This is a genomic window from Mycobacterium paraffinicum, from assembly GCF_001907675.1.
GTDB classification, from domain to species: domain Bacteria; phylum Actinomycetota; class Actinomycetes; order Mycobacteriales; family Mycobacteriaceae; genus Mycobacterium; species Mycobacterium paraffinicum_A.
On record NZ_MPNT01000008.1, the window covers coordinates 1 to 56597 of the forward strand.

53 protein-coding genes and 2 pseudogenes (1 of these 55 running past the window's edge) are annotated in these 56597 nt (G+C 70.3%); 30 read left to right on the forward strand and 25 right to left on the reverse strand.

Features of this window, described 5'->3' with window-relative positions:
• The 5 genes from BRW65_RS10790 to rfbA all read left to right on the forward strand — a co-directional run.
• Positions 1 to 332 (forward strand): hypothetical protein (locus BRW65_RS10790; protein ID WP_208611790.1); only part of this gene is annotated, 332 nt, incomplete at its 5' end.
• A 90-nt stretch (positions 333 to 422) separates the two neighbouring features.
• Positions 423 to 1748: a UDP-glucose dehydrogenase family protein gene (locus BRW65_RS10795; RefSeq protein WP_073874370.1), complete on the forward strand. Its 1326-nt coding sequence runs from the start codon at positions 423 to 425 to the stop codon at positions 1746 to 1748.
• Between the two features lie 99 nt (positions 1749 to 1847).
• Positions 1848 to 2603 carry a maleylpyruvate isomerase family mycothiol-dependent enzyme gene (locus tag BRW65_RS10800; protein WP_073874717.1) on the forward strand — a complete coding sequence of 252 codons (756 nt, stop codon included), beginning with the start codon at positions 1848 to 1850 and terminating at the stop codon, positions 2601 to 2603.
• Between the two features lie 29 nt (positions 2604 to 2632).
• Positions 2633 to 3007 carry a nuclear transport factor 2 family protein gene (locus tag BRW65_RS10805; protein ID WP_073874719.1) on the forward strand — a complete coding sequence of 125 codons (375 nt, stop codon included), beginning with the start codon at positions 2633 to 2635 and terminating at the stop codon, positions 3005 to 3007.
• 22 nt (positions 3008 to 3029) lie between these two features.
• Complete coding sequence (rfbA, locus tag BRW65_RS10810) at positions 3030 to 3905, forward strand: glucose-1-phosphate thymidylyltransferase RfbA (protein WP_073874372.1); 876 nt, start codon at positions 3030 to 3032, stop codon at positions 3903 to 3905.
• Here rfbA and BRW65_RS10815 read toward each other — a convergent pair.
• The 11 genes and pseudogenes from BRW65_RS10815 to BRW65_RS10865 all read right to left on the reverse strand — a co-directional run bounded on the left by BRW65_RS10815 (position 3847) and on the right by BRW65_RS10865 (position 18149).
• Positions 3847 to 5109 carry a YibE/F family protein gene (locus BRW65_RS10815; RefSeq protein ID WP_073874721.1) on the reverse strand — a complete coding sequence of 421 codons (1263 nt, stop codon included), beginning with the start codon at positions 5107 to 5109 and terminating at the stop codon, positions 3847 to 3849. The genes rfbA and BRW65_RS10815 overlap by 59 nt on opposite strands.
• 35 nt (positions 5110 to 5144) lie before the next feature.
• Positions 5145 to 6434, reverse strand: a complete 1290-nt coding sequence (locus BRW65_RS10820; RefSeq protein WP_073874374.1) for a pyridoxal phosphate-dependent aminotransferase — start codon at positions 6432 to 6434, stop codon at positions 5145 to 5147.
• A gap of 32 nt (positions 6435 to 6466) precedes the next feature.
• Entirely contained in the window at positions 6467 to 9457 is a 2991-nt protein-coding gene (locus BRW65_RS10825; protein WP_084187787.1) for a heterodisulfide reductase-related iron-sulfur binding cluster, read from the reverse strand.
• Between the two features lie 194 nt (positions 9458 to 9651).
• The gene (locus BRW65_RS10830; RefSeq protein ID WP_073874376.1) at positions 9652 to 11358 is read right to left on the reverse strand and encodes an Hsp70 family protein; all 1707 of its coding nucleotides are present in this window, start codon (positions 11356 to 11358) and stop codon (positions 9652 to 9654) included.
• A 55-nt stretch (positions 11359 to 11413) separates the two neighbouring features.
• Positions 11414 to 11938, reverse strand: coding sequence for a hypothetical protein (locus tag BRW65_RS10835; RefSeq protein WP_073874378.1), 525 nt, complete (start codon positions 11936 to 11938; stop codon positions 11414 to 11416).
• A 57-nt stretch (positions 11939 to 11995) separates the two neighbouring features.
• Positions 11996 to 12871, reverse strand: a complete 876-nt coding sequence (murQ, locus tag BRW65_RS32765; RefSeq protein WP_432206417.1) for an N-acetylmuramic acid 6-phosphate etherase — start codon at positions 12869 to 12871, stop codon at positions 11996 to 11998.
• 114 nt (positions 12872 to 12985) lie between these two features.
• A pseudogene (locus tag BRW65_RS32770) lies at positions 12986 to 13711 on the reverse strand (BadF/BadG/BcrA/BcrD ATPase family protein); the annotation flags it as partial.
• Between the two features lie 35 nt (positions 13712 to 13746).
• The gene (locus BRW65_RS10850; RefSeq protein ID WP_432206418.1) at positions 13747 to 14295 is read right to left on the reverse strand and encodes a hypothetical protein; all 549 of its coding nucleotides are present in this window, start codon (positions 14293 to 14295) and stop codon (positions 13747 to 13749) included.
• Between the two features lie 149 nt (positions 14296 to 14444).
• Entirely contained in the window at positions 14445 to 14930 is a 486-nt protein-coding gene (locus BRW65_RS10855) for a (2Fe-2S)-binding protein (RefSeq protein WP_073874382.1), read from the reverse strand.
• Positions 14923 to 15810, reverse strand: coding sequence for an FAD binding domain-containing protein (locus tag BRW65_RS10860; RefSeq protein ID WP_073874384.1), 888 nt, complete (start codon positions 15808 to 15810; stop codon positions 14923 to 14925). Before BRW65_RS10860 ends, BRW65_RS10855 begins: the two co-directional genes overlap by 8 nt.
• Positions 15807 to 18149, reverse strand: a complete 2343-nt coding sequence (locus BRW65_RS10865; RefSeq protein WP_073874386.1) for a xanthine dehydrogenase family protein molybdopterin-binding subunit — start codon at positions 18147 to 18149, stop codon at positions 15807 to 15809. Before BRW65_RS10865 ends, BRW65_RS10860 begins: the two co-directional genes overlap by 4 nt.
• Positions 18150 to 18201: 52 nt before the next feature.
• On the opposite strand from BRW65_RS10865, the gene BRW65_RS10870 reads away from it, so the two are divergent.
• Positions 18202 to 18750 (forward strand): nucleotidyltransferase family protein, encoded by a 549-nt coding sequence (locus tag BRW65_RS10870; RefSeq protein ID WP_073874388.1) that lies wholly within the window; start codon positions 18202 to 18204, stop codon positions 18748 to 18750.
• On the opposite strand, the gene BRW65_RS10875 is transcribed toward BRW65_RS10870, so the two are convergent.
• Entirely contained in the window at positions 18747 to 20195 is a 1449-nt protein-coding gene (locus BRW65_RS10875) for an amino acid permease (protein ID WP_073874390.1), read from the reverse strand. The two genes, BRW65_RS10870 and BRW65_RS10875, sit on opposite strands and share 4 nt — an antisense overlap.
• A gap of 258 nt (positions 20196 to 20453) precedes the next feature.
• On the opposite strand from BRW65_RS10875, the gene dnaK reads away from it, so the two are divergent.
• The 4 genes from dnaK to BRW65_RS10895 are packed head-to-tail and all read left to right on the forward strand — an operon-like array spanning position 20454 to position 24581.
• Entirely contained in the window at positions 20454 to 22316 is a 1863-nt protein-coding gene (dnaK, locus tag BRW65_RS10880) for a molecular chaperone DnaK (RefSeq protein ID WP_073874392.1), read from the forward strand.
• On the forward strand, positions 22313 to 22963 hold the full coding sequence (gene grpE / locus BRW65_RS10885; protein WP_073874394.1) for a nucleotide exchange factor GrpE: 651 nt from the start codon (positions 22313 to 22315) through the stop codon (positions 22961 to 22963). The genes dnaK and grpE overlap by 4 nt, the downstream gene beginning before the upstream one ends.
• A 56-nt stretch (positions 22964 to 23019) precedes the next feature.
• Entirely contained in the window at positions 23020 to 24198 is a 1179-nt protein-coding gene (gene dnaJ / locus BRW65_RS10890) for a molecular chaperone DnaJ (protein WP_073874396.1), read from the forward strand.
• Entirely contained in the window at positions 24198 to 24581 is a 384-nt protein-coding gene (locus BRW65_RS10895; protein ID WP_067268708.1) for a heat shock protein transcriptional repressor HspR, read from the forward strand. The genes dnaJ and BRW65_RS10895 overlap by 1 nt, the downstream gene beginning before the upstream one ends.
• 3 nt (positions 24582 to 24584) lie before the next feature.
• Here the strand turns inward: BRW65_RS10895 and BRW65_RS10900 are convergent, their stop codons facing one another.
• Both BRW65_RS10900 and BRW65_RS10905 read right to left on the reverse strand, forming a co-directional pair.
• Complete coding sequence (locus tag BRW65_RS10900; RefSeq protein WP_067760014.1) at positions 24585 to 25172, reverse strand: hypothetical protein; 588 nt, start codon at positions 25170 to 25172, stop codon at positions 24585 to 24587.
• A gap of 44 nt (positions 25173 to 25216) precedes the next feature.
• On the reverse strand, positions 25217 to 26530 hold the full coding sequence (locus BRW65_RS10905; protein WP_073874398.1) for a putative toxin: 1314 nt from the start codon (positions 26528 to 26530) through the stop codon (positions 25217 to 25219).
• An 81-nt stretch (positions 26531 to 26611) separates the two neighbouring features.
• Between BRW65_RS10905 and BRW65_RS10910 the strand changes: the two genes are divergently transcribed.
• A complete protein-coding gene (locus tag BRW65_RS10910; protein ID WP_073874400.1) occupies positions 26612 to 27733 on the forward strand; it encodes a hypothetical protein in 1122 nt (373 codons plus the stop codon).
• On the opposite strand, the gene BRW65_RS10915 is transcribed toward BRW65_RS10910, so the two are convergent.
• On the reverse strand, positions 27708 to 27998 hold the full coding sequence (locus BRW65_RS10915; protein ID WP_139272993.1) for a WXG100 family type VII secretion target: 291 nt from the start codon (positions 27996 to 27998) through the stop codon (positions 27708 to 27710). The two genes, BRW65_RS10910 and BRW65_RS10915, sit on opposite strands and share 26 nt — an antisense overlap.
• Before the next feature lie 2 nt (positions 27999 to 28000).
• Positions 28001 to 28315 (reverse strand): WXG100 family type VII secretion target, encoded by a 315-nt coding sequence (locus BRW65_RS10920; protein ID WP_073874404.1) that lies wholly within the window; start codon positions 28313 to 28315, stop codon positions 28001 to 28003.
• 23 nt (positions 28316 to 28338) lie between these two features.
• Between BRW65_RS10920 and BRW65_RS10925 the strand changes: the two genes are divergently transcribed.
• Positions 28339 to 28773, forward strand: coding sequence for a hypothetical protein (locus tag BRW65_RS10925; RefSeq protein ID WP_073874406.1), 435 nt, complete (start codon positions 28339 to 28341; stop codon positions 28771 to 28773).
• Positions 28774 to 28776: 3 nt separating this feature from the next.
• Here the strand turns inward: BRW65_RS10925 and BRW65_RS10930 are convergent, their stop codons facing one another.
• From BRW65_RS10930 to BRW65_RS10940, 3 genes are read right to left on the reverse strand one after another with little or no spacing between them, the layout of a single operon-like run.
• Complete coding sequence (locus BRW65_RS10930) at positions 28777 to 29124, reverse strand: YbaB/EbfC family nucleoid-associated protein (RefSeq protein WP_073874408.1); 348 nt, start codon at positions 29122 to 29124, stop codon at positions 28777 to 28779.
• A 9-nt stretch (positions 29125 to 29133) separates the two neighbouring features.
• Complete coding sequence (locus BRW65_RS10935) at positions 29134 to 30036, reverse strand: aldose 1-epimerase (RefSeq protein ID WP_073874410.1); 903 nt, start codon at positions 30034 to 30036, stop codon at positions 29134 to 29136.
• A 2-nt stretch (positions 30037 to 30038) separates the two neighbouring features.
• Complete coding sequence (locus BRW65_RS10940; RefSeq protein WP_073874412.1) at positions 30039 to 31211, reverse strand: FAD-binding oxidoreductase; 1173 nt, start codon at positions 31209 to 31211, stop codon at positions 30039 to 30041.
• Between the two features lie 70 nt (positions 31212 to 31281).
• On the opposite strand from BRW65_RS10940, the gene BRW65_RS10945 reads away from it, so the two are divergent.
• Positions 31282 to 31935 carry a TetR family transcriptional regulator gene (locus tag BRW65_RS10945; RefSeq protein WP_073874414.1) on the forward strand — a complete coding sequence of 218 codons (654 nt, stop codon included), beginning with the start codon at positions 31282 to 31284 and terminating at the stop codon, positions 31933 to 31935.
• A 6-nt stretch (positions 31936 to 31941) separates the two neighbouring features.
• Here the strand turns inward: BRW65_RS10945 and BRW65_RS10950 are convergent, their stop codons facing one another.
• Positions 31942 to 32367 carry a DUF3060 domain-containing protein gene (locus BRW65_RS10950; protein WP_073874416.1) on the reverse strand — a complete coding sequence of 142 codons (426 nt, stop codon included), beginning with the start codon at positions 32365 to 32367 and terminating at the stop codon, positions 31942 to 31944.
• Between the two features lie 124 nt (positions 32368 to 32491).
• Here BRW65_RS10950 and clpB point away from each other — a divergent pair, with 124 nt between their 5' ends.
• From clpB to BRW65_RS10980, 6 genes are all read left to right on the forward strand, one after another.
• The gene (gene clpB, locus BRW65_RS10955) at positions 32492 to 35038 is read left to right on the forward strand and encodes an ATP-dependent chaperone ClpB (protein ID WP_073874418.1); all 2547 of its coding nucleotides are present in this window, start codon (positions 32492 to 32494) and stop codon (positions 35036 to 35038) included.
• A 188-nt stretch (positions 35039 to 35226) separates the two neighbouring features.
• Complete coding sequence (gene ttfA, locus BRW65_RS10960; RefSeq protein WP_073874420.1) at positions 35227 to 36090, forward strand: trehalose monomycolate transport factor TtfA; 864 nt, start codon at positions 35227 to 35229, stop codon at positions 36088 to 36090.
• 54 nt (positions 36091 to 36144) lie between these two features.
• Positions 36145 to 36918 (forward strand): SDR family NAD(P)-dependent oxidoreductase, encoded by a 774-nt coding sequence (locus BRW65_RS10965; protein ID WP_073874727.1) that lies wholly within the window; start codon positions 36145 to 36147, stop codon positions 36916 to 36918.
• Positions 36919 to 36940: 22 nt separating this feature from the next.
• Complete coding sequence (pyrE, locus tag BRW65_RS10970; protein WP_139273016.1) at positions 36941 to 37468, forward strand: orotate phosphoribosyltransferase; 528 nt, start codon at positions 36941 to 36943, stop codon at positions 37466 to 37468.
• A 12-nt stretch (positions 37469 to 37480) separates the two neighbouring features.
• Positions 37481 to 38380 carry a hypothetical protein gene (locus tag BRW65_RS10975; RefSeq protein WP_073874424.1) on the forward strand — a complete coding sequence of 300 codons (900 nt, stop codon included), beginning with the start codon at positions 37481 to 37483 and terminating at the stop codon, positions 38378 to 38380.
• Positions 38377 to 39027, forward strand: coding sequence for a TrmH family RNA methyltransferase (locus BRW65_RS10980; RefSeq protein WP_073874729.1), 651 nt, complete (start codon positions 38377 to 38379; stop codon positions 39025 to 39027). Before BRW65_RS10975 ends, BRW65_RS10980 begins: the two co-directional genes overlap by 4 nt.
• A 216-nt stretch (positions 39028 to 39243) precedes the next feature.
• Here the strand turns inward: BRW65_RS10980 and BRW65_RS10985 are convergent, their stop codons facing one another.
• Positions 39244 to 40209: a LysR family transcriptional regulator gene (locus tag BRW65_RS10985; RefSeq protein WP_073874426.1), complete on the reverse strand. Its 966-nt coding sequence runs from the start codon at positions 40207 to 40209 to the stop codon at positions 39244 to 39246.
• Between the two features lie 22 nt (positions 40210 to 40231).
• On the opposite strand from BRW65_RS10985, the gene BRW65_RS10990 reads away from it, so the two are divergent.
• From BRW65_RS10990 to BRW65_RS11025, 8 genes are all read left to right on the forward strand, one after another.
• The gene (locus BRW65_RS10990; RefSeq protein WP_208611791.1) at positions 40232 to 41392 is read left to right on the forward strand and encodes an XdhC family protein; all 1161 of its coding nucleotides are present in this window, start codon (positions 40232 to 40234) and stop codon (positions 41390 to 41392) included.
• A gap of 43 nt (positions 41393 to 41435) precedes the next feature.
• Positions 41436 to 42314 (forward strand): FAD binding domain-containing protein, encoded by an 879-nt coding sequence (locus BRW65_RS10995; protein WP_073874428.1) that lies wholly within the window; start codon positions 41436 to 41438, stop codon positions 42312 to 42314.
• A 2-nt stretch (positions 42315 to 42316) separates the two neighbouring features.
• Positions 42317 to 42793, forward strand: a complete 477-nt coding sequence (locus tag BRW65_RS11000) for a (2Fe-2S)-binding protein (RefSeq protein WP_073874430.1) — start codon at positions 42317 to 42319, stop codon at positions 42791 to 42793.
• Entirely contained in the window at positions 42790 to 45198 is a 2409-nt protein-coding gene (locus tag BRW65_RS11005; protein WP_073874432.1) for an aerobic carbon-monoxide dehydrogenase large subunit, read from the forward strand. The genes BRW65_RS11000 and BRW65_RS11005 overlap by 4 nt, the downstream gene beginning before the upstream one ends.
• Before the next feature lie 82 nt (positions 45199 to 45280).
• Positions 45281 to 46147 (forward strand): XdhC family protein, encoded by an 867-nt coding sequence (locus tag BRW65_RS11010; RefSeq protein WP_073874434.1) that lies wholly within the window; start codon positions 45281 to 45283, stop codon positions 46145 to 46147.
• Positions 46144 to 47022: an AAA family ATPase gene (locus tag BRW65_RS11015; RefSeq protein ID WP_073874436.1), complete on the forward strand. Its 879-nt coding sequence runs from the start codon at positions 46144 to 46146 to the stop codon at positions 47020 to 47022. The genes BRW65_RS11010 and BRW65_RS11015 overlap by 4 nt, the downstream gene beginning before the upstream one ends.
• Positions 47023 to 47034: 12 nt before the next feature.
• Complete coding sequence (locus BRW65_RS11020; protein ID WP_073874438.1) at positions 47035 to 47679, forward strand: SRPBCC family protein; 645 nt, start codon at positions 47035 to 47037, stop codon at positions 47677 to 47679.
• Between the two features lie 6 nt (positions 47680 to 47685).
• Positions 47686 to 48876 (forward strand): vWA domain-containing protein, encoded by a 1191-nt coding sequence (locus BRW65_RS11025; RefSeq protein WP_073874440.1) that lies wholly within the window; start codon positions 47686 to 47688, stop codon positions 48874 to 48876.
• On the opposite strand, the pseudogene eutC reads toward BRW65_RS11025, so the two are convergent.
• Positions 48851 to 49585, reverse strand: a pseudogene (gene eutC / locus BRW65_RS11030) (ethanolamine ammonia-lyase subunit EutC); the annotation flags it as partial. The gene BRW65_RS11025 and the pseudogene eutC overlap by 26 nt on opposite strands.
• Positions 49585 to 50991: an ethanolamine ammonia-lyase subunit EutB gene (locus BRW65_RS11035; protein WP_073874444.1), complete on the reverse strand. Its 1407-nt coding sequence runs from the start codon at positions 50989 to 50991 to the stop codon at positions 49585 to 49587. The pseudogene eutC and the gene BRW65_RS11035, both read right to left, overlap by 1 nt.
• A gap of 177 nt (positions 50992 to 51168) precedes the next feature.
• Here BRW65_RS11035 and BRW65_RS11040 point away from each other — a divergent pair, with 177 nt between their 5' ends.
• On the forward strand, positions 51169 to 52281 hold the full coding sequence (locus BRW65_RS11040; RefSeq protein WP_073874446.1) for a glycoside hydrolase family 76 protein: 1113 nt from the start codon (positions 51169 to 51171) through the stop codon (positions 52279 to 52281).
• Entirely contained in the window at positions 52278 to 54230 is a 1953-nt protein-coding gene (locus BRW65_RS11045) for an acetoacetate--CoA ligase (protein ID WP_073874448.1), read from the forward strand. The genes BRW65_RS11040 and BRW65_RS11045 overlap by 4 nt, the downstream gene beginning before the upstream one ends.
• Here the strand turns inward: BRW65_RS11045 and BRW65_RS11050 are convergent.
• On the reverse strand, positions 54189 to 54899 hold the full coding sequence (locus BRW65_RS11050; RefSeq protein WP_073874449.1) for a DedA family protein: 711 nt from the start codon (positions 54897 to 54899) through the stop codon (positions 54189 to 54191). The two genes, BRW65_RS11045 and BRW65_RS11050, sit on opposite strands and share 42 nt — an antisense overlap.
• Before the next feature lie 86 nt (positions 54900 to 54985).
• On the opposite strand from BRW65_RS11050, the gene fbaA reads away from it, so the two are divergent.
• Entirely contained in the window at positions 54986 to 56023 is a 1038-nt protein-coding gene (gene fbaA, locus BRW65_RS11055) for a class II fructose-bisphosphate aldolase (RefSeq protein WP_073874451.1), read from the forward strand.
• Positions 56024 to 56098: 75 nt separating this feature from the next.
• Here the strand turns inward: fbaA and BRW65_RS11060 are convergent, their stop codons facing one another.
• A protein-coding gene (locus BRW65_RS11060) for a hypothetical protein (protein WP_073874453.1) crosses the window boundary here: on the reverse strand, positions 56099 to 56597 show its 3' portion. The gene runs 332 nt beyond the window's last position; only the last 499 of its 831 coding nucleotides appear in the window; the start codon falls outside the window, past its right edge; it ends in the stop codon at positions 56099 to 56101.

A 56597-nucleotide genomic window follows, 5' to 3' on the forward strand; every position in this document is an offset into this window, starting at 1 on the left:
TGCCTGAGGTCCAGGTGCCCGCCCCGGCGCCGGCGGCCCCCGCTCCGGTCCCGGTGCCCGAGGCCCCGGCGCCCGCCCCGATTCCGGTGGCGCCGGCTCCGGCCCCGCCACCCGCGGTGGCCCCCATTCCGGTGCCGATCCCGCTGCCGATTCCCGGCATCGGCGGGCCGGTCATCGGTGGGCCCCCCGGAGGCGGCTTCGGGCCGCCGCACGGCGGCGGCGAGGAGGGGCCGCGCGGCGGTGGTGGTGGCGGCGGAATTCCCGGGCTTCCGGGCCTCGGCGGCGGCCACGGCGGCTTCGGCGGTGGTCACGGAGGTTTCGGCCGCCGCTAGTCCGGACGGCAGACCACCTGTCATCCGCCGTTTGCCCCCCGCTCAGCCGGGCGATGCAGTTCGCTCATCGCGGCGACCTACACCGGTTGTATGCGATGCACCGTTTTCGGCACCGGCTACCTGGGCGCCACCCACGCCGTTGGAATGGCGGAACTGGGACACGAGGTCGTCGGGGTCGACATCGACCCCGGCAAGGTCGCCAAGCTCGCCGGCGGTGACATCCCGTTCTATGAGCCCGGGCTGCGCAAGCTGCTGACCAAGAACCTGGCCGCGGGGCGGCTGCGGTTCACCACCGACTACGACATGGCGGCCGAGTTCGCCGACGTGCACTTCCTCGGCGTCGGCACGCCGCAGAAGAAGGGCGAGTACGGTGCCGACCTGCGCCACGTGTACGCCGTCATCGACGCGCTGGTGCCGCGGCTGACGAGATCGTCGGTGCTGGTGGGCAAGTCGACCGTCCCGGTGGGGACCGCGGCCGAGCTGAACCACCGCGCGGCCGGGCTGGCGCGGGACGGCGTCGAGGTCGAGGTCGCCTGGAATCCGGAGTTCCTGCGCGAGGGTTATGCGGTGCACGACACGCTGCACCCCGACCGCATCGTGCTTGGCGTGCAACAGGATTCGATGCGCGCCGAGGCGGCGGTGCGTGAGCTGTACGGCCCCTTGCTCGCCGACGGCGTGCCGTTCCTGGTGACGGACCTGCAGACCGCGGAGCTGGTCAAGGTGTCGGCCAATGCCTTTCTGGCGACGAAGATTTCGTTCATCAACGCCATCTCCGAGGTGTGTGAGGCCGCCGGCGCCGACGTCAGCGTGCTGGCCGACGCGCTCGGCTACGACCCGCGGATCGGCCGCCAATTCCTCAACGCCGGTTTGGGTTTCGGCGGGGGTTGCCTGCCCAAGGACATCCGCGCCTTCATGGCCCGCGCCGGCGAATTGGGGGCCGACCAGGCGCTGACGTTCCTGCGTGAGGTCGACAGCATCAACATGCGCCGGCGCACCCGGATGGTGGAGCTCGCCAGCGCAGCGTGCGGCGGCTCACTGCTGGGCGCCAACATCGCGGTGCTCGGTGCGGCGTTCAAGCCCGAATCCGATGACGTGCGCGACTCGCCCGCGCTCAACGTCGCCGGGCAGCTGCAGCTCAACGGCGCCGCGGTCAACGTGTATGACCCCAAGGCGCTGGACAACGCGCAGCAGCTGTTCCCGACGTTGAACTACGCGGTCTCCGTCGAGGAGGCCTGCGACCGCGCCGACGCGGTGCTCGTGCTCACCGAGTGGCGGCAATTCGTCGAGCTCGACCCCGCCGACCTGGCCGACCGCGTGCGGGCCCGGGTCATCGTCGACGGCCGCAATTGCCTCGACGCCGCCCGCTGGACGCAGGCTGGCTGGCGGGTGTTCCGGCTGGGCGCCCCGCGGCCCTGAGGGCCTCCCGGGGCCGAGCGTCACGCCAGCGTGGCGCTGACCCGCGAATGCCACGCTGGCGTGACGTTCGGCGCGAAGCCGGCGAGTAGCCTGACCGGCGTGGACTATGCCGGCGCATTCCTCGACGAGAACCGCGCATTTTCGGAGTTTTTCCGCGATGCGGACCCGTCCACGCCGGTGCCGACCTGCCCGGGGTGGGACCTGAACCAGCTGCTGCGCCACGTCGGTCGCGGCGACCGCTGGGCGGCGCAGATCGTGCGCGAGCGACTGCAGGAGTTTCTCGACTTCCGGTCCGTCGAAGGAGGCAAGCCGCCGCCCGACCCGGCCGACGCCGTCTCCTGGCTGCAGGGCGGCGCACAACGGCTGGTCGACGCCGTCGAGCTGACCGGCGTGGAAACACCGGTGTGGACCTTCCTCGGGCAGCGCCCGGCGAACTGGTGGGTCCGCCGCCGCCTGCACGAGGTCGCCGTGCATCGGGCCGACGCGGCGATCGCCCTGGGAGCGCAGTTCACGCTGGCCGCCGAGATCGCCGCCGACGGAATCACCGAATGGCTCGAGCGGGTCGCGATCCAGGCCGGCGCACAGGGGGCGCCGCTCCCAATCGAGGACGGCGACACCCTGCACCTGCACGCCACCGACCCCGGGCTCGGCGAGGCCGGCGAGTGGACGATCGGCGTCGAGGCCGGGCGCATCACCTGGTCGCACGAGCACGGCAAGGGCACCGCGGCGCTGCGGGGCGGGGCGACCGAGCTGCTGTTGGCCATCCTGCGCCGGGTGCCGCTCGGCGACACCGGCGTCCAGCTGTTCGGCGACGAGGCGGTGTGGCAGAACTGGCTGGACCGTACCCCGCTCTAGCCACGGGTCCACACGGTAACTTGCACACCATGACCACTTCGGAGATCGCCACCGTCCTGGCATGGCACGACGCGCTCAACGCTGCCGACCTGGAAACCCTGGTGGCCCTGTCCAGCGACGACATCGAGATCGGTGACGCGCACGGGGCCGCGCAGGGCCATGAGGCGCTGCGCCGGTGGGCCGCTGCCCGCCGCGACACGGCCGAAATCGGGCGGATGTACGTGCACGACGGTGTCGTGGTCGTCGAGCAGAAGGTGAGCGCCCAGGACGATCCCGGCGCCGTGACGACCGCCGCGTCGGCGTTCCGGGTGGTCCACGACCATGTCACGTCCGTGTTCCGGCACGGCGACCTGGCGTCCGCGCTGGCGGCCACCGAACTCACCGAATCCGACCTCGTCAGTTAAGCGTGGAATAGGGGAGCCACTCATGCGCGGCATCATCTTGGCCGGCGGCTCGGGCACCCGCCTGCACCCGATCACCGTGGGCATCAGCAAGCAGCTGTTGCCGGTGTACGACAAGCCGATGGTCTACTACCCGCTGTCCACGCTGATGATGGCCGGGATCCGGGACATCCTGGTGATCACCACCCCGCACGACGCGGCGGGCTTCGAGCGGCTCCTGGGCGACGGCTCGCAGTTCGGGATCAACATTTCCTACGTGACGCAGGAGCGGCCCGACGGCCTGGCCCAGGCCTTCGTCCTCGGCGCCGACCACATCGGCAACGACTCGGTGGCTTTGGTGTTGGGGGACAACATCTTCTACGGGCCCGGCCTGGGCACCAGCCTGAGTCGCTTCCAAACCATCAGCGGCGGAGCGGTTTTCGCCTATTGGGTGGCCAACCCGTCGGCGTACGGCGTGGTCGAGTTCAGCGACGACGGTATGGCGCTGTCGCTGGAGGAGAAACCCCAGACGCCGAAATCCAATTACGCGGTGCCGGGTTTGTATTTCTACGACAACGACGTGATCGAGATCGCCAAGGGCCTCAAGAAGTCGGCGCGCGGCGAGTACGAGATCACCGAGGTCAACCAGATCTATCTGAGCCGGGGCAAGTTGTCGGTCGAGGTGATGGCCCGCGGGACGGCCTGGCTCGACACCGGAACGTTCGACTCGCTGCTGGACGCCAGCGACTTCGTGCGGACGCTGGAACGGCGGCAGGGACTGAAGGTCAGCGTCCCCGAGGAAGTCGCGTGGCAGCAGGGCTGGATCACCGACCAGCAGCTGGCCGAGCGTGCCCATACCCTGCTCAAGTCCGGCTATGGCGGTTATCTGCTGGATCTGTTGGAGCGGAGCCGGTTTCACTAGGCTTGGCCAGCGCGGCGGCGATTGCCGTCGTCAGCGGCACCGACAGCGCCAGCGCGATGCCGCCCACCGCGGACCGGGCGATCTCGATGGCCACGCTCTCGCCCGTCAGCACGTCGGTCAGCGAACGGTTGGCCACGCTGAACAGCAGCAGCAGCGGGAGCGAACTGCCGGCGTAGGCCAGCACCAGCGTGTACACGGTGCTGGCGATGTGGTCGCGGCCAACCCGAATGGCGCCCAGGAAGATCGCGCGCCGCGACCCGCCGAGGTGCGCCAGCTCGAACACCGTGGAGGCCTGGGTCACCGTCACGTCGTTGAGCACACCCAGCGACCCGATGATGAAGCCGGCGAGCAGCAGGCCGCTGATCGACACGTTGCCCAGGTACGCGCTGACGGTGGCGTTCTGGTCATCGGACAAGCCGGTCAGATGCGCCAGTTGGATTGCGGCCCACGATAATCCCGCCGCCAGCAGCAGCGACGTCAACGTGCCCAGCAGCGCGGCGCTGGTCCGCAGGCTCACGCCGTGGGCCAGATAGATGACCGCGTACAGGATCGCCGCCGCGCCCACCAGCGCCACCGGAACCGCGGGCGCGCCGTCACGCAGGGCCGGCAGCAGGAACCCCACCAGGACCAGAAACGCGACCGCGATACCCACCAGCGCGAGCAGCCCCCGCCAGCGGGCCACCGCCACGATCACCACCGCGAACGCGACGGCCAGGGCGATCAGCGACCAGCCGCGTTCAAAGTCGTAGAACGCGTAGCTGGTGGCGCCCTGATCGTCGACCTGGCGGACGAGCCGAATGTGGTCTCCCACCGCGAATTTGGGCTGACCGGGGCCGGGGGAGGACTCCAGCAACGTGTTGGCCCCGGTGTTGGGGCCGGAATCGATCGCCACCTGCGTCAGCACGCAGCGGCCCGCGCCCGGGGGCGCCGGCTGCGGCGCGGTGGTGAGGACCTGGCTGACCGACGGGCTGCCGCAGTCGCCCATGCCGCTGGACAGCACGTGCCCGGACTGGGTGCTCACCGCGCCGCCGGCGGCGTTCTGGAACGGCATCGGGATGTCGACGTGCTGCCGGCTGGGCCACAGCGCGATGGCGCCGCCCAGCACCGCCACCCCGATCACCACCAATAGCCCGACGACGATCCGGGCGGGCAGCGATTCAACCTGGGCCGGACCGGGTGGGCCATGCGAGTGGGAGTGTGTCACCCGGTCCACCGTAGAGGCGCCGGCTGCGAAGTTGCTTACTGGCGATAGCTGACCAGGAAGTTACCGAGCCGCTCGATCGCGGCGGCGAGATCGCGCGACCAGGGCAGCGTCACGATGCGCAGGTGATCCGGTGCCGGCCAATTGAATCCGGTGCCCTGGGTGACCAGGATCTTCTCCTGCAGCAGCAGGTCGAGGACTAGCTGTTCGTCGTCGGTGATGTCGTAAACCTCGGGATCGAGCCGGGGGAAGGCGTACAGCGCGCCCTCGGGCTTGACACACGACACTCCGGGAATCTCGTTGAGTTTCTCCCACGCGACGTCACGCTGCTCGAGCAGCCGCCCGCCGGGCAGCACCAGGTCTTCGATGCTCTGGTGGCCACCGAGGGCCACCTGAATCCCGTGCTGGGCGGGAACATTGGGGCACAGCCGCATGTTGGCCAGCAGGTTGATGCCCTCGATGAAGCTTTCGGCGTGGTCCTTGGGCCCGGTGATCGCCAGCCAGCCCGCGCGATAGCCGGCGACCCGGTAGGCCTTGGACAGGCCGTTGAAGGTGAGGCACAGCATGTCGTGCGCCAGCGAGGCCACGTTGATGTGCGTGGCGTCGTCGTAGAGGATCTTGTCGTAGATCTCATCGGCGAGTAGCAGCAGTTCGTGCTTGCGCGCCAGCTCGACCATCTGGGTCAGGACCTCGCGGCTGTACACGGCGCCGGTCGGGTTGTTCGGGTTGATGATGACCAGCGCCTTGGTGCGCTCGCTGATCTTGGACTCCAGGTCGGCGATGTCGGGCTGCCACGCCTGCGTCTCGTCGCACAGGTAGTGCACGGGCGTCCCGCCGGCCAGGGATGTCGACGCCGTCCACAGCGGGTAGTCCGGCGACGGGATCAACACCTCGTCGCCGTTGTCCAGCAGGGCCTGCAGCGTCATCGTGATCAGCTCGGAGACGCCGTTGCCCAGGTAGACGTCGTCGACGTCGAACCGGGGGAAGCCCTCGACCAGCTCGTAGCGGGTGACCACCGCCCGGCGCGCGGGCAGGATGCCCTGCGAGTCGGAGTAGCCCTGCGCGTACGGCAGCGCCTGGATCATGTCCCGCATGATCACGTCGGGGGCCTCGAAGCCGAACGGCGCCGGGTTGCCGATGTTGAGTTTGAGGATGCGGTGCCCCTCGGCCTCCAGCCGCGCGGCCTGCGCGTGCACCGGACCGCGGATCTCGTACAGGACGTCCTGAAGCTTGGACGACTGCGCGAAGACCCGCTGCCGGTGATGGCCGGAGGCGTGCAATGGCAGCTGGTGAGTGGTCACGTCCTTAATGGTGCCACCACTGTCCACCGAAATTTGCCGTCAAGCGACAAAATCCCAGGTCAGCGCTTGCCCGGCGGCCGGGCCCCGCGGGCGATGCCCAGGCCCTTCACCGGCTGCGCGGGCTGCTCCTGATCGCCGTCGGTTTGCTTTGCCGGCTCCGCTTTGGGCGCGGGCTCGGCCGCGGGCTGCGGGGCGGCCTCGGCCTTCGGCGCCTCGGCCTTGGGCGCCTCGGCGGCCGGCGCGGCCTTCTTCGCACCGGGGCGCTTGGCGCCCGCCGCGATGCCCAGGCCCTTGACGGGCGCCGCGGGCGCCTTGTCCTCGGTCTCCGGGGCGGCCTCGGCGGGCTGAGCCTCGGCCTTGGGTGCCTCGGCCTTGGGTGCCTCGGCGGCCGGTGCGGCCTTCTTCGCGCCGGGGCGCTTGGCGCCGGCGGCGATGCCCAGCCCCTTGGCCGGGGCGGCCGCGGGGGATTCCGCGGGCGCCTCCGCCTTGGCCTCGGCCTGCGCGGGCGCGGCCTTCTTGGCGCCCGGGCGCTTGGCTCCGCCGGCGATGCCCAGCCCCTTGGCAGGCGCGGCGGGCGCGGCGGGAGCGGAGGCCTCGGCCTTGCCGTCGCCGGCGGGTTCGGCCGCCTTCTTGCCGGGCTTCTTGGCGCCGCCGGCGATGCCCAGTCCCTTGACCGGCGCGGCGGGCGCCGCGGCGGCGGCCTCGGACTTCGGGGCCTCCTCGGCGGGCGCCTCCTCGGTCTCCTTGGCCGGTGCCTCGACCGTCGCGGTGGCCTTGGGTGCCTGTGCCGCTCGCTTCTCGGCTTCCTTTGCGGCGGTGCCCTTCTCCGGCAGCGTCGCCTTGTCGTACTCGAGGGAGCCGAGCAGCACCTGGGCGACGTCGAGCACCTCGACCCCGGTCCGGCCGGCCTCCTCGGAGCGGTCGTTGACACCGTCGGTGACCATCACCCGGCAGAACGGGCAGCCGGTTGCGATCGTGGACGCCCCGGTGGCCAGGGCCTCGTCGACGCGCTCGTGGTTGATGCGCTTGCCGATGTGCTCTTCCATCCACATCCGCGCGCCGCCCGCGCCGCAGCAGAAGCTGCGCTCGGCGTGGCGCGGCATCTCGGTGAGCGTCGCTCCCGCGGCCCCGATCAGCTCACGCGGCGCCTCGTACACCTTGTTGTGCCGGCCCAGGTAGCACGGGTCGTGATAGGTGATGTCCTGCGACACGGGGGTGACCGGCACCAGCTTGTTGTCGCGGATCAGCCGGTTGAGGAGCTGGGTGTGGTGCAGCACGGAGTAGTTGGCGCCCAGTTGCCGGTATTCGCGGCCCAGGGTGTTGAAGCAGTGCGGGCAGGTGACCACGATCTTGCGGTCGACGGTCTCGGTGCCCTCGAACACCCCGTCCAGCGTCTCGACGGCCTGGGCGGCCAGCTGCTGGAAGAGGAACTCGTTGCCCGAGCGGCGCGCGGAGTCGCCGTTGCAGGTTTCGCCGGTGCCCAGCACCAGGTACTTCACGCCGGCGATCGCCAGCAATTCGGCGACGGCCTTGGTGGTCTTCTTGGCCTTGTCGTCATAGGCGCCGGCGCAGCCCACCCAGAACAGGTACTCGTAGCCGTCGAAGCTGTCGACGTCCTCGCCGTAGACCGGGACGTCGAAGTCGACCTCGTCGATCCAGTTGGTGCGGTCGGAGGCGTTCTGGCCCCACGGGTTGGCCTTGGTTTCCAGGTTCTTGAAGAGCGCCGACAGCTCCGAGGGGAACTCGGACTCCATCATCACCTGATAGCGGCGCATGTCGACGATGTGGTCGACGTGCTCGATGTCCACCGGGCACTGCTCGACGCACGCGCCGCAGGTCACGCAGGACCACAGCACGTCGGGGTCGATCACGCCGCCCTGCTCCTCGGTGCCGACCAGTGGGCGGGTGGCCTGCTCGGGCCCGGAGCCCATCACGCGGCCGAAGCCCGACTCGGGGACGTGGTGCGCCTCGGCGTGCTTCTCGCCGGCCAGCTCCTCGCCGACCCCGCCTTCCGGGGTGTTCTCGAGGGGGCTCTCCTTGTCACCGAGGATGTAGGGCGCCTTGGCCATCCAGTGGTCGCGCAGGTCCATGATGACGAGCTTGGGCGACAGCGGCTTGCCGGTGTTCCATGCCGGACACTGCGACTGGCAGCGGCCGCACTCGGTACAGGTGGCGAAGTCCAGCATCGCCTTCCAGCTGAAGTCCTCGATCTTGCCGCGCCCGAATTCGGCGTCGTCGGGCGGGTTTTCGAAGTCGATCGGCTTGCCGTCGTGTTCCAGGGGCAGCAACGGCCCCAGCCCGTTGGGCAGCCGCTTGAAGATGACGTTGATCGGCGCCGTGAAGATGTGCATGTGCTTGGAGTGCAGCACGATGATCAGGAACGCCAGCATGACCGCGATGTGCAGCAGCAGGGCCGTCGTCTCGATGATCTCGTTGGCGGGCTGCCCGAGCGGACGCAGAATGGCGCCGAACAGCTGGGACAAAAAGGCGCCCTTGCCGTAGGGCAGCGTGCCGTTGTTGACCGCGGACCCGCGGACCAGCACGTAGGTCCAGACGACGTTGAAGATCATGAACAGCACCAGCCACGCTCCGCCGGTGTGGGAGCCGTAGAACCGGGATGAGCGGCCGATCTCGCGGGGGCTGCGCATCACCCGGATGATGGCGAAGGTCGTGATGCCCAGGAAGACGGCGGTGGCGAAGAAGTCCTGCAGGAAGCCCAGCGCGTCCCAGCGCCCGATGATCGGGATGTGGAAGTTGTCCTGGAAGAGCAGGCCGTAGGCCTCGATGTAGACCGTGAGCAGGATGAAGAAGCCCCACATGGTGAAGAAGTGGGCCAGGCCGGGGATCGACCATTTGAGCAGCCGGCGCTGCCCGAAGACCTCGGAGACCTCCGCCCAGATTCGCTTGCCGGGTTCGTCGGTGTGCCCCGGTGCGGGCCTCCCGGACGTGATCAGCTTGAACAGCCACAGGACGCGCCGGGCAGCGAGTGCGGCCACGACCAGCGTCATGCCCATGCCCACTATCAGTCTGATGAGCATCTGCGTCGTCACTGATGGTCTCCCCAATGCATCGTTGATTCAGCCTGCGATTTGTTTGCCTGCTCAGCCCTGCTCATAGTTGCATCTCCGCAGCTTCCGCCGCGAGAAAGGCTGCCCTAAGTTGGGGGCTCGTCGCCGCCCGTGGCCTGCTTCGTTAGTCCCCGCGCAGGGGTGTGACCTTCGTCGCCGTGACCTGCGCCACGGGGTCAGGGCCGGGGCTGGGGCACGAAGGGCGGCAGTAGCGGCCGAAAGCGGGTCGTCGTCGGGGGCGCTGCGGTGGTGGTCGCCTGCGACGTCGTGGGCGGCTGCGACGTCGTCGTGGGCGCGGCGGTGGTGGTCGTCGGCGGTTCGGTGGTGGTGGTCGTGGTCGGCGGCGGGGTCGTCGTGGTGGTGGTGGCCGGCGGCGGCTCGGACGACGTCGACGAGGGCGGTGGCGGGGGTGGGGGGACGACCGTCACGGTGGTGCTGTTGTCCGGCCCGGTGATGGTCACGGTTTGCGACGTTTGTGGCGGCGCCGGCGGGCTCGGGCTCGGGGTCGCGGGTTTGGGCGGGCTGGACTTCGTCAGCCCCAGGTTGATCGCCAACAGGACGGCCACCAGCACCGCCGCCGCGGCCCCGGCGACGGTCAAGACCAGCGCCGTGCGCTTGTACCAGGGCAGCCCGTCGGCCTGGGCCGGCGGGCGGTCGTCGGCGTCATCGTCGAAAGTCCTTGCCGCGCCGGCGTACTCGCCGGTGGCGTCCCGCCCGGTGTAGGGCACCGGTTCGTCCGCGCCGTCGGCGTCCTGGGACCAGGCCAGGGCGCCGTCCACGTCGGTGGCCCGGGCGGCCCACGCGGCCTGTGTCATGTCGATCCCGCCGGTGCCCACCATCTCGGTCGGCGTTTCCACGACGGCGCCCGCGGCGGTCGGGACGCCCGCCGACGCCTGCTGGTCGCCGAGCGCCGCCGCGCCGATGGCCGCGCTGAACGCGGGCTGCGGCGCGGTGTGGACCGGCACCCCGAAGCGCCCCGACAGCCGCGCGGTGAGCAGCGGGATGGCGGCGCCGCCGCCGGCCGTCGCGACTGCGGCCAATTGCGGAATCCCGTTGCGGCGCAACACTTCCTCGAGGGCATTGAGGAATCGGTCCAGCGGTTCGGAGATCAGCTGCTCCAGTTCGGCGCGGGTCAGCTGCCGGCCCGCGACCGAGGCGGTGGCGGCGGTGGACAATTGCTCCTTGGCGCGCCGGCATTCGCCGAGCAGGCGGCTCTGCGAACCGATCCGCACCGTGCTGCCCAGGTCGGCCATGGTGTCGTCCGAGGCCCGCAGGCGGTCGAGCACGAGTTGGTCGATTCCGTCGCCGGAGAGATCCGTGTAGCGCACCGACGGGCCGATGCGGGCGAAGTTGGCCCCGGCGTTCATCAGGCTGATGCTGGTGCCGCTGGCACCGAAATCGCACAGCGCGACGACGCCGGCGGTCGGGAACCCCGGCCGGCCGCGCAGCGCGGCGAGCGCGGCGGTGGCGTCGGACACCAGCACCGGGGCCACGCCGCCGCGGGCGAGATCCGGCTGGGCGAAGAACTCGTCGCGCAGCGCGGTGAACTGCGCGTCGGACCAATACGCGGGCACGGCGATGGTGATCGGTGTCCCGTAGCCGACGGTGCGGGCCATGGCCTCGATCGCCTCGACCGTCAGCACCTCGCCGAGGTACTTCGTCCCGTCAGGAGCGACCACGGGGGTCCGGTCGCCGACGCGCTCGACGAACCCGCGCAGCACCATCCCGTTCTCGGTCAGGTTCGGGTTTTCCTCGGGCAGGCCAACTTCGGTCGGCCGGTGCTCGAAGAGGGTCAACACGGCGCTGCGGACCACCGGGGCGGTTCCCGCGCGGGCCGCCACCAGGTTGGCCGCCCCAATCGACAGCCCGAGCGACTCGCTCATGCCCCGCACCCCACTTCCGATCGCCCGGTGGTCCTCACCCTAGCGGCCGGCGGGGTCAGCGTAGGCCCGGCGGGACCGTGATCACCGTGGGTACGCCCGGAATCGTGATCACCGACGGCACCTGGGGCACATGATGCCGATGTGTCGGCTCCTGCTGGCTGGGCTGGTGCGTGGGCTGCCCCGTCGGCTGCTGTGCCGGCGGCTCGACCGCGCTGCTGCTGCTCGGGGTCGTCGTCGTGGTGGTCGTCGGCGGGGTCGTGGTGGTCGTCGTCGTCGACGTGCTCGTGCTGCTGGTGCTCGGGGTCGGGCTGGTGCTCTGCCCGCCGTTCAGCAATTCAGTGATGCCGTAGACGATGAGCCCGATCAGGATCGCGACGAAAACCAGCCAGGCGATGAGCAGCGGCGGCTTGCGGTACCAGGGGGTGGGTTCGGTCTCCAGGTCGCCGAACGCTTCGGGCTGCTCGAACCCGTCGGGCGGGTTCACCGCGGGTTCGCCGGTGGTCGGCTGCTCGGCGACGCCGTAGTCGGCATGCCGGGTCGCCTGTTCGTGGAAGTCGTCGGGTGGGCCGTTGCGTGCCACGGCACCGATGGTACTGATGCCAGCTGCCAGCGTCCTGAGCCCTCGGCCGCAGGCGCCTCAGCTCCCACCGAGCGCATCCCGCACGCGGCCCCGCGCCCGATCGAGCCGGGCGGTCGCCTCGGCCGCGTCGACGCCCGCGAGCAGCGCGACGATCGCCGTCTTGGCGTGACCTCCCGCGGCGGCGAGCGCGGCGGTCGCGGTCTCCTCGTCGACGCCGGCCGCGTCGCGGACGATCCGCACCGCGCGGCGGCGCAGCTTCGCGTTGGTGGGCCGCACGTCAACCATCCGCGGGCCGTAGGCCTTGCCGAGCGCGATCATCACGCTCGTCGAGAGCGCGTTCAGCGTGACCTTCTGAGCCGTGCCCGCGGTCAGCCGCGTCGAGCCGGCCAACACCTCGGGCCCGGTCAACAGTTCGATCACCACGTCGGCCGATGCCTTGCCGCCGGGGTTGTTGACGATCGCGACCGTCAGCGCACCGGCCGCGCGCGCGTGTTCGAGCGCCCCGAGCACGTACGGCGTGCGGCCCGACGCGGTGATGCCGACGAGGGCGTCGGCGGCGGTCAGATCGGCGAGATCGGCGGGGTCGAACGCGTCCTCCGCGCCTTCGATCGCCTCGGTCAGCGCCGCCGGCCCGCCGGCGATCACGCCGCGCACGAGGTCGGTGCCGAACGTGGGCGCACACTCGGCCGCGTCGAGCACGCCGAGCCGCCCGGGCGTCCCGGCGCCGGCGTAGATCAGCCGGCCGCCGCGCTCGAGCCGCGCGGCGATCGCCTCGGCCGCCGCCGCGATTTCGGGGACCGCCGCCGCCACCGCATGGTGCGCCTCGCCCTCGGCGGCGACGAGCAGCGCGACGACTTCCCCGATGGGCCGCGCGTCGAGATCGTGTGTGCCCGGCCGCACGGCTTCGGTGGCGAGCGCGTCGAGGCCTTGCACCGCAATGGTTTTCGACGCCTGCACGCGGATCACGTGCGGCTCGTGGATCGCCGCCAGCCGCAGCGCCCCGTCGAGCGCGTCGCCGGCGGCCGGGACGGTGTCGAGCCGCTCCCGCAGCGCTGTGAACCCGGCCAGCCCGCCGACCATCGCGACCGGGCCGCCCCCGGCCGCGTGAGCGGTGGCGGCGAGCGCCTCGGCTGCGGCGGCGACGATCGCGCACGCCGTGGCATCGTCCCGCGCGGCGAGGACGTCGGGTGCGAAAGATGCGAGCGCGGCGGCGCCGGTGAGCCGCGCGGGCCAGGTCTCCGGCGCGCCGAAGCGGGCGCGGGCGGCGCCAAGCAGCGTGGTCGACGGCCCGCGGCCGTCGTGCGCGCGCCGCGCCGCGCGCAGCCCGGCGGCGCCGATCCACGCGCCGCCGCCCTCGTCGCCAAGCCACGGGCCCCAGCCGTCGACGGTCCGCAGCGCGCCGTCCGCGTCGATCGCGAGGGCCACGACGCCGGTGCCCGCGATCAGCACGACGCCCGGCTCCCCGTCCAGCGCGCCGGCGTGCGCGATCACGGCGTCGCTGGTCACCGCGACACGCTTCGCGCGCAGCGAGGCCAGCAGCGCATCGCCCAGCGTCCGCGCCGCGTCCGGCGCCGCCAGCGCCCCGGCCGCGCCCACGATCATCTCGTCGACCGGGCCGAAATCCCGTGCGACGGACAGGATCGCCGCCTCCGCGGCCCGCACACCGCCGGGCGCCGCGAGCCCCGGCGCGCCCGGCCCCTCAACCCTGCGGCCGCCCGCCGAGGCCCGGCACGACGTCTTGCCCAGGTCGACTGCGAGGATCACCGGACCCATCCTGCACCGGGGGCCGCCGATGCAGGACCTGGCCTCTAGAACGTGATGACCTTGTCGAGGCTGACGAACATGCCGTGGCGGGTGTGGTCGTTGGTGAAGCGGGTGCCGTCGGCGGTGGCGTTGATCGTCCAGCCGGCGGCGTTGTACGTCTTGTAGTCGATCTGCACTGTCGGGATGGCCCCCAGGTTGCCCAGCACCCACTGCACCTTGCCGGTGGAGTCCACGCTCACGCCGTTGGCGTGTTCGCCGTCCTGCAGGGGGGAGTTGGTGAACGGGGCCTCGCAGCCGACGGTGTCCTTGTTGATCTGGCAGCGGGTGCTGCCCGACTTGGTTTCGATGAAGACGTAACCGTTCTGGTCGGGCGGCAGCGGGATGGCGCCGGCCGGTGCGGTCGGGTTGGCGGGCGTCGTCGGGAGGCCGGGGGCCGGGCTGGCGGTGGGCGCCGGCGGCGCCGCCGATGGCCTGGGCGTGGGGAATGTGGGTTCGACCGGGCCGGCCCCCGGCGCGGCGACCGGCCGGCCGGCGACGGTGTTCGAACAGGCGTCGATCAGCGCCGGACTGACCAGCACGGGCGCAATCAGCAGGGACCCACCGGCAAGACTCCACCGTGCCCTTTGCGAAAACCGCACGCGCCACTCCCGATTATCAGCAATATTGCGAAATCAGATTACGCGCGCGGCACCGAAATCCCGTGCAGCCGCGCAGCTGTCGATGCCACGCCGATGGTGAACCTTTACCGCTGCGTGACCGACCGGGTTTCGGCGGCCCGGCGCGCGGCGGCGACGATGCCCTGGTAGCCGGTGCACCGACAGAAGTTGCCGGACAGGCCCTCGCGGATCTCGTGGTCACTGGGATCGGGGTTGTCGCGCAGCAGCGCCGTCAGCGACATCACGAAACCCGGCGTGCAGAAGCCGCATTGCAGCCCGTGACACTCGCGCAGCGCCGACTGCACGGGCGACAGCGTGCCGTCCGGCTCCGCGACGCCTTCGACCGTCGTCACCTCGGTCCCGTCGGCCTGCACCGCGAACAGCAGGCACGAGCGCACGGCCGCGCCGTCCACCAGCACCGTGCAGGCCCCGCACGCCCCGTGCTCGCAGCCCAGGTGGGTGCCGGTCAGCGCGCACTTCTCGCGCAGGAAGTCGGCCAGCGTCATCCGCGGTTCGACCGCGGCGGTGATCGGGGTTCCGTTGACGGACAGCTCGATTGGGTGTTCACGCATTGTCGGCCCCCGTCGTTGCTTCGGCTGTCGCTCGTGTCCAGGCGCGGGCGGCCATCGTGGCGCCTACCTGCAGCCGGTACGCCGCCGTGCCCTGCAGGTCGTTGGGAATGTCGTCGAGCCCCTTCATGGCGGCCTGGCCGATCTCCTCGGGAACCAGCTCGCCGACCGGCCTTCCGACGGCCGCGACCTCGGCCGCCGTCGCGCGCCGGACGGTGGACCCCATGCCCAGCAGCCCGATCGCGCAGCGCGACACCCGGTCGGTGTCGTCGAGCTGGACGGCGACCAGGGCGCCGGCGATCGCGAAATCGCCATGCCGGCGCGAGAATTCCTCGACCGCGAACCCGCATCGGCCGTCCCATATCGGGAACCGCACCCCGGTCAGCACCTCATCGGACGCCATCGTGGTCTCCCAGACGCCGGCGAAGAAGTCGGCGGCGGCGATCTCGCGCCGCCCGCGTGGCGATTGGACCTCCATCACCGCGTCCAGGCTCAAGGCGACCGCGGGGTATTCGCCGGCGGCGTCGGCGTGGGCGATCGACCCGCCCAGGGTGCCGCGGTTGCGGATCTGGAAGTGCCCGACGAACGGCGTCACCCGGGTCAGCAGCGGAACCGCTTGGCGCACTTGGTGATCGGAGCCCACGGCGGCCTCGGTGGTGCCGGCGCCGATCCACAGTTCGGCGCCCCTGCGCTCGATGCCCTGCAGCTCGGGCAGCCGTGAGATGTCGATGAGGTGGTCGAAGTAGGCCAACCGCATGGCCAGCATCGGCACCAGGCTCTGGCCGCCCGCGAGAATCTTCGCGTCGTCGCCCAGCTCGGCTAGCAGGCCCACGGCCTCGTCGATGGTCTCGGGCCGGTGGTAGTCGAACGCGGCCGGCTTCACCGTTGCGCCCGTTCGAGCAGGGCGGCGATCGACGCCGGGCTGGCCGGCAGCCGGGTGACCGTCACACCCAGCGGTGCCAGCGCGTCGTTGATGGCGTTGATCACCGCCGGCGTCGAGCCGATGGCCCCGCCCTCGCCGCAGCCTTTGTAGCCGCCGGGGCCGGGCCCGGGTATCTCGACGTGACCGAATTCGATGGGCGGGACCTCGGTGGCCGTGGGCAGCAGGTAGTCGACGAAGGTGGTGGCCAGCGGGTTGCCGTCGTCGTCGTAGACCATGTCCTCCATCAGGGCGCCGCCGATGCCCTGCACGGTGCCGCCGGCGATCTGGCCCTCCACCACCGAGGGGTTGATCATCGGCCCGACGTCCTCGCTGACGATGTAGCGCAGCAGCGTGACCTTGCCCGTCTGCACATCGACCTCGCAGGTGCAGGCGTGGGTGGCGTTGGCCCAGTGGATGGGGTTCGGTGAAGCGAAGCGGGCGGTCGCCTCCAGGCACGACGAGATGCCCGCGGGCAGCCCCTGTGGCGAGTAGTGGGCCGTGTAGGCCAGCTCGCCGAAGGACACCGACTTCGACGGGTCGTCCCGCACGGTTGCCGTCGAATGTTCCAGTAGCACTTCGGATTCGGCGACCTTGAGGTGGTGGGCGGCCAGCGCCACGATCTTCTCCCGCAGCAGGGTCCCCGCCTCGTTGACGGCCCCGGCGGTCATCGGCGCGCTGCGGCTGCCCTGCGTTCCGGCCCCGTACGGGGTGATCGCGGTATCACCCTGGATGGTGGCGACGTCATCGATGTCGGCGCCCAGCGCATCGGCGGTCAACTGGACGACCGTGGTCTCGATGCTGTTGCCGCTCGAGCCGCCGTTGACGTAGACGTTGATCTTGCCGGTGGGCTCCATGCGGATGGTGGCGCCCTCGGTGGCCAGGTGGCCGGTCGCCGCGCCGGTCGGCTCGACGTAGGCCGAAAAGCCGAGCCCCAGGTAGCGGCCCTGCGCCAGCGCTTCGGCCTGTTCCTTCCGAAAGCCTTCGTGGTCAAGGATTTTCACAGCCTGCTCGAACGTGTCGATCGGGGCGACGTGGTCGTACGGCATGCCGTTGGGGTTGACGTAGGGCATCTCGTCGCGGCGCAACAGGTTTCGCCGGCGCAGCTCGACCGGGTCGACGTTCATCTTGCGCGCGGCGATGTCCAGCAGGATCTCGCGGGCCAGTGTCTCGTACTGCCAGGGGCCGCGATAGGCGGCCAGGCCGCTGGTGTTGGAGAAGACCGTCTTGTAGTTGAAGCTGGCCTTGGACACCCGGTAGGGCCCCGGGAAGAACATGCCGATGGCGGCCGTGGTCAGCACCGGGTACGGCGTCGGGTAGGCGCCGACGTCCTGGACGAAGTCGATATCAGCCGCCGCGATGTTGCCCTCGTCATCGAACGCCATGCGCGCCGTGCCGTCGACGTGCCGCGCCTGCCCGGCCGACATCAGGTTCTCGCGCCGGTCCTCGATCCACTTCAGCGCCGCCGGCACCTTGCGGGCGGCGAGCATGATGCACATGTCCTCACGCATCGGGACGACCTTCTGACCGAAGCCGCCGCCGGTGTCGCGCATGATGACCCGAACGCGTTGTGCCGCAATGCCTAACAGCCGCGCGCAGAACGCCCGCAGTTCGTGCGGGGTCTGGGTGGACGCCCACATGGTGAGTTCGCCGGTGGCGGCCGTCCATTCGACGACCAGGCCGCGGGTTTCGATCGGCACCGGCGCGTAGATCTGCTGGTAGATCCGCTCTTCGACGACGCACGCCGCGCTGGCGAACAGCTCTTCGTCCGGCGGGGCGCCGCCCATCCCGCCGGCGACGTTGTTCGGGTAGGCGTCGTGCACCAGCACGGCGGAGGACTGCGCCCGGGTGAAGTCGGTGACGGCGGGCAGCGGCTCGTAGTCCACGTCGATGAGTTCCAGCGCGTCCTCGGCGACGTACCGGCTCTCGGCGACGACGAGCGCGACGGGGTCGCCGACGAACTTCGCCTCGCCCTCGGCCAGCGGCGGCCGCGGGGTGTCGGGCACGTCCTTGCCGGCGACGGCGTGCCAGGCCTCCCGCACGTCGGGGTTGAGGTCGGCGGCGGTGAACACCGCGCGCACGCCGGGCAGCGCCAGCGCGGCCGAGGCGTCGATGCCGTTGATCCGCGCCCGCGCGAACGGGCTGCGCACGAAGCAGGCGTGCAGCATGCCGGGCCGCGAGATGTCGTCGACGAAGCTGCCGCGGCCGGTGAGCAGCCGGCCGTCCTCGACCCGCTGCACCCGGGTGCCGGCGTAACGAGGGGCCGGGGCGGTGGCCGTCGCCTCCTGCGCCTGTTCGGTCATCGCGCTCCATCTGGTTGTCGCCGGATGAGAACCACGATGCCATCATAGGAGAGTGCCGTTATCGCAGTCGATAGCCGTCGGCGTCCTGCTGGCCGCGGGCGCTGGGCGGCGCTACGGCAAGCCCAAGGTGCTGGTCGACGGCTGGCTTGAGCTCGCGGTCGACGCCCTGCGGCGCGGGGGCTGCGCGGACGTGGTCGTCGTGCTGGGCGCCGCCCAGGTCGCGGTTCCGCCCGGGTCCAGCGCGGTCACGGCGCCGCGGTGGCGGGAGGGGCTGAGCGCCTCGGTCCGCGCCGGCCTGGCGCGGGCCGACCGCATGCGCGCGGACTACGCGGTGCTGCACGTCATCGACACCCCCGATGTCGGACCCGCGGTGGTGGCACGGGTCCTGGACCGCGCGATCGCGTCGCCCAGCGGGCTGGCGCGCGCCTCGTTCGGGGGCCGCCCGGGACATCCGGTGGTCATCGCCCGCCGGCACTGGCCCGAGGTGCTGTCGAGCATCTCCGGCGACCGGGGCGCGGGCGCGTTCCTGCGTACCCGGCACGACGTCGAGACCGTCGACTGCGCGGATCTCGCCGGCGGTCAGGACATCGACGAGCCCTAGGCCGCCGCGGGCGGGTCGGCCGCGGGCAGTGCCGCGTCTTGGGCGGCGGCGTGCACGCGATGGCGGACCAGATACCAGCCGCCGATCAGCCCGGGGACGCCGATGGCCATCGCGCCGAGCAACCACGGGCCCTGGACCTTGTCCAACAACATCAGCACCAGGACGCCGGCCAGAAACCCCAGCGTCAGGTAGCCGCTGTAGGGCGCCAACGGCATCCGGAACTGCGGCCGTTGCATCAATCCGGCGCGGGACAGCCGGTAGAACCGCAATTGGCTCGCCACGATCGTCCCCCAGGCGACCACGACGCCCACGGCGGCGATGTGGAGCACGATTTCGAACGCCTGGCTCGGTTTGACGGCGTTGAGCACGATCCCCAACAGGCCGACCGCGGCGGTGAGCAGGATCCCGCCGTACGGCACGCCGTTCTTGGTCATGGGCGCGGTGAATTTCGGCCCGCTGCCGTTGATCGCCATGGACCGCAGGATGCGGCCCGTGGAGTACAGCCCGGCATTCAGGCTGGAGAGCGCGGCGGTGAGCACGACGAGATTCATCACGCTGCCGGCCCCGCCGAAGCCGACCTTCGAGAAGAAGGTGACGAACGGGCTCACGTGGTCGCGATAGGCGGTGTGTGGCAGCAGCAGCGCCAGCAGGACCGTCGACCCGATGTAGAAGACGGCGATGCGAAAGACCACGGAGTTGATCGCGCGCGGCATGATCTTGTGCGGATTCGGGGTCTCGCCGGCCGCGATGCCGACGAGCTCGACGGCGGCGTAGGCGAAGACCACCCCCGAGGTGACCAGCACCAGGGGCAGCAAGCCGGCCGGCAGGAGCCCGCCGTGGCTGTCCCAGAGCGCCACGCCGGGATCGCGACCGTCGACCTTGAAGCGGCCGATCAGAAAGACCGTGCCGACGACGAGGAAGGTCACCAGCGCGAGAACCTTGATCAGCGAGGCCCAGAATTCCAGCTCGCCGAACAGCCTGACCGAGATCAGGTTCATCGCCAACACGATGACCAGCGCGATCAGCGCCAGCGTCCACTGCGGGACGGTCCTGAACGTCGTCCAGTAGTGGCAGTAGTGCGCGATCGCGGTGGTGTCCACGATCCCGGTCATCGCCCAGTTCACGAAGTACAGCCACCCCGCCGCGAAGGCGGCCTTCTCGCCGAAGAACTCACGCGCGTACGACACGAAGGATCCCGAGGACGGGCGGTACAGCACCAGCTCGCCGAGGGCGCGCAGGATCAGGAAGACGAAGATGCCGCAGACCCCGTACACCAGAAACAGCCCCGGCCCCGCCGATGCGAGCCGTCCGCCGGCGCCGAGGAACAGGCCCGTGCCGATGGCGCCGCCGAGGCCGATCATCTGGATTTGGCGGTTGTTCAGGCCCTTGTGATAGCCCGACTCTTCACGGGCGAGCCGCGCGGCGGCGCTGTCTTGCGATGACATGGGGTCCTGCCGTGTTCGGCTCCGGGAAAGGCTCAGGCTAACCCACCGGTGCTCCGACGCGCTCGCCCAGTGGTCGCGCCACACCGATTGATGCCCCCGGGAACAAGACGGCGACGGGCGCCGTTAGCATGATCGACAAGTTGAGCGAACTGCACTCAATGCTGGGTTGACACCACGGTGCCGGCGAGAGCAGTCTTGAGCGGGGTTCACTCAGCATAGTGGCACCAAAGAAGCTCTACTCAATCAGGAGGAATCACTATGGCTCGTGCGGTCGGTATCGACCTCGGGACCACCAACTCCGTCGTCGCAGTTCTCGAGGGCGGTGACCCCGTCGTCGTCGCCAACTCCGAGGGCTCACGGACGACCCCGTCCATCGTCGCTTTCGCGCGTAACGGCGAGGTGCTCGTCGGTCAGCCCGCCAAGAACCAGGCGGTGACCAACGTCGACCGCACCATCCGTTCGGTCAAGCGGCACATGGGCACCGATTGGTCCATCGAGATCGATGACAAGAAATACACCGCCCAGGAGATCAGCGCCCGGGTGCTGATGAAGCTGAAGCGCGACGCCGAGGCGTACCTGGGTGAGGACATCACCGACGCCGTCATTACCGTGCCGGCGTACTTCAACGACGCCCAGCGGCAGGCGACCAAGGAAGCCGGCCAGATCGCCGGCCTCAACGTGCTGCGCATCGTCAACGAGCCGACCGCGGCGGCCCTGGCCTACGGCCTGGACAAGGGCGAGAAGGAACAGACCATCCTGGTCTTCGACCTCGGCGGTGGCACCTTCGACGTGTCGCTGTTGGAGATCGGCGAGGGTGTCGTCGAGGTCCGCGCCACCAGCGGTGACAACCACCTCGGTGGGGACGACTGGGACGACCGGATCGTCAACTGGCTCGTCGACAAGTTCAAGGGCACCAGCGGCATCGACCTGACCAAGGACAAGATGGCGATGCAGCGGCTGCGTGAGGCCGCCGAGAAGGCCAAGATCGAGCTCTCGAGTTCGCAGAGCACCTCGATCAACCTGCCCTACATCACGGTCGACGCGGACAAGAATCCGCTGTTCCTCGACGAGCAGCTGACCCGCGCCGAATTCCAGCGCATCACCCAGGACCTGCTGGACCGCACCCGTCAGCCGTTCCAGTCCGTGATCAAGGACGCCGGCATCTCGGTGTCCGAGATCGACCACGTGGTGCTGGTGGGTGGTTCTACCCGCATGCCCGCGGTGTCGGACCTGGTCAAGGAGATGACCGGCGGCAAGGAGCCCAACAAGGGCGTGAACCCCGATGAAGTTGTCGCGGTGGGAGCGGCTCTTCAGGCAGGTGTGTTGAAGGGCGAGGTGAAAGACGTTCTGCTGCTTGACGTCACGCCGCTGAGCCTGGGTATCGAGACCAAGGGTGGCGTGATGACCAAGCTCATCGAGCGCAACACCACGATCCCCACCAAGCGGTCGGAGACCTTCACCACGGCCGACGACAACCAGCCGTCGGTGCAGATCCAGGTCTACCAGGGCGAGCGCGAAATCGCCTCGCACAACAAGCTGCTCGGCTCCTTCGAGCTGACCGGCATCCCGCCGGCTCCGCGCGGGGTCCCGCAGATCGAGGTCACCTTCGACATCGACGCCAACGGCATCGTGCACGTCACGGCCAAGGACAAGGGCACCGGCAAGGAGAACACGATCAAGATCCAGGAGGGCTCCGGCCTGTCCAAGGAGGAGATCGACCGGATGATCAAGGACGCCGAGGCGCACGCCGAGGAGGACCGTCAGCGTCGCGAAGAGGCCGACATCCGCAACCAGGCCGAGACGCTGGTCTACCAGACGGAGAAGTTCGTCGCCGAACAGCGTGGCGCCGAGGGCGGTTCGAAGGTCCCTGAGGACACCCTGAACAAGGTGGACGCCGCCGTGGCCGAGGCCAAGTCGGCGCTGGGCGGCACCGACATCTCCGCGATCAAGTCGGCGATGGAGAAGCTGGGCCAGGAGTCCCAGGCGCTCGGCCAGGCCATCTACGAGGCGACCCAGGCGGCCGGCGGTGCCGGCGGCGACGGCGCCGGTGGCCCGCAGGCCGGTTCCGCTGACGACGTGGTGGACGCGGAGGTGGTCGACGACGACCGGGAGGCCAAGTGACGGAGGGATTTCACCAACCGGATGGCAACCCACACGAACCGGTGACCGTCACCGACAAGCGGCGGATCGACCCCGAAACCGGCGAAGTCCGGCAGTCCCCTCCCGGCTCCGAGCCGGGAGGGGCTGCGCCGGGCGACTTCTCGGGTGAATCACCTGAGGAGGCCGGCAAGGCCGCCGAACTGCTGGGCGACCTGCAACGGGTGCAGGCCGACTTCGCCAACTACCGCAAGCGTGCGCTGCGCGACCAGCAGGCCGCGGCGGACCGGGCCAAGGCCGGCGTCGTCAGCCAATTGCTGGGCGTGCTCGACGATCTCGAGCGGGCGCGCAAGCACGGCGACCTGGAGTCCGGCCCGCTGAAGTCGGTGGCCGACAAGCTGACCGGCGCCCTGACCGGACTCGGCCTGGTCGCGTTCGGTGAGGAAGGCGAGGACTTCGACCCGGTGTTGCACGAAGCGGTGCAGCACGAGGGCGACGGCGGCGACGGCTCCAAGCCGGTGATCGGCACGGTCATGCGGCAGGGTTACAAACTGGGCGACCAGGTCCTTCGGCACGCCCTGGTCGGCGTCATCGACACGGTGGCCGACGAGGGCGCTCCGGCGGCCGAGCCGGTCGAATCGGGCGATAACCCCGGCGCATCCGGTGAATAGACCACACAATCAGCACAACAACAACAGAACAGAAAGGTGGGAGGGGGTGACGCGACATGGCCCAGCGTGAATGGGTCGAAAAGGACTTCTACAAGGAGCTGGGCGTCTCCTCTGACGCCAGTCCCGAAGAGATCAAACGCGCATACCGGAAGCTAGCGCGCGACCTGCATCCGGACGCCAATCCCGACAATCCGGCCGCCGGCGAGCGATTCAAGGCGGTCTCGGAAGCGCACAACGTGTTGTCGGATCCGGCCAAGCGCAAGGAGTACGACGAAACCCGCCGCCTGTTCGCGGGCGGCGGGTTCGGCGGTCGCCGGTTCGAAACCGGCGGCTTCGGTGGCTTCAACGTCGGTGGTGACGGCGCCGAGTTCAACCTCAACGATTTGTTCGACGCCGCAGGCCGAAGCGGCGGCACCAACATCGGTGACCTGTTCGGCGGCTTGTTCGGGCGCGGTGCCGGCGCCCGTCCCAGCCGGCCGCGACGCGGCAACGACCTGGAGACCGAGACGCAGCTGGACTTCGTGGAGGCCGCCAAGGGTGTGGCCATGCCGTTGCGGCTGACCAGCCCGGCGCCGTGCACCAACTGCCACGGCAGCGGCGCGCGGCCGGGCACCAGCCCCAAGGTGTGTCCCACCTGCAACGGCTCCGGCGTGGTCAGCCGCAACCAGGGGGCGTTCGGCTTCTCCGAACCCTGCACCGACTGCCGGGGCAGCGGCTCGATCATCGAGCACCCCTGCGAGGAGTGCAAGGGCACCGGGGTCACCACCCGGACCCGCACCATCAACGTGCGGATCCCGCCCGGCGTCGAGGACGGGCAACGCATCCGGCTGCCCGGGCAGGGCGAGGCCGGGCTGCGCGGGGCCCCGTCGGGCGACCTGTACGTGACGGTACATGTGCGCCCGGACAACGTGTTTGGCCGCGACGGCGACGACCTCACCGTGACCGTCCCCGTCAGCTTCAGCGAGTTGGCTTTGGGCTCAACGATTTCGGTGCCCACCCTGGACGGCAAGGTCGGCGTCCGAGTGCCCAAGGGCACCTCCGACGGCCGCATCCTGCGGGTGCGGGGTCGGGGTGTCCCCAAGCGCAGCGGCGGCAACGGGGACCTGCTGGTCACCGTCAAGGTCGCCGTGCCGCCCAATCTGGAGGGCGCCGCGGCCGAGGCGCTGGAGGCGTACGCGGCCGCCGAGCGGGCCAGTGGGTTCGATCCGCGAGCGGGCTGGGCAGGTAACCGCTGATGGCGAAGAATTCACGGGAGGAATCCCGGACGTTCCTGATCTCGGTGGCCGCTGAGCTGGCCGGCATGCACGCCCAAACCCTGCGCACCTACGATCGCCTCGGCCTGGTCAGCCCGCGCCGCACTTCCGGTGGGGGACGGCGTTATTCGGAGCACGACGTCGATCTCCTGCGCGAGGTGCAGCGGCTGTCCCAGGACGAGGGCGTCAACCTGGCCGGCATTAAGCGCATCATCGAGCTGACCAACCAGGTCGAGGCCTTGCAGGCGCGGGTGAAGGAGCTCACCGAGGAGCTGGCGCAGGTGCGCGCCGGCCAGCGCCGCGATCTGGCGGTGGTGCCCAAGAGCACCGCAGTGGTGGTCTGGCAGCCGCGCAGGGGCCGTTAGCCTTCAGTCCTCGGGCAGTTTGTCGAGGGTTTTGCGGGCTTCCTTGCGGAAGATCTCGTGCTCGTCGTCGAGGTATTTCGCGACGGCGTCGCGCACACCCGTAGCGCGTTGACGCACCAGCGCCTTCATGGCCGGGATTCGGGAGGCCGGATACGGAAGCTGGCTCACCGCTAGCTCTTTCGCCTCCTCGGTCTTGATTTGGCCGATCCATTCCACCAGCAGCGATTTGGTGGGAAAGTCGCGCTCGGAGCGAATCAGGGCGGCGATACGCGGGAAGTCGGAGCGCTCGCAAATTTTGGCCAGCGCGAAGCCGGCGGCTTCGAGTTCCAGGTTGCTGAGCGGAGGCTCGATGTTGAACTGATCAAACAGGACGTCTACGGCGGCGCGGTTTCCTTTGGCGTGCTTAGTGATCAGGTTACGGATCAGTCCGGCACGCCACGCCCGGCGGTCCTCATTACGAGGAACGCGTTCATCGAGGTGTTGCAGCCAGTCCACGACGATTGGCACCGCCTGCGGATAGTCGTTGGGTGAGTTCACCAATTCCCAGACTGTGTCTTCGGGGATGCCTGCGGCGTCGAGTTCCCGTTTCATCGCCTGCTCGGATTCCGGCCAAGTAGCGGGGTCGCCTGGTGATCTCATGAGAGGTTGATGCTTTGATCGATCTCCACGTTCAACCCCGGGTAGTCCGTTCGCAAGGTGTCCTCCACGCTGCCGACGTTGGTGCGGCCTTTGTCCACCACGATGACCAACTTGTAGCCGTTGTCCCGTGCCCACTGTGCCATGTCCCGGATCTGCCGCGTGGCGTCCAGCTTCTGCACGTTCTTCACCTCGCGCACCACGTGATTGCGGTCATCGATCTCATCCGGAATTCGTGTTCTGATCGCGCCTGTCTGCGGGTCGGTCACACGAATCGGTCGCTTGGCGTCTTGGTCGATGCCGGCGAGTTGTTCGGCGCGGCGGCCCTTGAGGCGGTTGTCGTTGACCCGTTGCGTCGGAGTCGGATCCACCCGTCGTGGCACCAGGGTGAGCAGCGTCTTCACCGTAGGCAACGCGGCGTTCATGGCGGTGGTGGCCGACGTCAGGTCCGTCATCGAGGCGGTGGCCGTGGTCCGCAGCGCCGTGTTCAGCCCGTTGATCTGGGTGACCGCCGTCGCGATGAACGTCCGCTTGATGGCCTCGGTGATGAGGTGCAGTTGCGGCGGATAACCGTCGAGAATCTTGACGATCAGATCGAGATGGCGGACGACGAAGGCCATGTCGTCCTTGACCGATTTGAGCTTGTCCCCGTAGTCCTTGGCCGCGCGCGACAGATCCCCGCACGCGCCGGCGATGTCGGTGCTGACGACGCGCGCCTCGTTGAGCCGGTCGACGACGAAGGCGATCTCCGCCGCCTCGACATCGACGATGAGCCGCTGTTCCTCCGGTCCGGGCTCGTCGTCGATGTGCACCAAGTCGTGCCCGAACGTCTCCCACGCCGACCCGACCGCATGCACCCGGTCGGGGTGCCCGTCGGGCCAGCCGTCGGTGATCTGGCCACGCACCAGGTCCCAGTGCGGTGGTTCCGGGTCGCCGCCCCCGGCGACCGAGCCGACATCGACCGCCGCGTCGATGTAGGTCCCGGCGGACTGGCCCGGCGGGGTGATCGGCCCCCCGAACGCGTCGCGCTGGTTGAGGGTGGAGGCCTCTTCGGTCTCGTCGTGGTTGATGCCGTCCTGGCGCAGCAGCGTACCGAGGTTGTCGAAGACGTTGACCAGCCGGAAGGAGACCTGGCCGGCCTCGTCGGCGGCGGTGTCGAAGGCCGCCGCCCACTGTGGGCCGACCCCGTGCGTCCCGGCGGCGTTGGCGGCCTGGACGCCGGCGAGTTTGCGCAACGCGGCGGCGGCGTGGTCGCTGTTCTCCTTATAGGCAGCGGCCGCGTCGTAGAACAATTCCGGATCGACGTCCGTCACTCCCCGCCCCGCTCTCCCACCGGCAAACCGATTCTATGGCAGCCTGGGATTTCGCGTTTACACCCGGAAAGGGGCCACCCCATGTCGTATGACCTGACGGTCTACGCGGCCGGCAACGTCGACGATAAGGAGTTGGAGGCGATCGTCGAATCCGTCCCCGGGCTGTCGATCGGGGACAGCGGGGACGGCGAGGTCACCGTGGTGCGCGGCAAAGACGAAACCTATGCATTCACCGTGTTCGGGCCCCACGAAATCGAGCCCGAGGACGTGCCCGACGACGTCGTGCCCTACGTTCTCGAGCCGGCCATCAGCTGGCAGATCAGCGTCGAGGGCAGCGACCCGGCCGAGGTCCGGCCGGCCCGGCGGTTCGCCAAGGCGTTGGCCGTCGCGGCGGGGGGCGTGGCGGTCGACGAACAGACCGAGGACATCCTCGGCGCCCGAGGGGCTCGCAAGGCCAGCCGACCCAACAGCGAGTTGATCCGAGTCCTCAAGCTTGATTGGTACTCGCCGGTGTCGGCGCCCAACGCCCCGACGCTCTGGCTCGAACTCGCGAGAAAGCTCCTCCCCGAGGCGCTTCCGCGCCGCTTCGGCGAATCGGACCCGCTGCGTTACCGACTAGACCGCGACGGTGACGCCCGGTTCGTGGACGTCTATTCCGATGTGGCGCGGTTCAAGGCGACGTTCCCCTGCCTCGAGGGCGGGCTCTTCCCGAAAGAGTGGGGCGGTGTCTGCGTCGACACTCTGTGGATTGTGGCCGAGCCGCTGGACGACCCGCGCTGGCGAAACTCCGTGCGCCGGTTCTTCGTCGAGTTCGCCCGCCGGCGCGGCAGCGTGCTGGCTACCGGCGAGGTGCTGCGCAACCACAAGCTTTCCGGGCCGACCGACGTCAACAAGGACGTCAGCGGCCTGTTGCGCGGGGCGGACGGGATACTCGGCCTACCGTCCCACCCGATCTGGTGGATCTGGTTCGGCACCGACTACCTGCCGATCGTCCGCGAGTACCTGCCGCCCCAACACACCACGTTCTACGACGAGGGGGCGCTTTTCGCCGCCACCGAGGAGCCCACGGACCGCGGCCAGCTCGCGGCGCTGCCCGATCCGTTCCCGAAAAGCCTCCGGGTCGGCGAGATTCCGCCGGAATACGGGCCGCCGAACAGCCCGACCAATACGCCGGCCGCTATCCGCCCCACATCGCGGTGTTGACCTCTGCGTTGTGGGTGTAGTTGCGGTGCGCGATGTGCGCGTTGAGGTGCATGTCGAACACCTGCTCGCTCGTTTCGTCCGCCCAGCGCTGCCAGTGCTGCACCCGCTCGAGAAAGACGTCGAACCCCACGCCCTCCCACGTGCCCTGCAGGCCTTGCAGATCCTTGGCCACCACGGACAGGCGGTCTTTCATCGTCAGGCAGAACTGGCGCATCGCGTCGGCCGCGTCCACCAGCTCGTTTTCGTTGACGGTGCGTCGCGCCATGATCACATCCCCGGGGGTTCGAGGGCTCGAAAGGCGTTGGCCCCGTTGCTTTCCATGTGTGCGTAGGCATTGGCCGCCGCCGACAGCGATTCCCCGATCCAACGCAGGTCGGCGAGCATGGCTTCGCATTCTTCGTCGATCTCCGACCAGACGTTGAGGTATGCCGTGGCCGCCTGCCCCGTCCAGGTGCGGCGAAGGTCGCCCATCTGCGTCCCCAATTTGCGCCGCAGGCCCTCGATCTCGTCCGCCGCGCCGGTGGTGTCCCTGGATGCGCGGGTCAGCTCGGCGCAGTAGACGCGCAGCTCGTTGGCCCCCATGGTGAGCAGGCTACCCTCGGCGCATGGGTTGGCGCGACACAGTGACGGAGCGGGCGCAGGCGGACCTGGACAGCCTGGTCGACGCCGCAGTCACCTTCGCGGCCGAGCGCATCGCCGCGGCGGGCGAGTTCCTACCGTTCGCGCTGGCCGTGTCCGCTCAGGGTCAGCGCCAGGCCATCCAGCCGAACTACCCGCGCGGCCGGGATCTACAGGTGGCCGAGCAGCTCGCCGCCCAGTGGCGCGGGCTCATCGAGGTGAAGGACTCGCTGCGCGCCGCAGTGGTGGCGGTGAACGTGACGCTGACCGAACAGCACCGGGACGGCATCGAGCTGACCGCCGAGCACCGCGAGGGCGTGGCGATCGGATTGATCTTCCCCTACATGCTGGACGCGGACGGCCGGCTGGCGCTGGAGTCGCCGTCGGCTCACCGGGCGGAGCGCCGCGTCTGGGTCGCGTGAGCGCTACGTCGGCGGCGGCAGGTCCCTGAGCTTCGCGAGCGCGTCGGCGACCCGGGTCTCCAGGTCGACAATGTCCTCGTCCGCCCACTCGTCGGCGAATTCGGTTGCCTCGCCGATTGCTTCGTTGATTCGCCTGGTCACCTCCTGGGCGCCCAGGGCCAGTATGTCGGGATCGATGACCAGGCCGGTCAGGCGCAGGTGGCCGTTCATGGTCACCTCGACCGTGCCGGTCTGGTCGCTGACCACGATCGCCACCCGTTGCATCCGGCGGACCTGTTCGTCGAGAAGCGCTATGACCGCCTGGAAGTGCTCGATCATCCTCCCGATCTGGGGGTGCGCCGGGTCGGACATAACGAATCCCTATGCGTGAATGGCGAATTGGGAGACCGCGGGCTCGCCCGGCCGCGCGCAGCGGTAGCCGCCGCGGCGCAGCGCGTCAGTCGGCGCGGTCATCGGCTCGAAGCAGACGATCCGCGTCGCGGGGTCGTCGCCGGTGGGCGCGAAGATCTGCGTGGCCGGATACCCGCGTTCGAAGTGCACCTCGATGCGGCGCCCGCCGCCGGAGACCGCGAACACCGCGCCGTCGGGCACCTCGTCGTAGGCGTCGTCGAAAGCCTTGTCTCCCAGAAACTCCGACAGGGCCGGCTGAGGTTCGGATTCGCCGGTGGGCAGCCCAACGTCGTCGAGGAGTAGGTGTCGCAGCGGCGGGGCTTCGATCACCCACTCGGCGCGCGGCACGTCGGGCAGCTGCAGGTAGGGGTGAAAGCCGAAGCACAGCGGGACGGCGCGGGCGCCGGTCGCCGTCACCGTGGTGCGCACCGTCAGTGTCCGCTCGGCCAGCCGCACCGCCACCGTCACGAGATGCGGGTAGGGGAAACTGGCCAGCAGCTGCGGATCGGCGGCGAAGTCCAACTCGGCGACCAACTCGTCGGCCGACTCGGCCGTCACCCGCCAGCCCGGGTAGGCCGCCACCACGCCGTGGATCGGCAAGCCGTTGGGATCGGCGCGGACCCCGTTCTCGCCCGGCGTCAGCGTCGTCGTCACGCCTTCGGCCGTATAGGTGTTCGCGCCCAACCGGTTTGCCCAGGGATACAGGATCGGGATCCCCATCGTCTTGCCCGCCGTCACATAGGCGTCCAGCCCGCGCCGTTGTCCGAGCAGCTCCACGCCGGCATCGCTCAGCGAGGTGCCGATCATGCCCGCCTCGGGCACGAATTGCGCGGCCAACGCCGATGCCTGGTCGCGCAGGGTGACGACGCGCATGCCTACCTCCACAGTGGGTCGTGCTGAATGCGTTCCGGCGGAGCGCCTTTGGCGATCAGGGCGGCCTTGGTGGCCCGCACCATCGCCGGACCGCCGCAGATCAGGATCTGCCGGTCGCCCCACCCGCCGTACTTGGTGACGACCTCGGGGAGCCGGCCGGTTTGGCGCACGTGCAGGCCGCGCGGCGGCGTGCAGTCGGGATAGTCGGCGGCCCACGCCGGGTCGGCGCTGTATTCGGACACCGGCGAGACCGACAGCCACGGATTGTGGGAGGCCACCTGCCACAGGGTCGGCAGGTCGTAGAGCTCGCAGCGGTAGCGGGCGCCGAAGAACAGGTGCACGCGCGGGTTCACCGCGTACCGGCACAGGTCCATGATCAGCGCCCGCAGGGGCGCCAGCCCGGTGCTGCCGGCGACCATAAGCACGTCACCGCCGTTCCGGTCGACCCGCAGGCCGCCGTGCGGGCTGGACATCCGCCATCGGTCGCCGGGCCGCGTCTCGTTGACGATGGCTGTGCTGACGAGGCCGCCGGGCACGACGCGGACGTGGAACTCGATGCCGCCGCCCGGGTCCGCCGGGATGGCGGGGGACAGGTATCGCCAGCGGCGCGGGCATTGCGGGACTTGGACGTTGACGTACTGGCCAGCGTGGTAGTCCATCGGCCGGTCGAGCTGGAGCCGGACGACGGCGAGATCGCGGGACACCCGCATGTGCTCGATCACCGTGCCGTCCCACCAGGCGGGGCCCTCCTCGGCGTCGGCCGCGCCCCGCATCACCCCGGTGATCAGGTTCAGCGACTGGGTGGCGGCCTCGTCGACGGCGTCGGTCCACGCCTCGCCGAGGTAAGTCCGCAACGACGAGAACAAGGCCTGCCGCAAGGTGTCGTAATGCTGGGGCAGCACACCGTATTTGCGGTGATCCCGGCCGAGCTGGGCGAGAAAGGCGACCGGTTCCTGGGCGCGCTGGTCGACGAGTTCGCCGTAGACCCAACGCAGGGCGTGGGCGAAAGCGGTGCGCTGATCCCCCATTTCGGGCGGGAACAGGTCGCGCACCGAGGCGTCGAGGCCGAACCAGTGGGTGTAGAACCGCCGGACCAGCTCGTTGTCGGGCCCGGCCCCATCCCGCGCGAACGCGTCGCGCAGCAACCGCAACGCGTCGGTGTCCTCGAGCCCCACGGGGCCCGATTCTAGGCTCGCCGCGCTCGGGGAACATTTTCAATGGTTAGTGAAATGATACCGTCGTCGTATGCCGCCACCTGCCGCTTCCGCCGCGGGCGCCCAAAGACGCAGGGGCCGCCGCCAGGGCGAGCCGGTCTCCAAGGACGTGGTACTGCGCGCGGCCAAGCGGCGGTTTGCCGCCCAGGGCTTCGACAAGACGACGCTGCGTCAGATCGCCGACGACGCCCGCGTGGACGCCGCGATGGTGCTGTACCTGTTCGGTTCCAAGGCCGAGCTGTTCCGTGAGTCGATGCGGCTGGTCCTGGACGGCGACGTGCTGGTCGCCGCGATGGTCGACGGCGAGCGCGAGGACGTCGGGGAGCGGTTGGTGCGGGCCTACCTGCGGATCTGGGAAGAGCCGGATACCGGGCCGACCATGGTCGCCATGCTGCACTCGGCGATGCTGAATTCCGATGCGTACGAGGCCTTCCGCGAATTCATGCGCGGCTACGTGATGACCGCCATCTCCGGCGTCCTGGGCGAGGGCCCCGACACGGTGCTGCGGGCCAACCTGGCCGGGACCAACCTGGTGGGGACCGCGTTGTTCCGCTACGTGATGCGGGTGGGGCCGCTGGCCGAGCTCCGCGCCGACGAGGTCGTCGGGCTGATCGCGCCGAGCGTGCAGCGCTACCTGACCGGGGACGCCGACGAGCTCGGCCTGCCGGCGTCCTATCGCCCGTGACCGGGCTCAGCCCTGGTTGACGGTGTTGGCCGTCCCGGCGTTGGCGACGTTCGGTGAACCCCAGTGGTATGTCACCGCGTTGCCGGTTCCGGAGGTGCTCACCGCGTCCGCGCTGTCGACCGCGACGCGGTTGCGGTGGCCGGAGACGCTGACGCTGGTGCAGTGGCCGGTGACTGTGACCGTGTTCGTCTGGCCGCTGACCGAGAGGTAGCCGCCCTGGCAGCGGACGGTCTTCGTCGTACCGGTGCCGTTGACCTGCAACGTTCCCGCCTCGGGAACGGTGGCCGACGGGCCGTCGGCGCCGAGGTCGGTGCGGAACCCCGCGACGGCCAGCCCCGCCAGCGCCAGCCCGCCCACCGCGACGGCCAGCCTGACGGGACGGGAAGCCCGGCGGGCGGCGGCCTCGTTCTGGGGCTGTTCTGTCTGCGTCATCGTTACTCGGGTACCCCGTGCGCCGTAGGACTCAAAACCCGTTAGAGTTGAGCGGAACACACTCAACCTTGACGACGTTGAACATCCCGACAAGCATTTTCCCTACTGATCGAACGGAGGCGTCGTGGACTCTTTCAACCCGACAACCAAGACGCAAGCGGCGCTGACCTCGGCGCTCCAGGCGGCGTCGGCCGCCGGTAACCCCGAGATCCGGCCCGCGCACCTGCTGATGGCCCTGCTGACGCAGGCCGACGGCATCGCGGGACCGCTGCTGGAGGCTGTCGGCGTCCAGCCCGCGACCATCCGCGCCGAGGCGGAGCGCCTGGTCGAGCGGCTGCCCCAGGCCAGCGGCGCCAGCTCGCAGCCCCAGCTGTCGCGCGAATCGCTGGCCGCCATCACCACCGCCCAGCAACTGGCCACCGAGATGGACGACGAGTACGTCTCCACCGAGCACCTGCTGGTCGGCCTGGCCACCGGCGACTCCGACGTCGCCAAGCTGCTGACGGGCCACGGCGCGTCGCCGCAGGCGCTGCGCGACGGCTTCGTCAAGGTGCGCGGCAGCGCCCGCGTCACCAGCCCCGAGCCGGAGGCCACCTACCAGGCGCTGGAGAAGTACTCGACCGACCTGACCGCCCGCGCCCGCGAGGGCAAGCTCGACCCGGTCATCGGCCGCGACAACGAGATCCGCCGCGTCGTGCAGGTGCTGAGCCGGCGCACCAAGAACAACCCCGTGCTGATCGGTGAGCCCGGCGTCGGTAAGACCGCGATCGTGGAGGGCCTGGCCCAGCGCATCGTCGCCGGTGACGTGCCCGAGAGCCTGCGCGACAAGACCGTCATCAGCCTGGACCTGGGCTCGATGGTGGCCGGCGCCAAGTACCGCGGCGAGTTCGAGGAGCGGCTCAAGGCCGTCCTCGACGACATCAAGAACTCCGCCGGCCAGATCATCACGTTCATCGACGAGCTGCACACCATCGTCGGCGCCGGTGCGACCGGCGAGGGCGCGATGGACGCCGGCAACATGATCAAGCCGATGCTGGCCCGCGGCGAACTGCGCCTCGTCGGCGCCACCACGCTCGACGAGTACCGCAAGTACATCGAGAAGGACGCCGCGCTGGAGCGCCGCTTCCAGCAGGTGCTGGTCGGCGAGCCGTCCGTGGAGGACACCGTCGGCATCCTGCGCGGCCTGAAGGACCGCTACGAGGTGCACCACGGGGTGCGCATCACCGACTCGGCCCTGGTGGCCGCGGCCACTTTGAGCGACCGCTACATCACGGCCCGCTTCCTGCCGGACAAGGCCATCGACCTGGTCGACGAGGCCGCCAGCCGGCTGAAGATGGAGATCGACTCCCGGCCCGTCGAGATCGACGAGGTCGAGCGGCTGGTGCGCCGCCTCGAGATCGAGGAGATGGCGCTGGCCAAGGAGGAGGACGAGGCGTCCAAGGAGCGGCTGGAGAAGCTGCGCTCCGAGCTGGCCGACCAGAAGGAGAAGCTGGCCGAGCTGACCACCCGCTGGCAGAACGAGAAGAACGCCATCGACGTCGTCCGCGAGCTCAAGGAGCAGCTCGAGGCGCTGCGCGGGGAGTCCGAGCGCGCCGAGCGCGACGGCGACCTGGCCAAGGCCGCCGAGCTGCGGTACGGGCGCATCCCCGAGGTCGAGAAGAAGCTCGACGCGGCGCTGCCCCAGGCCGAGGCCCGGGAGAACGTGATGCTCAAGGAGGAGGTCGGACCCGACGACATCGCCGAGGTGGTGTCGGCGTGGACCGGCATCCCCGCCGGGCGGATGCTCGAGGGCGAGACCGCCAAGCTGCTGCGCATGGAGGACGAGCTGGGCAAGCGCGTCATCGGACAGAAGCGCGCGGTGACGGCCGTGTCCGACGCGGTACGTCGCAGCCGGGCCGGGGTCGCCGACCCCAACCGGCCGACCGGGTCCTTCATGTTCCTGGGGCCGACCGGTGTCGGTAAGACCGAGCTGGCCAAAGCGCTGGCGGAGTTCCTGTTCGACGACGAGCGCGCCATGGTCCGCATCGACATGAGCGAGTACGGCGAGAAGCACTCGGTCGCCCGGCTCGTCGGCGCCCCGCCCGGATACATCGGCTACGACCAGGGCGGCCAGCTGACCGAGGCGGTGCGGCGGCGTCCCTACACGGTGATCCTGTTCGACGAGATCGAAAAGGCGCACCCGGACGTGTTCGACGTGCTGCTGCAGGTCCTCGACGAGGGCCGGCTGACCGACGGGCAGGGCCGCACGGTCGACTTCCGCAACACCATCCTGATCCTGACGTCCAACCTCGGGTCGGGCGGCAGCGAGGAGCAGGTGATGGCCGCGGTGCGCTCGGCGTTCAAGCCGGAGTTCATCAACCGGCTCGACGACGTGATCATCTTCCACGGTCTCGAGCCCGGCGAGCTGGTGTCGATCGTCGACATCCAGCTGGCCCAGCTGCAGAAGCGGCTGGCGCAGCGCCGCCTCACGCTGGAGGTGTCGCTGCCCGCCAAGCAGTGGCTGGCGCAGCGCGGGTTCGACCCGGTGTACGGGGCGCGGCCGTTGCGCCGGCTGGTGCAGCAGGCCATCGGCGACCAGCTGGCCAAGCTGCTGCTGGCCGGTGACGTTCACGACGGCGACACCGTGCCGGTGAACGTCAGCCCGGACGGCGATTCGCTGATCCTGGGCTGAGGCGGCTCGAACGTCGACTTGTTGTCGGCATTTCATCCGAAATCGCCCAACAAGTCGACGTTCGGCGCGAGAGGGGTGTTACTTGGGTGGCGACCCGCTTGCGCCGCGCTTGCGATCGCCACGCTGTAACTCGGTTGTGACCGACCGGACTTCTTTATTCCGGAGCAAATGCGGATACCCTGTGTGGGATGGTCCCCCTTTGGTTCACGCTCTCCGCGCTGTGCTTCGTCGGCGCGGGCGTGTTGCTGTACGTCGACCTTGATCGACGCCGCGGCCGCAGCAGGCGCCGCAAATCCTGGGCGCGATCGCACGGGTTCGACTACGAGCGGGAATCGGCCGACATCCTCAAGCGCTGGAAGCGTGGTGTGATCTCGACGGTGGGCGACATCGCCGCCGAGAACGTGGTGCTCGGTCAAATCCGCGGCGAGGCCGTGTACATCTTCGACCTCGAGGAGGTCGCCACCGTGATCGCGCTGCACCGCAAGGTGGGCACCAACGTGGTCGTGGACCTGCGCCTTAAGGGCTTGAAAGAGCCTCGGGAGAGCGACATTTGGCTGTTGGGCGCGATCGGCCCGCGGATGGTGTACTCCACCAACCTGGACGCCGCCCGGCGGGCGTGTGACCGCCGCATGGTCACCTTCGCGCACACCGCGCCGGACTCCGCCGAGATCATGTGGAACGAGCAGAACTGGACGCTGGTCGCCATGCCGATCACCAGCACCCGAACCCAGTGGGACGAGGGCCTGCGCACCGTGCGGCAGTTCAACGACCTGTTGCGGGTGCTGCCGCCGCTGCCGGAGGAGACCCAGCAGGAGGCGGGCGCGCCCGTCCGTAACGCGGCGCCGAGCCGCCCGCTGGCGCCCGCCGGCCGCGCGGAGCTGCCGCCCCGGCGCCCCCAGCAAGACGTCGCCGGGCTGCTGGGCTCCGATGTTCAAGCGTCGGCGCGCCGGCCGGCCGAGCCGATCCGCCGCGAGCAGCGCGGCACGGACGCCGTTCGCCGGCCGCCGCCGGCGGGGCGCAACGGCCACCAGGCCACCAACTATCAGCACTGACGGCGCGCCGGGCGCCGGGTTGGCGGCGTGGCCGCCGTCATTAGGATGTCGCTCATGCCTCGTCCCGTAGCCCTGATCACCGGCCCCACGTCCGGAATCGGCGCCGGCTACGCGCGACGCTATGCGAACGACGGCTACGACCTGGTCCTGGTCGCCCGCGACGTCGACCGGTTGACGGACCTGGCCGGCGAACTGCAGGGCCGGGCCGGCAACATCGAGGTGCTGCCCGCCGACCTGGCCGACGCCGCCGGCCGGGACGCGGTGTGCGAACGCCTGTCCCAAGGGGTGCGCGTCCTGGTGAACAACGCCGGCTTCGCCACCTCCGGCGACTTCTGGGCCACCGACCCCGCGCTGCTGCAGTCCCAGCTCGACGTCAACGTCACCGCGGTCATGCACCTCACCCGCGCGGCCCTGCCGGCCATGCTCGAAGCCGGCGCCGGCACCGTCATCAACATCGCCAGCATCGCCGGGCTGGTGCCCGGGCGCGGCTCCACCTACTCCGCGTCCAAGGCGTGGGTGATCTCGTTCAGCGAGGGCCTGTCCGTCGGCCTGCAAGGCACCGGCGTCGGGGTGCACGCCGTGTGCCCGGGCTACGTGCACACCGAGTTTCACGCCCGCGCGGGGATCGACATGGCCAAGTCGCCGTCGTTCATGTGGCTCGAGGTGGACGACGTGGTGAACCAGAGCCTGGCCGACATCGCGCGCGGCAAGGTGATCAGCATCCCCGGCCTGCAATACAAGGCGATCATCGCCGCGGAGCGGATGATCCCGCGGACCCTGATGCGGGCCGTGACCAAGCGAATCGGCGGCGGCCGTGGCCGGACCTGACCCGCATGCCGCGCTCGCCGACTTGCGCGCGGAGCTGGCCGACCTGGTGCGCCGCTTGTCGGTGGTGCACGGCAAGGTGACGCTGTCCTCGGGCAAGGAGGCCGACTACTACGTCGACCTGCGCCGCGCGACCCTGCATCACCGGGCCTCGGCCTTGATCGGCACGCTGATGCGCGACCTCACCCACGACTGGGATTACGCGGTGGTCGGCGGGCTGACCCTGGGCGCCGACCCGGTCGCCACGGCCGTCATGCACGCGCCGGGGCGCCCGATCGACGCGTTCGTGGTTCGTAAGTCAGCGAAAACCCATGGCCTGCAACGCCTTATCGAGGGCTCGGAGGTTGCCGGTAAGCGGGTGCTGGTCGTCGAGGACACCAGCACCACGGGCGCGTCGGCGCTGACCGCGGTGCGCGCCGTCCAGGAGGCCGGCGGGTACGTGGTCGGCGTGGCCACGGTCGTGGACCGCTCGACCGGCGCCGCCGAGGCCATCGAGGCCGAGGGCCTGCCGTACCGCAGCGTGCTGGGCCTCGCCGATCTGGGGCTGGGCTAGGCCGTCGTCGCTGTGCGCACCTTCCTTGCGATGGCGGCCTGCCTGCTGGTGCTGCTGATGGGCTGCTCGGGCCCCGGCCAGCCGGTCCGCCCCTACGGCGCCCAGGGCGCGCGGTTCGGGGAATCGCTTTCGCTGCTGGGCTGGAACATGGCGGTGTCGAACCTGCGCTGGGACGGCGACTACGTGCTGGTCGACGTCGACGGCTCCGCGGCGAACCCGCAGGCGCCGCACGCCAAGCCGGAGGACATCCGGTTCGGCCTCTACGGCGCGCTGTCGCATCCGATGGAGTCCAACGGGCTGGGCAGTTGCGACCGGCCGACGGGCAAGGCGCCCGACGTCCGCGCGCCGCTGTCGGCTTCCGGCGACCGGCTCGCCGGGACGGTTTGCCTTGGGCCGCTTAAGGATCGCAGCCAGGTCCGCGGCGTCTACAGCTACTCGCCGCGCGACCGGATCCCGAACAGCTCGGCGGCCTACCCGGCCGCGTTCCCGGTGGGGCTGATGCCCACCAACGCTAACGACACCGGCCTGTCGGTGAAGACCGTCAGCCTGTCGGCCTGGCGCGCCGACGGGGCCCCGATGACCAAGGCGCAGCTCGGCGATCCCGCGGCGTTCAACGGCAACGGCTACATGCTGCTCGGCCTGGAAGCCGACGGGCTCGCCGCCCGGTATCGCGACGAATCGGCCCACCGCGGCGGCCCACTGATGCTGCTCGCGTCGCCGACGCTGCCCGGCGCCGGGCTGAACCCGGCGTGCTCGGCGTACGGGTCGTCGGTGCTGATCCTGCCCGACGCCTCGCTGGACGCGGTGCACGTCAGCGCGTCGCTGTGCACGCAGGGTGAGATCAACGAGGCGCTGCTCTACGCGACAGTGGCGGTCGACGGCACGCACGCCGGGGTGTGGACACCGCGATGAGCGAACCGGGGCCCGGGCCGACCGAATGGGCCGCACCCGCCGCCGGGGTGGGGCCGTGGCCGGGTGAGCCGCCCGACGACCCGCGGTATGACCCGGTCCTGTTGCGCGAGGGCGACACTCGCAACGTCGTCGACGCCTACCGGTACTGGACGCGCGAGGCGATCATCGCCGACATCGATCGGCGCCGCCATCCGCTGCACGTGGCGATCGAAAACTTCGGGCACGACGCCAACATCGGTTCGGTGGTGCGCACCGCCAACGCCTTCGCGGTGCACACCGTGCACATCGTGGGCCGGCGGCGGTGGAATCGCCGCGGCGCCATGGTGACCGACCGCTATCAGCGGCTGTGTCATCACGACAGCACGGAAGAACTGCTGGGCTTCGCCGCCGATGCCGGGCTGACGGTGGTCGCGGTGGACAACGTCCCGGGGGCGACGCGGCTCGAAGAGACCGCGCTGCCGCGGGAGTGCCTGCTGGTGTTCGGTCAGGAGGGCCCGGGCATCACCGACGACATCCGGGCGGGCGCCGCGATGGCGGTGTCGATCGCCCAGTTCGGCTCGACCCGCAGCATCAACGCCGGCGTCGCCGCCGGCATCGCCATGCACGCCTGGATCCGGCAACACGCGGACCTGTCAGACGCGTGGTAGCTGCGTCCGTTTTCCCGTCTTTTCTCCTGCCGCATCGAATGTGCGCTCCCGGCGGGGATTCTCGGCGTGTCGCCGCCATGGGCGCACACGCAAAGCCAACGCTGCACACGCGAAGAGGGTTGGCCCGTCGTCCCGGAATCTGATATCGCCCGCGCTATCAAATCCGCGGACCACATGGCGTCCGGAGATTGGCGCTGCGGCTGAGTCCAAATCCGCTCAGCTCCACAGCGTCACGTGCACCTTCGGCCGAAACCGCGTGACGCCCACGCCGGATCCGCGGATCATCGCCTGCGTGCAGCGCGGGGTGGTGATGAAGCGGACCAATTCGGAGACCGCGGGCTGACGGGCCGACGGCGCCAACGTCGCCGCGCACCACTCGCCCGACCGGTCCAGCCCCGGGCCGTGCACGTGTGCCAGCCGCCCGCCGGCCAGGTCCTTGGCGACCGCGAAGCCGATGGTCAACGTGACCCCGCCGACCCGCTGCACCTCCTCCAGGGCGGCCGCGTCGCTCTGGAATATCCGCTGCTGCGACTCGGGAATTGCCAAGTCGCGCAACATGGTTGCGATCTCGCCGTCCACGCCGCCGGCCGAGGGGCCGAGCATCCACTGCTGCTGGCGCAGCAACGCGGGCGTCGGAACGCCAAGCGCCAGCGGGCTTTTGGGCGCCGCGACGGCGATGATCTGATACTTCAGGAAGGGGCGGACGAACAGCGCGTCGTCGGCACCGATCGAACTCTCGCCGGCCGGGCCGATCGCGATGTCCACCGCGCGCGAACAGATCAGGTCCCGAAACCGGCTCGTGGGATGCACGCTCAGCTCGACCGACAGGTCGTCGGCACGCGACGAGAAGAGCTCGATCAGCCCGGGCGCGGCGTGTTCGGCGAACGCGGTGGACGCGGCGATCCGCAGCAACCGGCGCCCGTGGGCGGCCTCGGTGACTTCGATGGCGGTTTGCTGTTGCAGGCCCAGGATTTCGACCGCGCGGCTGGCCAGCCGCAGCCCGCCGGGCGTGAACGCCAACCCGGAGCCGGTCCGGGTGAACAACGGGTCGTCGAGCTCCTTGCGCAGCGCCGTCACGAGCATCGACACGCCGGCGTCGGAAACACCCAGCTCGGCGGCCGCCGCCCGCACCGAGCCGAGGCGAACCACCGCCGAAAAGGCCCGAAGTTGAGCCGGGGTCATGGAGTCAGCCTAATTTAAAAGGGTGCGTGACGTGCTTGCCCAGCTGATGTCGATCTGGCGTGCCGGCGACACCGCGGGGCTCGGCACGGTGGTGCGCACCTTCCGGTCCGCGCCGCGCCCGCCGGGCGCCGCGATGGTGGTCGCACCGGACGGCTCGGTCACCGGGTCGGTGTCGGGCGGCTGCGTGGAAGGGGCGGTCTACGACCTCGCGACCGAGGCGGCGCAAACCGGCGCGCCGCGGCTGGAACGCTACGGCGTCAGCGACGACGACGCGTTCGCCGTCGGGCTGACGTGCGGCGGCGTCATCGACGTGTTCGTCGAGCCGGTCTCCCGCGCGTCGTTCCCCGAGCTGGGCGGCGTGGCCGACGACATCGCCGAGCGCCGCGCGGTGGCCACCGCCACCGTCATCGCCCACCCGGATCCCGCATGGGTCGGCCGCCGGGTGGTGATCCGGCCCGACGGGATGGCGGGGTCGCTGGGTTCGGCGCGCGCCGACGCCGCGGTCGCCGACGACGCGCGCGGCCTGCTCGCGCTGGGTCGCAGCGAGGTGCTCAAGTACGGGCCCGACGGGCAGCGGCTCGGCGACGGCATGGAGGTGTTCGTGTCGAGCTACGCGCCGCCGCCGCGGATGCTGGTGTTCGGGGCGATCGACTTCGCCGCGGCGTTGGCGCGGCAAGGTTCGTTCCTCGGCTACCGGGTCACCGTGTGCGACGCCCGCCCGGTCTTCGCCACCCGGGCGCGGTTCCCGACGGCCGACGACGTCGTCGTCGACTGGCCCCACCGTTACCTCGCCGCCCAGGCCGAGGCGGGCGCCATCGACCGGGACACGGTGATCTGCGTGCTGACCCACGACCCGAAGTTCGACGTGCCGGTGCTCGAGGTGGCGCTGCGGCTGCCCGAGGTCGGCTACGTCGGGGCGATGGGGTCGCGCCGCACCCACGACGACCGGATGATCCGGCTCAAGGCCGCCGGGCTGACCGACGCCGAGCTGAGCCGGCTGTCCAGCCCGATCGGTCTGGACCTCGGCGCGCGCACCCCGGAGGAGACCGCGGTGTCGATCGCCGCCGACATCATCGCCAGCCGCTGGGGCGGCGGGGGCCGGCCCCTGGCCCATATCGTCGGCCGGATCCACCACGACGCGCAGGTAGACGACGACTTCACGACGAGTTCAGGGATTACTTAACTCGCTATTGACGCCCATGTCAGGGCGGCTGACACTGTGGCGCATGCAAGTACCCGGACCCTTCGAATACGAACGTGCGACCAGCGTCGACCACGCCATCGGACTGCTGGATCGGTTGGGGGAAGGGGCGCGCGTCGTCGCCGGCGGGCACAGCCTGCTGCCGATGATGAAGCTGCGCATCGCCAACCCCGAATACCTCGTCGACATCAACGACCTCGCGCTCGAGCTCGGCTACGTGATCACCGATCCGACGCTGGTGCGCATCGGCGCGATGACCCGGCACCGGGAGATCCTGGAGTCCGACACCCTGGCCGCGGTCTGCCCGATCTTCCGCGACGCCGAGCGCGTGATCGCCGACCCGGTGGTGCGCAACCGCGGCACCCTCGGCGGCTCGCTGTGCCAGGCGGATCCGGCCGAGGACCTGTCGACGGTATGCACGGTGCTGGACGCGGTGTGCCTGGCCCGCGGGCCGTCCGGTGAACGCGAGATCGCGATCGATGACTTCCTGGCCGGACCGTACGAGACCACGCTGGCCCCCAACGAGATCCTGATCGAGGTCCGAATCCCGGTGCGGCACAATAGTTCCAGCGCATACGCCAAGGTGGAGCGCCGAGTGGGTGACTGGGCGGTCGCGGCCGCGGGGGCGGCGCTGACCCTGGACGGCGACCAGATCGCCGGCGCGCGTGTGGATTTGACGGCGGTGAATTCCGATCCCGGCGGCCTGGCCGAGTTGTCGGCGGCGCTGGTCGGCCAACCGGCCACCGAGAGCGTCTTCGCCGACGCGGGGCGGCGCGCCGCGCAGGCCTGTGACCCGGCCACCGATGTCCGCGGCAGCGCCGAATACAAGCGGCACCTGGCCTCGGAGTTGACCATTCGCACGCTGCGCACCGCCGCCGAGCGGGTGCGCGCAGAAGGGAACTGACCATGCAGGTGAACATGACGGTCAACGGCGAGCAGGTGAGCGCCGACGTCGAGCCCCGGATGCTGCTGGTGCACTTCCTGCGGGATCAGCTGCGGCTCACCGGGACTCACTGGGGTTGCGACACCAGCAACTGCGGCACCTGCGTGGTCGACGTCGACGGCGTGCCGGTCAAATCCTGCACCATGCTCGCCGTGATGGCCTCCGGCCACAGCGTCCGGACGGTCGAAGGGCTGGCGGTCGACGGCCGGCTGGACCCGGTGCAGGAGGGGTTCATGCGCTGTCACGGGTTGCAGTGCGGGTTCTGCACGCCGGGGATGATGATCACCGCCCGGGCGCTGCTCGACCGCGATCCCGACCCAGACGAGCAGACCATCCGCGAGGCGATCTCCGGGCAGATCTGCCGCTGCACCGGATACACCACGATCGTGCGGTCCATCCAATGGGCGGCCCAGCACAGTTCGGTGGAGGCCGGATCATGACCACCTTTAAAGAGGGGGCATCAAGGCCGCCGTCGCCCGAAGACACCGCGGACAACGACCAAAAGCCTTGCGGCCACGGCCGGATGCTGCGCAAGGAGGATCCGCGCTTCATCCGCGGCCGCGGCACCTACGTCGACGACGTGGCGCTGCCGGGCATGCTGCACCTGGCCATCCTGCGCTCGCCGTACGCGCACGCCCGCATCGCGGGCATCGACGTGACCGCCGCGATGGCGCACCCGAAGGTCAAGGCGGTGGTGACGGGCGCGGACCTGGCCGAGAAGGGCCTGGCCTGGATGCCGACGCTGTCCAACGACGTGCAGGCGGTGCTGGCCACCGACAAGGTGCGGTTCCAGGGGCAGGAGGTGGCGTTCGTCGTTGCCGAGGACCGGTATTCGGCGCGTGACGCGCTGGAGCTGATCGACGTCGATTACGACCCGCTGGATCCCGTCGTCGACGTCCGCACGGCGCTCGATCCGTCGGCGCCCGTCATCCGCACCGACCTCGAGAACAAGAAAGACAACCACATCTTCGACTGGGAAACCGGTGACGCCGCCGCCACCGAGGCGGCGTTCGCGCGCGCCGACGTGGTCGTCAAACAGGAGATCGTGTACCCGCGGGTGCACCCTGCGCCGATGGAAACCTGCGGCGCCGTGGCCGATCTGGACCCGGTGACCGGCAAGCTGACGCTGTGGACCACCTCGCAGGCGCCGCACGCGCACCGCACCCTGTACGCGTTGGTGGCCGGGCTGCCCGAACACAAGATCCGGGTGATCTCGCCGGACATCGGCGGCGGCTTCGGCAACAAGGTGCCGATCTATCCCGGCTACGTGTGCGCCATCGTCGGCTCGCTGCTGCTGGGCAAGCCGGTGAAATGGATGGAGGACCGCAGCGAGAACCTGACCTCCACCAGCTTCGCCCGCGACTACATCATGGTCGGCGAGATCGCCGCCACCAGCGACGGCAAGATCCTGGCCCTGCGCTCCAACGTGCTCGCCGACCACGGCGCCTTCAACGGCCAGGCGGCGCCGACGAAATACCCGGCCGGGTTCTTCGGCGTGTTCACCGGCAGCTACGACCTCGACGCCGCCTACTGCCACATGACCGCGGTGTATACGAACAAGGCGCCCGGCGGGGTGGCCTACGCGTGCTCGTTCCGCATCACCGAGGCGGTGTACTTCGTCGAGCGGCTGGTCGACTGCCTGGCCTTCGAGCTGAAGATGGACCCGGCCGAGCTGCGGCTGCGAAACCTGTTGCGGCCCGAGCAATTCCCGTACCAGAGCAAGACCGGCTGGACGTACGACTCGGGCGACTACGAGGCCACCATGCGCAAGGCGATGGACATGATCGGCTATCAGGCGTTGCGCGAGGAGCAGAAGGAGCGGCGGGCGCGCGGCGAGCTGATGGGCATCGGCATGGCCTTCTTCACCGAGGCCGTCGGCGCGGGCCCCCGCAAGGACATGGACATCCTGGGCCTGGGCATGGCCGACGGGTGCGAGCTGCGGGTGCACCCGACCGGCAAAGCCGTTGTGCGGCTGTCGGTTCAGACCCAGGGGCAGGGCCACGAGACGACGTTCGCGCAGATCGTCGCCGAGGAGCTGGGCATCCCGCCCGACGACATCGACGTGGTGCACGGCGATACCGACCAGACCCCGTTCGGGCTGGGCACCTACGGCAGCCGGTCCACGCCGGTGTCGGGCGCGGCCGCGGCGCTGGTGGCCCGCAAGGTGCGCGACAAGGCCAAGATCATCGCGTCGGGGATGCTCGAGGTGTCGGTCGCCGACCTGGAGTGGGAGAAGGGCTCGTTCCACGTCAAGGGCGACCCGTCGGCGTCGGTGACGATCGCCGACATCGCCATGCGGGCCCACGGGGCCGGCGACCTGCCCGAGGGCATCGAGGGCGGCCTGGACGCCGAGGTCTGCTACAACCCGGAGAACCTGACCTACCCGTACGGCGCGTATTTCTGTGTGGTGGACGTGGATCCGGGCACGGCGGTGGTCAAGGTGCGCCGCTTCCTGGCGGTCGACGACTGCGGCACCCGGATCAACCCGATGATCATCGAGGGTCAGGTGCACGGCGGCATCGTCGACGGCATCGGCATGGCCCTGATGGAGATGATCGCGTTCGACGCCGACGGCAACTGCCTGGGCGGATCGCTGATGGACTACCTGATCCCCACCGCGGTCGAGGTGCCCCACCTGGAGACGGGACACACCGTGACGCCCTCGCCGCACCACCCGATCGGGGCGAAGGGCATCGGCGAATCGGCCACCGTGGGCTCGCCGCCCGCCGTCGTGAACGCGGTGGTGGACGCGTTGGCGCCGTTCGGGGTTCGGCACGCCGACATGCCGCTGACCCCGTCGCGGGTGTGGGAGGCCATGCAGGGCAGGGCGAGGCCCCCGATTTAGGCGCCGCGACGATGCAGAGCGAGGAACGAGCGATGAGGTGGGGGTACCTCCCGCGTGCGGGGGAGAGGGGCGCAATCATTTGATGACCATCAGCGAACGGGCCCAGCAACTACTGGCCGCGCGCACGCCGTTCGTGCGCGCGACCGTGGTGCGCGCCCAGCCGCCCGCCTCGGCGTACCCCGGCGACGAGGCGATCCTGTTGGCGGACGGCACCATCGAGGGTTTCGTCGGCGGCCAGTGCGCGCAGAACTCCGTCCGCAAGGCCGCGCTGGGCGCGCTGCAAGCGGGCGAAAGCGTGCTGCTGCGGGTGCTTCCCGACGGCGACGTCCACTTTCCCGAGGCGCCCGGCGCCTGCGTCGTCGTCAACCCGTGCCTGTCCGGCGGGTCGCTGGAGATCTTCCTGACGCCGCAGCTGCCGCCGCCGATGATCCGGGTCTACGGCGAGACGCCGATCGCCGACGCCCTGGCCCAGGTGTGCGCGGTGCTCGGCTACGAAACCAGCCGAGACGGCGAGCTCGCCGACGCGACCGCCATCGTGATCGCCAGCCACGGCGGGCCGGAGGCCGACATCATCCGCGCCGCACTGGACCACGGCGTCGGCTACATCGGCCTGGTCGCCAGCAGGGTGCGCGGCGCCTCGATCCTGGACACGCTCGGACTCTCCGACGCCGAGCGGGCCCGCGTCCACACCCCGGTCGGGTTGCGCATCGGCGCCAAGACCCCGGCGGAGATCGCGGTGTCGATCGCCGCCGAGCTGATCGCCGGCATCCGCGCCGGCGACGTCGCCCCCGCCGTTGCCGTACCGGCCCCGGCCGAGGCGGTCGACCCGGTCTGCGGGATGACCGTGCGGATCGGCCCGGCCGCCGAGCACCTGCGGCTGGCCGGCACCGACTACTGGTTCTGCGGGCCGGGCTGCCGCACGGCGTTCGCGGGGAAAGCCGGCGCATGACCCCTGCGGTGTTCAGCGACGTCGACGACGTGATCGCCCGGTTCGACGCGCGGGACTACCTGCTGGACGTCGGGACCGCGTCCGCGATCTACCTGGCGGTCACGCTGGGCCGCCCCCTGCTGCTGGAGGGCGAGCCGGGCGTCGGCAAGACCACCGCCGCGAAAACCCTTGCGGGCGTGCTGAATACCCCGCTGGTACGGCTGCAATGCTACGAGGGGCTGACCGCCGGCGAGGCGCTGTACGACTGGAACTACCAGCGCCAGCTGCTGTCCATCCGGCTGGCCGAAGCCCAGCACACGGAGATCGCCGAGGCCGACCTGTACACCGAGGCCTACCTGGTCGACCGGCCGATCCTGCGCTGCGTGCGCCACCGCGGACCCACCCCGCCGGTGTTGCTGATCGACGAGATCGATCGGGCCGACGACGAATTCGAGGCGCTGCTGCTCGAGTTCCTCGGCGAAGCCGCCGTCACCGTGCCCGAACTGGGCACCTTCGTCGCCGAACGCCCGCCCGTCGCGGTGCTGACCTCCAACCGCAGCCGCGACCTGCACGACGCGCTGCGCCGCCGCTGCCTGTACCACTGGATCGACTACCCCGACGCTGCGCGGGCCGCCGCGATCGTGCGGCGCACGGTCCCGGGCGCCGCAGCCGCGCTGATCGAACACGTCACCCAGTTCGTCGGCGCGGCAAGGGATCTCGACCTGGACAAGCCACCGGGCGTGGCCGAGACGATCGACTGGGTCGCCGCCCTGGTGTCGCTCGGCGTCGCCGACCTGGTGGACCCCGCCGCGGTGGTCAGCCTGGGGGCGCTGGCCAAGACCCCCGACGACCGTACGCTGATTCGCGACGCGTTCATGGAATACAGCCGCACCTGAGAGGACCCCGGGATGAAGATCGCCAACCAGTTCACCGTCAGCGCGCCCATCGACCAAGCCTGGGACGTGCTGTGCGATCTGGAGCAGGTGATCCCGCTGATGCCCGGCGCGCAACTCACCGGCCACGAGGGGGAGGACTACGCCGGCAAGGTCAAGGTCAAGGTGGGGCCGGTCACCAGCGAGTTCAGCGGCAAGGTGCGCTTCGTCGAGCAGGACCCCGGCCAGCACCGCGCCGTCATCGACGCCAAGGGCAAGGAGACGCGCGGCACCGGGAACGCGGCCGCGACGGTCACCGCCCAGCTGCAGGCGGAGGGCGACAAGACCAACGTCACCGTGGACACCGACCTGAAGATCGTCGGCAAGCTGGCCCAGTTCGGCAGCGGCATGCTGCAGCAGGTGTCCGAGAAGCTGCTGGGGCAGTTCGTCGAGTCGCTCGAGGCCAAGCTGGCCGCCGAGACAGCCACCCCCGCCACGCCCGAGGGCCCCGCGCAGGTCGGGCGCGTCCCGGAGCCGCAACACGCCGCCCCGGCCGCCGAGCCCGAACCCATCGACCTGCTCGAGCTCGCCGGGGCCGACCAGCTCAAGAAGTACGCCCCGCTGCTGCTGGCCGCGCTGGCCGGGCTGGTGCTGGGCTGGTTGCTCGGCCGGAGGCGTTAGCGACCCGTGGGCACGCCGGTGCTGTTGCGGGGCGTCGACCTGGCGGCGTTCGCGGCGGCACTGGTCGCGCGATTGCGCGCCGCCGGCGTCCACGTCTCCGCCGGGGGCCCGGCCGGCTTCGTGCAGGCGCTGCGAAAGCTGCTGCCCGACAACACAACCGCGCTGTATTGGGCGGCCCGGGTGACGCTGGTCAACCGGATGGAGGATCTGGGCGCCTTCGACACCGTCTTCGCGGAGGTCTTCGGCGCCGCCGCCCCCGACGGCACCGGCCGCCGCGCCCCGTCCCTGCCGCTGCCGGGCCCGAAGACGCCCGCGGCCGGCACCCTGCGCCCGGCCGGCGGCGCGTCCGCTTCCGCCCAGGGCGTGCCCTGGGTGACGCGGACGCAGGCCACCGCCGACGACGCGGCGGGCCCGAGCCTGCTGCTGCCGGACGTGCTGCCCAGCCGGATCGCGGCGCTGGCCGACGAACCGTTCGACCGCTTCGACGCCGGGGACCTCCGCCTGCTCGGCGGCTGGCTGGAGGCGACCGTCGCCCGCTGGCCGCGGCGGCGCAGCCGGCGATTCGAGCGCAGTCCCGCCGGCAAACGGATCGACCTGCGGGCCACGATGAACGCGTCGCGCAGCACCGGCTGGGAAGCGATGGCCCTGGCGCGAACCCGGCCGCGGCGCCGGGCCCGGCGGGTCGTCCTGGCCTGCGACGTGAGCCGCTCGATGCAGCCGTACGCCACGGTGTACCTGCATCTGATGCGGGCGGTGTCGCGCCAGGCCGGCACCCGCCCCGAGGTTTTCGCCTTCTCGACCTCGCTGACCCGGCTCACGTCGGTACTCGCGCACCGATCCGCCGAGGTGGCGCTGCAGCGGGCCAACGCCAAGGTCGCCGACCGCTACGGCGGCACCTTCATCGGCCGCAGCGTCAACGGGCTGCTGGCTCCGCCCCACGGCAACGCGCTGCGCGGCGCCGTGGTCATCATCGCCTCGGACGGCTGGGACAGCGATCCCCCCGACGTGCTCGCGCACGCGATGGCCCGGCTGCGGCGCCGCGCCGAGTTACTGGTCTGGCTCAATCCCCGTGCGGCGCAAGGTGATTTCCGGCCGCTGGCCGGCTCGATGGCGGCGGCCCTGCCGTATTGCGATCTATTCCTTCCGGCGCACTCGCTGGCGGGGATACGGCAATTGCTGCTCGCGTTGTGTCTTTGAGGGCGACCCCCGAGCGGCCGAGTTCGCGGGCGCCGGCGACCAGCGCGGCGGTGACCGCCGCGGCGGCCGGGTAGCCCAGGCCGTCGGGCGGATGGATGTTGGAGACGCAGTTGCGGTCGGCGTCGGTGCGCCCCGGGGCCGGCCGGTGTGTCAGGTAGATGCCCAGGCTGTCGGCGACCGAGAGCCCCGGCCGTTCACCGATGAGCACGAGAACGGTTGTGACGCCGAGGGCTTGACCGATGTGGTCGCCCAGCGCGACGCGCGCCTGGGTCGCGACGACCACCGGGGCGGTGGTGTATCGGCCGTGGAATTCACCCACCAGCGCCTCGACCATCCCCGCGGCGTGGTCGGTCAGCGCGCGGGGCGAGAGGCCGTCGGCGAGCACAATGCCGATGTCCGCCTTGGTTTTCGGCAGACCAGACAGGTCGGCCGGGCTGCGGCCGAGGTCGGGCCGGCGCAGGTATTCGCCGCGCGAGGCGGCCCGGCTGCGCACCCGCAGCGGCTCCTCGATGCCGACGGCCGTGAGCCGCTGGACGAGGTCGTCGACGTCGAGCGGTTCGTGCACGGCGTCGCGTGCCGCGGCGTGCGCGGCCTGGAACTCGAGGACGCGCCGGGTCGGCAGCGAGTCTCCCGCCCGCCCCAGCCCGATCCGCGCCCGCGTGGTCGCCCGCAGCGGAGCCCAGACGTTCGGGGGTTCGGGATCGGTCATCAGCCGGCTGCGAGCGCGCGCAGCGGCGACGTCGCGGGGTCGACGGGCAGGATCCGGCCCTTGGCGTCGGCCATGCCCAGGCCGGCCAGCCATGCTTCGAATTCGGGAGCGGGCCGCAGCCCCAACGCTTTTCGCACGTACAGCGCGTCGTGAAAGGACAGGCTCTGATAGCCGAGCATGACGTCGTCGGCGCCGGGAACGGTGATGACGAACGCGGTGCCCGCCACGCCGAGCAGGGTGAGCAGCGTGTCCATGTCGTCCTGGTCGGCCTCGGCGTGGTTGGTGTAGCAGACGTCGACGCCCATCGGCAGGCCGAGCAGTTTCCCGCAGAAGTTGTCCTCGAGCCCGGCGCGGATGATCTGCTTGCCGTCGTAGAGGTACTCCGGCCCGATGAATCCGACCACGGTGTCGATCAGCAGCGGCTGCAGCGCCCGGGCCACCGCGTAGGCCCGCGCCTCCAGCGTCTGCTGATCGACGGGCCTGTCACCCACGCCGAGGTGGGCCCCGGCCGACAGCGCCGCACCCTGCCCCGTCTCCAGGTACATGACGTTGTCGCCGACGGTCCCGCGGTTCAGCGAGCGGGCGGCCTCGTTGGCCTCCAGCAGCATCGGAATCGAGGTCCCGAACGAGGCGTTGGCGCCCTCGGTGCCGGCGATCGACTGGAAAACCAGGTCGACCGGCGCGCCGCGCTCGATCAGCTCCATCGTCGTCGTGACGTGGCACAGCACGCACGACTGCACGGGGATCGCGAACCGCTGCCGGATGTCGTCGAGCAGGTGCAGCAGGTCGGAGGCCGCGTGCGGCGAATCCGTCGCCGGGTTGATGCCGATCACCGCGTCGCCGCAGCCCATCAGCAGCCCGTCGAGCAGCGCGGCGGCGATCCCGCGCGGGTCGTCGGTGGGGTGGTTCGGTTGCAGCCGGGTGGCCAGCGTGCCCGGCAACCCGATCGTGGTCCGGAAGGAGGCGGTCGCCGTCGCCGCGGCGGCCACCAGAATCAAATCCTGGTTGCGCATGATCTTCGACACCGCGGCAACCATTTCCGGCGTCAGCCCCGGGGAGACCGCGGCGAGCCGCGCCGCGCCGTCGTCGCGGGACGCCGCGTCCAGCAGCCAGTCGCGGAACCCGCCCACGGTCAAGCCGGCGATCGGGCCGAACGCGTCGCGGTCGTGGCCGTCGATGATGAGCCGGGTGACCTCGTCGGTCTCGTATGGCACCACCACGTCGGTGAGGAACGTCGCCAGGGGGATGTCGGCCAGCACCCACGCGGCCGCGGCCCGCTCGGCGTCCGAGCCGGCGGCGCAGCCCGCGAGCTGGTCGCCGGAGCGCAGCGGCGTCGCCTTGGCCATCACGTCGACCAGCCCGTCAAAGGTGTGCGTGGTCCCCGAAATCGTTTGCCGGTAGCGCATATATCAGCGTAGGCCACCGCCGCCCGTTGATTGCGTCGACTTCGCCGGTGCCGATGCCGTCGCGTTTCAGCGTGCGGCCTGGGCGGTGACACGCCGGTGCGGGCCGCCCTGGGCGCACCCGCGAGTCCCAGAACGCACGCTCAGCGCGGACGCGGGTGTGAGGCAGGATCGGGGAGTATGGATCAGCTGTGGGTCAACCGGGCGGCCAGCTCCGAGGCCGCCGTCACGCAACGGCACCTCAGGCGCCTCTGGGGGCTGCCCGCAACGCAGCTGGGCGTGGTGGCGTGGCCGTCGACGCGGCGCGACCGGATGTTCGGCACCTGGCACTACTGGTGGCAGGCGCACCTGCTGGACTGCCTGGTCGACGCGCAGCTGCGCGACCCGCAGCCCCAGCGGCACGCCAGGATCAACCGCCAGGTCCGTTCGCACCGGCTGCGCAACAACTTTCGCTGGACCAACAGCTACTACGACGACATGGCCTGGCTGGCGCTGGCGCTGGAACGCGCCGCCCGGATCGCCGGGGTCGAGCGGCACCGCGCGCTGCCCAGGCTCGCCGATCAATTCCTGACGGCGTGGGTGCCCGAGGACGGCGGCGGCATCCCGTGGCGCAAGCAGGACCAGTTCTTCAACGCCCCGGCCAACGGCCCGGCGGGGATCTTCCTGGCCCGCTACGGCGAGAAGATGCGGCGCGCCCAGCAGATGGCCGACTGGATCGACGAGACCCTGATCGATCCGGAGACGCACCTGGTGTTCGACGGCATCAAGGCCGGCTCCCTGGTCCGCGCCCAGTACACCTACTGCCAGGGCGTGGTGCTCGGCCTGGAAACGGAACTCGCGGCACGCACCCATGACGATCGGCACGCCCCGCGGGTGCATCGGCTGGTCGCGGCCGTCGCCGACCACATGGCCCCGACGGGCGTGCTGACCGGCGCCGGCGGCGGGGACGGCGGGCTGTTCTCCGGCATCACCGCCCGATACCTGGCGCTGGTCGCCACCACCCTGCCGGGGGATTCGGCCGACGACGCCGCGGCCCGCGACACCGCCCGGCGGATCGTGCTGGCCAGCGCGAAGTCGGCGTGGGACTACCGGCAAACGGTGGACGGGCTGCCGCTGTTCGGGCCGTTCTGGGACCGCGACGCCCAACTCCCCACCGCGGACGGCGGGGAGGCGCAATTCGTCGAGGGCGCGGTGAACAGTTCCGAGGTCGCCGAGCGGGACCTGTCGGTGCAGCTGTCGGGCTGGATGCTGATGGAGGCCGCCTGTAACGTCACCGCCGTGAGCGAGACATGAGCAAACTCGACGGCGACTGGATCCCGGACGAGGCAACGCTTGCCGACGCAAACCTCACCCACTTCATGGCGTGGCTGGCCGAGACCGGCCGCGGCCAGTTCGGCGACTACCAGGCGCTGCAGCGCAAATCCGTGGACGACATCGAGTGGTTCTGGGACGCCGTCTGGCACTACTTCGACATCCAGGCGGACAGCCCGCCGCGCGCGGTGCTGGGCAACCGTTCCATGCCCGGCGCCGAGTGGTTCCCCGGCGCCACGCTCAACTACGCCACCGAGATCTTCCGGCACGCCACCGACGAGCGCCCGGCGATGGTCGTCGTCGGCGAGGACGGCGCGTGCGAGTGGTCGTGGGCGCGGCTGCGGCGGGAGACCGGGGCGTTCGCGGCCTACCTGCGCGGCCTCGGGGTGCGGCCCGGGGACGCCGTCGTCGGCTACCTGCCCAACGTCGGCGAGGCGGCCGTCGCCGCCCTGGCCGCCGCCAGCGTCGGCGCCATCTGGGCGGTGTGCAACCAGGACGTGGCCGTCGACGGCGTGATCGCGCGGCTGGGCCAGGTGGAACCGGCCGTGCTGGTGGCCACCGACGGGTCGGTGTATGACGGCAAGCGCATCGACCGGCGCGCGGAGCTGGACGCCATCCGGCGGGCGATGCCCAGCCTGCGGGCCACCGTGGTGGTGCCGCGGCTCGGGCTCGCCATCGACGACGACGCCGTGCCGTGGGCGACGGCGGTCGCCGACGAGGCGCCCCTGGAGATCACGCCCGTGCCGTTCGCGCACCCGCTGTGGGTGATGTTCTCCTCCGGCACCACCGGCAAGCCGAAGGGCATCGTGCACGGCCACGGCGGCACGGTGATCGAGCACCTGAAATACCTGAGCCTGCAGCTGGATCTGCACGCCGGCGAGCGTTTCTTGTGGTACTCGTCGACCAGCTGGATGATGTGGAACCTGCTGCTGTCCGGGCTGCTGGTCGACACCACGATCGTGCTCTACGACGGCAGCCCAACGCATTTGGGCACCGACGCGCTGTGGCGGGTCGCCGCCGACAGCGGTGTCAACGTGCTCGGCGCCGGCGCCGGCTACCTGCTGGCCTGCGCCAAGAAGGGGCTCAAGCCGGGCGAGGCCTACCCGCTGGCCGGGCTGTGCGCCGTGGGTTCCACCGGTTCGCCCCTGCCCGCCTCCGGATTCCGTTGGGTGCAGCAGGGACTCGGCCGCCCGGTGCCGGTGATCTCGATGAGCGGCGGCACCGACGTCTGCACCGCCTTCGTCGGCGGCTGCGCCATCCTGCCGGTGACGGCCGGCGAGCTGTCCTGCATCTGCCTGGGCGCGGCCGTCGAATCCTGGTCCGGCGCAAACCATCCCGTAATCGGTGAAGAGGGCGAGCTGGTGATCACCGAGCCGATGCCGTCGATGCCGGTGTTCTTCTGGAACGACGACGACGGCAGCCGCTACCGCGCCGCCTACTTCGAGAAGTACCCCGGCGTGTGGTGTCACGGCGACTCGATCACCATCACCGACCGGGGATCCGTCGTGGTGCACGGCCGTTCGGACGCCACCCTGAACCGGATGGGCGTGCGGATGGGCAGCGCCGAGATCTACACCGCGGTCGAGGGCATGCCCGAGGTGGGCGACTGCCTGGTGGTCGGTGTCGAGCAGGACGACGGCGGCTACTGGATGCCGCTGTTCGTTGCCCTGGCCGACGGAGCGGAGCTCGACGACGGGTTGCGGTCCAGGATCGTCGCGGCCATCCGCCAGCACGCCTCCCCGCGCCACGTGCCCGACGACATCCTGGCCGTGCCGGGCATACCGCGCACGCTGACCGGCAAGCGGCTGGAGATCCCGATCAAGCGGATCCTGCTGGGCGCCGCGCCGGGCGAGGCCGTGCAGCGAAGTTCGATCGACCGGCCGGAATTGCTAGACGCTTTCGTTGCGTATCGCAGGAGCCGCGTGTCCTGAGTCCGGCTCCGTGGCGGCCGGCCCCCGTCGGCGCGCCCGGTAGCTTCGCACGGCCGCGATGAACGCCGGCATCAGCGACACCACCAGGATCACCAGCAGGATCTTCTGCAGGTTGTGGTGCACGAACGGCACATTGCCCAGGAAGTAGCCCGCCAGCGTCACACCGCCGCCCCACAGGATGCCGCCCACGATGTCGAAGCCCAGGAACACCGGGTAGCGCATGTAGGACACCCCGGCGACCGGGGGGACGAACGTCCGCACGAACGGCGCGAACCGGGCCAGGATGATCGCCCACGGCCCGTATTTCTCGAAGAACGCGTGCGACTCGGTCACGTAGTGCTTCTTGAAGAACCGGGAGTCTTCCTTCTTGAACAGGGCCGGGCCGATCCGCCGGCCGATGAAATAGCCGGTCTGATCGCCCAGTATCGCCACCAGCGCGACGGCGGGGGCCAGCACCCAGATACTCGCGGGCGGGTTCGGGTGCGCGGCCAGCAGGCCGCCCGTGAACAGCAGCGATTCGCCGGGCAGCAGGGGAAACAGCAGCCCGGTCTCGATGAAGACGATGATCAGGATCCCGGGCAGCACCGCGGAGCCGAAGACGCCGTCGGCGCCCAACCAGTACATCGGGTCGAAGATGTGGGGCAGGGCCGTCACGGCGGTGCTGCTCATGATTCCTCAAGATACCGGCTTCGGGGTGAGCCCTTGACCATCCTGGACGATACTGAGTGGACCCGGCCGCAGCAGAGGAGTTCGGAATGCCCATCGCCACGCCCGAGGTGTACGCCGAGATGTTGGGCCGCGCCAAGGAAAACTCGTACGCCTTCCCGGCCATCAACTGCACCTCCTCGGAGACGGTCAACGCCGCCATCAAGGGCTTCGCCGACGCCGGCAGCGACGGCATCATCCAGTTCTCCACCGGCGGTGCGGAGTTCGCCTCCGGCCTGGGGGTGAAGGACATGGTGACCGGGGCGGTGGCGCTGGCCGAGTTCACCCGCGTGATCGCGGCCAGGTACCCGATCAACGTCGCGCTGCACACCGATCACTGCCCCAAGGACAAGCTGGACAGCTACGTGCGGCCGCTGCTGCAGATCTCCGCCCAGCGGGTGGCCGCGGGTCAGGACCCGTTATTTCAGTCGCACATGTGGGACGGCTCGGCCGTGCCGATCGACGAGAACCTGACCATCGCGCAGGAACTGCTCAAGGAGGCCGCTGCCGCCAAGATCGTCCTGGAGATCGAGATCGGCGTCGTCGGTGGCGAAGAGGACGGTGTCGCCCACGAGATCAACGACAAGCTGTACACCACGCCGGAGGACTTCGAGAAGACCGTCGAGGCGCTCGGCCACGGGGAGCACGGCAAGTACCTGCTGGCGGCGACCTTCGGCAACGTGCACGGCGTCTACAAGCCCGGCAATGTCAAGCTGCGCCCCGACATCCTGGACCAGGGCCAGAAGGTGGCCTCGGCCAAGCTGGGGCTGCCCGACGGGTCGAAGCCGTTCGACTTCGTCTTCCACGGCGGGTCGGGCTCGCTGAAGTCCGAGATCGAGGAGGCGCTGCGCTACGGCGTGGTGAAGATGAACGTCGACACCGACACGCAGTACGCGTTCACCCGCCCGATCGCCGGGCACATGTTCAGCAACTACGACGGCGTGCTCAAGGTCGACGGCGAGGTGGGCAACAAGAAGGTCTACGACCCGCGCAGCTACCTCAAGAAGGGCGAGGCCTCGATGAGCGAGCGCGTGGTGGAGGCGTGCGAGGACCTGCACTGCGCCGGGAAGTCCGTCGGCTCAAGCTAGCCGCTCGAGCGTGCGGCTGGCCGCACACTCGCCACCGAACGTGCGGCTGGCCGCACACTCGGCCGGGCGCTCGAGCTAGCCGCTGGGGGACTGGCAGATCTTCCACTGGTCGTCGCGGTACTGCAGGTCCAGGCTGCGGGTGGAACGGACCTGCGGGTCGTAGGCCATGAACGTGGTGACGTTGGCCTCGGCGTGCTGGCCGTTGACCACCACCTGGTCGATGCTGGCGATCACCGGGTACTGCCTGGCCGCCGAGACCCGGCGGTAGGTCTCGTCCCACGAGTGTTCGTCGTAGTCCGCGTAGCCGTCGCGGGTGGTGCCGCAGGTGATGGTGCGCAGCGTCGTCAGGTCGCCCTTCTGGATCGCGGTGTCGAAGCTTTGAATGGTCGTGCGCACCATGTCCTCCTGGGACACCTTCGTGTGCTTGCCGCGGGTGAGCAGCACCGTGCCCAGGATCGCGATAGCGGCCAGCGCCAGCACGATCACCACCAGCGCCAGCACCCAGCCCCAGTTGATCTGCCGGGAGGTGCGCAGCTTTCCACCGAGCCGGGGCGGAATCGATTGCGGCACAGCG

Coding starts and splice junctions, on each gene's coding strand:
- BRW65_RS10895 (WP_067268708.1), top strand. CDS start 24,198: ATGGCGAAGAATTCACGGGAGGAATCCCGGACGTTCCTGATCTCGGTG.
- BRW65_RS10945 (WP_073874414.1), top strand. CDS start 31,282: ATGCCGCCACCTGCCGCTTCCGCCGCGGGCGCCCAAAGACGCAGGGGC.
- BRW65_RS11010 (WP_073874434.1), top strand. CDS start 45,281: ATGACCATCAGCGAACGGGCCCAGCAACTACTGGCCGCGCGCACGCCG.
- BRW65_RS11015 (WP_073874436.1), top strand. CDS start 46,144: ATGACCCCTGCGGTGTTCAGCGACGTCGACGACGTGATCGCCCGGTTC.
- BRW65_RS10925 (WP_073874406.1), top strand. CDS start 28,339: ATGGGTTGGCGCGACACAGTGACGGAGCGGGCGCAGGCGGACCTGGAC.
- BRW65_RS10915 (WP_139272993.1), bottom strand. CDS start 27,998: ATGGCGCGACGCACCGTCAACGAAAACGAGCTGGTGGACGCGGCCGAC.
- BRW65_RS10805 (WP_073874719.1), top strand. CDS start 2,633: ATGACCACTTCGGAGATCGCCACCGTCCTGGCATGGCACGACGCGCTC.
- ttfA (WP_073874420.1), top strand. CDS start 35,227: ATGGTCCCCCTTTGGTTCACGCTCTCCGCGCTGTGCTTCGTCGGCGCG.
- BRW65_RS10875 (WP_073874390.1), bottom strand. CDS start 20,195: ATGTCATCGCAAGACAGCGCCGCCGCGCGGCTCGCCCGTGAAGAGTCG.
- BRW65_RS11000 (WP_073874430.1), top strand. CDS start 42,317: ATGCAGGTGAACATGACGGTCAACGGCGAGCAGGTGAGCGCCGACGTC.
- BRW65_RS11050 (WP_073874449.1), bottom strand. CDS start 54,899: ATGAGCAGCACCGCCGTGACGGCCCTGCCCCACATCTTCGACCCGATG.
- BRW65_RS10950 (WP_073874416.1), bottom strand. CDS start 32,367: ATGACGCAGACAGAACAGCCCCAGAACGAGGCCGCCGCCCGCCGGGCT.
- BRW65_RS10980 (WP_073874729.1), top strand. CDS start 38,377: ATGAGCGAACCGGGGCCCGGGCCGACCGAATGGGCCGCACCCGCCGCC.
- BRW65_RS10930 (WP_073874408.1), bottom strand. CDS start 29,124: ATGTCCGACCCGGCGCACCCCCAGATCGGGAGGATGATCGAGCACTTC.
- BRW65_RS10795 (WP_073874370.1), top strand. CDS start 423: ATGCGATGCACCGTTTTCGGCACCGGCTACCTGGGCGCCACCCACGCC.
- rfbA (WP_073874372.1), top strand. CDS start 3,030: ATGCGCGGCATCATCTTGGCCGGCGGCTCGGGCACCCGCCTGCACCCG.
- BRW65_RS11020 (WP_073874438.1), top strand. CDS start 47,035: ATGAAGATCGCCAACCAGTTCACCGTCAGCGCGCCCATCGACCAAGCC.
- BRW65_RS11035 (WP_073874444.1), bottom strand. CDS start 50,991: ATGCGCTACCGGCAAACGATTTCGGGGACCACGCACACCTTTGACGGG.
- BRW65_RS10920 (WP_073874404.1), bottom strand. CDS start 28,315: ATGGGGGCCAACGAGCTGCGCGTCTACTGCGCCGAGCTGACCCGCGCA.
- BRW65_RS10865 (WP_073874386.1), bottom strand. CDS start 18,149: ATGACCGAACAGGCGCAGGAGGCGACGGCCACCGCCCCGGCCCCTCGT.
- dnaK (WP_073874392.1), top strand. CDS start 20,454: ATGGCTCGTGCGGTCGGTATCGACCTCGGGACCACCAACTCCGTCGTC.
- BRW65_RS11005 (WP_073874432.1), top strand. CDS start 42,790: ATGACCACCTTTAAAGAGGGGGCATCAAGGCCGCCGTCGCCCGAAGAC.
- BRW65_RS11045 (WP_073874448.1), top strand. CDS start 52,278: ATGAGCAAACTCGACGGCGACTGGATCCCGGACGAGGCAACGCTTGCC.
- fbaA (WP_073874451.1), top strand. CDS start 54,986: ATGCCCATCGCCACGCCCGAGGTGTACGCCGAGATGTTGGGCCGCGCC.
- BRW65_RS10995 (WP_073874428.1), top strand. CDS start 41,436: ATGCAAGTACCCGGACCCTTCGAATACGAACGTGCGACCAGCGTCGAC.
- dnaJ (WP_073874396.1), top strand. CDS start 23,020: ATGGCCCAGCGTGAATGGGTCGAAAAGGACTTCTACAAGGAGCTGGGC.
- BRW65_RS10985 (WP_073874426.1), bottom strand. CDS start 40,209: ATGACCCCGGCTCAACTTCGGGCCTTTTCGGCGGTGGTTCGCCTCGGC.
- BRW65_RS10855 (WP_073874382.1), bottom strand. CDS start 14,930: ATGCGTGAACACCCAATCGAGCTGTCCGTCAACGGAACCCCGATCACC.
- BRW65_RS10830 (WP_073874376.1), bottom strand. CDS start 11,358: ATGAGCGAGTCGCTCGGGCTGTCGATTGGGGCGGCCAACCTGGTGGCG.
- BRW65_RS10900 (WP_067760014.1), bottom strand. CDS start 25,172: ATGAAACGGGAACTCGACGCCGCAGGCATCCCCGAAGACACAGTCTGG.
- BRW65_RS10910 (WP_073874400.1), top strand. CDS start 26,612: ATGTCGTATGACCTGACGGTCTACGCGGCCGGCAACGTCGACGATAAG.
- BRW65_RS10965 (WP_073874727.1), top strand. CDS start 36,145: ATGCCTCGTCCCGTAGCCCTGATCACCGGCCCCACGTCCGGAATCGGC.
- BRW65_RS11040 (WP_073874446.1), top strand. CDS start 51,169: ATGGATCAGCTGTGGGTCAACCGGGCGGCCAGCTCCGAGGCCGCCGTC.
- BRW65_RS10935 (WP_073874410.1), bottom strand. CDS start 30,036: ATGCGCGTCGTCACCCTGCGCGACCAGGCATCGGCGTTGGCCGCGCAA.